50 protein-coding genes, 3 tRNA genes and 1 riboswitch (2 of these 54 running past the window's edge) are annotated in these 56,334 nt (G+C 62.9%); of the genes, 24 read left to right on the top strand and 29 right to left on the bottom strand.

What is annotated here, in order from left to right; translation table 11 throughout:
- Positions 1-766, bottom strand: the 5' portion of a protein-coding gene (locus BN1188_RS18580) for an undecaprenyl-diphosphate phosphatase (RefSeq protein WP_040262990.1). 65 nt of this gene lie to the left of the window's left edge; 766 of the gene's 831 nt are visible here — the first part of the coding sequence; the start codon lies at positions 764-766; its stop codon lies beyond the left edge, outside the window.
- Between the two features lie 255 nt (positions 767-1,021).
- Between BN1188_RS18580 and BN1188_RS18575 the strand changes: the two genes are divergently transcribed.
- Positions 1,022-1,558, top strand: a complete 537-nt coding sequence (locus BN1188_RS18575; RefSeq protein WP_040262988.1) for an AAA family ATPase — start codon at positions 1,022-1,024, stop codon at positions 1,556-1,558.
- A gap of 190 nt (positions 1,559-1,748) precedes the next feature.
- Entirely contained in the window at positions 1,749-2,027 is a 279-nt protein-coding gene (locus tag BN1188_RS18570) for a hypothetical protein (protein WP_040262986.1), read from the top strand.
- Positions 2,028-2,078: 51 nt separating this feature from the next.
- Here BN1188_RS18570 and BN1188_RS18565 read toward each other — a convergent pair whose 3' ends face one another.
- The 4 genes from BN1188_RS18565 to cobW all read right to left on the bottom strand — a co-directional run bounded on the left by BN1188_RS18565 (position 2,079) and on the right by cobW (position 8,581).
- The gene (locus BN1188_RS18565; RefSeq protein WP_325062748.1) at positions 2,079-2,546 is read right to left on the bottom strand and encodes a vWA domain-containing protein; all 468 of its coding nucleotides are present in this window, start codon (positions 2,544-2,546) and stop codon (positions 2,079-2,081) included.
- A gap of 191 nt (positions 2,547-2,737) precedes the next feature.
- The gene (locus BN1188_RS18560) at positions 2,738-3,733 is read right to left on the bottom strand and encodes a magnesium chelatase ATPase subunit I (protein WP_040262984.1); all 996 of its coding nucleotides are present in this window, start codon (positions 3,731-3,733) and stop codon (positions 2,738-2,740) included.
- Between the two features lies 1 nt (position 3,734).
- Entirely contained in the window at positions 3,735-7,511 is a 3,777-nt protein-coding gene (gene cobN / locus BN1188_RS18555) for a cobaltochelatase subunit CobN (protein ID WP_040262982.1), read from the bottom strand.
- A 5-nt stretch (positions 7,512-7,516) separates the two neighbouring features.
- Positions 7,517-8,581, bottom strand: a complete 1,065-nt coding sequence (gene cobW, locus BN1188_RS18550; RefSeq protein ID WP_040262980.1) for a cobalamin biosynthesis protein CobW — start codon at positions 8,579-8,581, stop codon at positions 7,517-7,519.
- A gap of 89 nt (positions 8,582-8,670) precedes the next feature.
- Positions 8,671-8,875, bottom strand: a riboswitch (cobalamin riboswitch).
- Between the two features lie 199 nt (positions 8,876-9,074).
- Between cobW and mexE the strand changes: the two genes are divergently transcribed.
- From mexE to BN1188_RS18535, 3 genes are read left to right on the top strand one after another with little or no spacing between them, the layout of a single operon-like run.
- The gene (gene mexE, locus BN1188_RS18545) at positions 9,075-10,325 is read left to right on the top strand and encodes a multidrug efflux RND transporter periplasmic adaptor subunit MexE (RefSeq protein ID WP_040262978.1); all 1,251 of its coding nucleotides are present in this window, start codon (positions 9,075-9,077) and stop codon (positions 10,323-10,325) included.
- A gap of 12 nt (positions 10,326-10,337) precedes the next feature.
- Entirely contained in the window at positions 10,338-13,523 is a 3,186-nt protein-coding gene (locus tag BN1188_RS18540) for an efflux RND transporter permease subunit (protein WP_040262977.1), read from the top strand.
- Positions 13,520-14,950, top strand: coding sequence for an efflux transporter outer membrane subunit (locus BN1188_RS18535; RefSeq protein ID WP_040262975.1), 1,431 nt, complete (start codon positions 13,520-13,522; stop codon positions 14,948-14,950). Before BN1188_RS18540 ends, BN1188_RS18535 begins: the two co-directional genes overlap by 4 nt.
- A gap of 45 nt (positions 14,951-14,995) precedes the next feature.
- Here BN1188_RS18535 and BN1188_RS18530 read toward each other — a convergent pair whose 3' ends face one another.
- The 4 genes from BN1188_RS18530 to BN1188_RS18515 all read right to left on the bottom strand — a co-directional run bounded on the left by BN1188_RS18530 (position 14,996) and on the right by BN1188_RS18515 (position 20,535).
- Positions 14,996-15,301, bottom strand: coding sequence for a hypothetical protein (locus BN1188_RS18530; protein WP_040262974.1), 306 nt, complete (start codon positions 15,299-15,301; stop codon positions 14,996-14,998).
- Between the two features lie 65 nt (positions 15,302-15,366).
- Positions 15,367-17,772, bottom strand: a complete 2,406-nt coding sequence (locus BN1188_RS18525; RefSeq protein WP_040262972.1) for a hybrid sensor histidine kinase/response regulator — start codon at positions 17,770-17,772, stop codon at positions 15,367-15,369.
- Between the two features lie 30 nt (positions 17,773-17,802).
- Positions 17,803-18,264: a response regulator gene (locus BN1188_RS18520; protein WP_040262970.1), complete on the bottom strand. Its 462-nt coding sequence runs from the start codon at positions 18,262-18,264 to the stop codon at positions 17,803-17,805.
- A 30-nt stretch (positions 18,265-18,294) separates the two neighbouring features.
- A complete protein-coding gene (locus BN1188_RS18515; RefSeq protein ID WP_040264245.1) occupies positions 18,295-20,535 on the bottom strand; it encodes an ATP-binding protein in 2,241 nt (746 codons plus the stop codon).
- Between the two features lie 247 nt (positions 20,536-20,782).
- On the opposite strand from BN1188_RS18515, the gene BN1188_RS18510 reads away from it, so the two are divergent.
- Entirely contained in the window at positions 20,783-21,013 is a 231-nt protein-coding gene (locus tag BN1188_RS18510) for a DUF6555 family protein (protein WP_040262968.1), read from the top strand.
- A 3-nt stretch (positions 21,014-21,016) separates the two neighbouring features.
- Here BN1188_RS18510 and BN1188_RS18505 read toward each other — a convergent pair whose 3' ends face one another.
- Together BN1188_RS18505 and BN1188_RS18500 are read right to left on the bottom strand one after the other, a co-directional pair.
- Entirely contained in the window at positions 21,017-21,697 is a 681-nt protein-coding gene (locus tag BN1188_RS18505) for a metallophosphoesterase (protein ID WP_040262966.1), read from the bottom strand.
- Positions 21,698-21,706: 9 nt separating this feature from the next.
- Positions 21,707-22,564: a glucose 1-dehydrogenase gene (locus BN1188_RS18500; RefSeq protein ID WP_040262964.1), complete on the bottom strand. Its 858-nt coding sequence runs from the start codon at positions 22,562-22,564 to the stop codon at positions 21,707-21,709.
- A 226-nt stretch (positions 22,565-22,790) separates the two neighbouring features.
- Here BN1188_RS18500 and BN1188_RS18495 point away from each other — a divergent pair.
- Positions 22,791-22,876 (top strand) — tRNA-Leu (locus BN1188_RS18495).
- A 201-nt stretch (positions 22,877-23,077) separates the two neighbouring features.
- A complete protein-coding gene (locus BN1188_RS18490) occupies positions 23,078-23,350 on the top strand; it encodes a hypothetical protein (protein ID WP_040262962.1) in 273 nt (90 codons plus the stop codon).
- A 48-nt stretch (positions 23,351-23,398) separates the two neighbouring features.
- Here the strand turns inward: BN1188_RS18490 and BN1188_RS18485 are convergent, their stop codons facing one another.
- From BN1188_RS18485 to BN1188_RS18450, 8 genes are all read right to left on the bottom strand, one after another.
- Positions 23,399-23,818, bottom strand: coding sequence for a response regulator (locus BN1188_RS18485; RefSeq protein ID WP_157395823.1), 420 nt, complete (start codon positions 23,816-23,818; stop codon positions 23,399-23,401).
- A 143-nt stretch (positions 23,819-23,961) separates the two neighbouring features.
- Positions 23,962-24,516 (bottom strand): YfbU family protein, encoded by a 555-nt coding sequence (locus BN1188_RS18480; RefSeq protein WP_040262960.1) that lies wholly within the window; start codon positions 24,514-24,516, stop codon positions 23,962-23,964.
- A 274-nt stretch (positions 24,517-24,790) separates the two neighbouring features.
- A tRNA-Cys gene (locus BN1188_RS18475) sits at positions 24,791-24,864 on the bottom strand.
- Between the two features lie 37 nt (positions 24,865-24,901).
- A tRNA-Gly gene (locus BN1188_RS18470) sits at positions 24,902-24,977 on the bottom strand.
- A gap of 67 nt (positions 24,978-25,044) precedes the next feature.
- Positions 25,045-25,602, bottom strand: a complete 558-nt coding sequence (gene pgsA, locus BN1188_RS18465; protein WP_040262959.1) for a CDP-diacylglycerol--glycerol-3-phosphate 3-phosphatidyltransferase — start codon at positions 25,600-25,602, stop codon at positions 25,045-25,047.
- 32 nt (positions 25,603-25,634) lie between these two features.
- Positions 25,635-27,458, bottom strand: a complete 1,824-nt coding sequence (gene uvrC, locus BN1188_RS18460; protein ID WP_040262957.1) for an excinuclease ABC subunit UvrC — start codon at positions 27,456-27,458, stop codon at positions 25,635-25,637.
- Positions 27,459-28,103 carry a response regulator transcription factor GacA gene (gene gacA / locus BN1188_RS18455; protein ID WP_040262955.1) on the bottom strand — a complete coding sequence of 215 codons (645 nt, stop codon included), beginning with the start codon at positions 28,101-28,103 and terminating at the stop codon, positions 27,459-27,461.
- Between the two features lie 83 nt (positions 28,104-28,186).
- Positions 28,187-28,555: a helix-turn-helix domain-containing protein gene (locus BN1188_RS18450; protein ID WP_040262953.1), complete on the bottom strand. Its 369-nt coding sequence runs from the start codon at positions 28,553-28,555 to the stop codon at positions 28,187-28,189.
- Positions 28,556-28,635: 80 nt separating this feature from the next.
- Here BN1188_RS18450 and BN1188_RS18445 point away from each other — a divergent pair, with 80 nt between their 5' ends.
- Positions 28,636-28,878 carry a DNA-binding protein gene (locus BN1188_RS18445; protein WP_040262951.1) on the top strand — a complete coding sequence of 81 codons (243 nt, stop codon included), beginning with the start codon at positions 28,636-28,638 and terminating at the stop codon, positions 28,876-28,878.
- Here the strand turns inward: BN1188_RS18445 and BN1188_RS18440 are convergent.
- Both BN1188_RS18440 and BN1188_RS18435 read right to left on the bottom strand, forming a co-directional pair.
- Positions 28,860-29,705, bottom strand: coding sequence for an NAD-dependent protein deacetylase (locus BN1188_RS18440; RefSeq protein ID WP_040262949.1), 846 nt, complete (start codon positions 29,703-29,705; stop codon positions 28,860-28,862). The two genes, BN1188_RS18445 and BN1188_RS18440, sit on opposite strands and share 19 nt — an antisense overlap.
- Before the next feature lie 41 nt (positions 29,706-29,746).
- A complete protein-coding gene (locus tag BN1188_RS18435) occupies positions 29,747-31,162 on the bottom strand; it encodes an aminotransferase-like domain-containing protein (RefSeq protein WP_052469364.1) in 1,416 nt (471 codons plus the stop codon).
- Positions 31,163-31,377: 215 nt separating this feature from the next.
- On the opposite strand from BN1188_RS18435, the gene BN1188_RS18430 reads away from it, so the two are divergent.
- The 8 genes from BN1188_RS18430 to BN1188_RS18395 all read left to right on the top strand — a co-directional run bounded on the left by BN1188_RS18430 (position 31,378) and on the right by BN1188_RS18395 (position 41,217).
- Complete coding sequence (locus BN1188_RS18430; protein WP_052469363.1) at positions 31,378-32,514, top strand: KamA family radical SAM protein; 1,137 nt, start codon at positions 31,378-31,380, stop codon at positions 32,512-32,514.
- Positions 32,496-33,488 carry a C-terminal binding protein gene (locus BN1188_RS18425; protein ID WP_052469362.1) on the top strand — a complete coding sequence of 331 codons (993 nt, stop codon included), beginning with the start codon at positions 32,496-32,498 and terminating at the stop codon, positions 33,486-33,488. The genes BN1188_RS18430 and BN1188_RS18425 overlap by 19 nt, the downstream gene beginning before the upstream one ends.
- A complete protein-coding gene (locus BN1188_RS18420) occupies positions 33,485-34,597 on the top strand; it encodes a pyridoxal phosphate-dependent aminotransferase (protein WP_052469361.1) in 1,113 nt (370 codons plus the stop codon). Before BN1188_RS18425 ends, BN1188_RS18420 begins: the two co-directional genes overlap by 4 nt.
- Entirely contained in the window at positions 34,587-35,816 is a 1,230-nt protein-coding gene (locus BN1188_RS18415) for an ATP-grasp domain-containing protein (RefSeq protein WP_040262947.1), read from the top strand. Before BN1188_RS18420 ends, BN1188_RS18415 begins: the two co-directional genes overlap by 11 nt.
- 2 nt (positions 35,817-35,818) lie before the next feature.
- Positions 35,819-36,988, top strand: coding sequence for an MFS transporter (locus tag BN1188_RS18410; RefSeq protein WP_040262945.1), 1,170 nt, complete (start codon positions 35,819-35,821; stop codon positions 36,986-36,988).
- A 66-nt stretch (positions 36,989-37,054) separates the two neighbouring features.
- Positions 37,055-38,680, top strand: coding sequence for an NADP-dependent glyceraldehyde-3-phosphate dehydrogenase (locus BN1188_RS18405; protein ID WP_040262943.1), 1,626 nt, complete (start codon positions 37,055-37,057; stop codon positions 38,678-38,680).
- Between the two features lie 79 nt (positions 38,681-38,759).
- Positions 38,760-39,851, top strand: coding sequence for a tetratricopeptide repeat protein (locus BN1188_RS18400; protein WP_040262941.1), 1,092 nt, complete (start codon positions 38,760-38,762; stop codon positions 39,849-39,851).
- Positions 39,852-39,960: 109 nt separating this feature from the next.
- On the top strand, positions 39,961-41,217 hold the full coding sequence (locus tag BN1188_RS18395) for an ATP-binding protein (protein ID WP_052469360.1): 1,257 nt from the start codon (positions 39,961-39,963) through the stop codon (positions 41,215-41,217).
- Between the two features lie 21 nt (positions 41,218-41,238).
- Here BN1188_RS18395 and BN1188_RS18390 read toward each other — a convergent pair whose 3' ends face one another.
- From BN1188_RS18390 to BN1188_RS18370, 5 genes are read right to left on the bottom strand one after another with little or no spacing between them, the layout of a single operon-like run.
- On the bottom strand, positions 41,239-41,616 hold the full coding sequence (locus BN1188_RS18390; RefSeq protein WP_040262939.1) for a response regulator: 378 nt from the start codon (positions 41,614-41,616) through the stop codon (positions 41,239-41,241).
- 8 nt (positions 41,617-41,624) lie between these two features.
- Positions 41,625-42,878: a hybrid sensor histidine kinase/response regulator gene (locus BN1188_RS18385; RefSeq protein WP_084596277.1), complete on the bottom strand. Its 1,254-nt coding sequence runs from the start codon at positions 42,876-42,878 to the stop codon at positions 41,625-41,627.
- A complete protein-coding gene (locus tag BN1188_RS18380; RefSeq protein ID WP_040262937.1) occupies positions 42,872-43,450 on the bottom strand; it encodes a chemotaxis protein CheB in 579 nt (192 codons plus the stop codon). Before BN1188_RS18380 ends, BN1188_RS18385 begins: the two co-directional genes overlap by 7 nt.
- Before the next feature lie 13 nt (positions 43,451-43,463).
- On the bottom strand, positions 43,464-44,285 hold the full coding sequence (locus BN1188_RS18375) for a CheR family methyltransferase (RefSeq protein ID WP_040262935.1): 822 nt from the start codon (positions 44,283-44,285) through the stop codon (positions 43,464-43,466).
- A gap of 41 nt (positions 44,286-44,326) precedes the next feature.
- The gene (locus tag BN1188_RS18370) at positions 44,327-47,809 is read right to left on the bottom strand and encodes a response regulator (RefSeq protein ID WP_040262933.1); all 3,483 of its coding nucleotides are present in this window, start codon (positions 47,807-47,809) and stop codon (positions 44,327-44,329) included.
- Between the two features lie 227 nt (positions 47,810-48,036).
- Between BN1188_RS18370 and BN1188_RS18365 the strand changes: the two genes are divergently transcribed.
- The 3 genes from BN1188_RS18365 (at position 48,037) to BN1188_RS18355 (ending at position 50,366) form a co-directional block, all read left to right on the top strand.
- Positions 48,037-48,423 carry a response regulator gene (locus tag BN1188_RS18365; protein ID WP_040262931.1) on the top strand — a complete coding sequence of 129 codons (387 nt, stop codon included), beginning with the start codon at positions 48,037-48,039 and terminating at the stop codon, positions 48,421-48,423.
- A gap of 122 nt (positions 48,424-48,545) precedes the next feature.
- Positions 48,546-49,454: an AraC family transcriptional regulator gene (locus BN1188_RS18360; protein ID WP_040262929.1), complete on the top strand. Its 909-nt coding sequence runs from the start codon at positions 48,546-48,548 to the stop codon at positions 49,452-49,454.
- Positions 49,455-49,574: 120 nt separating this feature from the next.
- On the top strand, positions 49,575-50,366 hold the full coding sequence (locus BN1188_RS18355; protein ID WP_052469359.1) for a class I SAM-dependent methyltransferase: 792 nt from the start codon (positions 49,575-49,577) through the stop codon (positions 50,364-50,366).
- A gap of 28 nt (positions 50,367-50,394) precedes the next feature.
- Here the strand turns inward: BN1188_RS18355 and BN1188_RS18350 are convergent, their stop codons facing one another.
- Positions 50,395-50,898: an MgtC/SapB family protein gene (locus BN1188_RS18350; protein WP_040262927.1), complete on the bottom strand. Its 504-nt coding sequence runs from the start codon at positions 50,896-50,898 to the stop codon at positions 50,395-50,397.
- A gap of 93 nt (positions 50,899-50,991) precedes the next feature.
- Between BN1188_RS18350 and BN1188_RS18345 the strand changes: the two genes are divergently transcribed.
- Both BN1188_RS18345 and BN1188_RS18340 read left to right on the top strand, forming a co-directional pair.
- On the top strand, positions 50,992-51,168 hold the full coding sequence (locus BN1188_RS18345; RefSeq protein WP_148485269.1) for a DUF3203 family protein: 177 nt from the start codon (positions 50,992-50,994) through the stop codon (positions 51,166-51,168).
- 222 nt (positions 51,169-51,390) lie between these two features.
- Positions 51,391-52,782 carry an MFS transporter gene (locus tag BN1188_RS18340; protein WP_040262923.1) on the top strand — a complete coding sequence of 464 codons (1,392 nt, stop codon included), beginning with the start codon at positions 51,391-51,393 and terminating at the stop codon, positions 52,780-52,782.
- 90 nt (positions 52,783-52,872) lie between these two features.
- Here the strand turns inward: BN1188_RS18340 and BN1188_RS18335 are convergent, their stop codons facing one another.
- Positions 52,873-54,966 (bottom strand): putative bifunctional diguanylate cyclase/phosphodiesterase, encoded by a 2,094-nt coding sequence (locus BN1188_RS18335; protein ID WP_040264229.1) that lies wholly within the window; start codon positions 54,964-54,966, stop codon positions 52,873-52,875.
- Positions 54,967-55,238: 272 nt separating this feature from the next.
- Entirely contained in the window at positions 55,239-55,700 is a 462-nt protein-coding gene (locus BN1188_RS18330; RefSeq protein ID WP_040262921.1) for a GNAT family N-acetyltransferase, read from the bottom strand.
- Between the two features lie 346 nt (positions 55,701-56,046).
- Here BN1188_RS18330 and BN1188_RS21645 point away from each other — a divergent pair, with 346 nt between their 5' ends.
- Together BN1188_RS21645 and BN1188_RS18325 are read left to right on the top strand one after the other, a co-directional pair.
- A complete protein-coding gene (locus BN1188_RS21645; protein ID WP_157395822.1) occupies positions 56,047-56,211 on the top strand; it encodes a hypothetical protein in 165 nt (54 codons plus the stop codon).
- A gap of 25 nt (positions 56,212-56,236) precedes the next feature.
- Positions 56,237-56,334, top strand: partial view of a 3-deoxy-7-phosphoheptulonate synthase gene (locus tag BN1188_RS18325; protein WP_040262919.1) — the start only. 982 nt of this gene lie beyond the right edge of the window; only the first 98 of its 1,080 coding nucleotides appear in the window; the start codon lies at positions 56,237-56,239; the stop codon falls past the right edge of the window.

Below are 56,334 nucleotides of genomic sequence, written 5' to 3'. Positions count from 1 at the left end.
AGGCGATGCGATACCAGGCGAACACCGCGTAGCTGTGACGGGCAATGAAATCGAGCAATGCGCGGACCGCGATGGTGGCGAACAGGAAGGATACGACGAAGCCCAGGGCGAAGATCGGCAGGTCGCCTGGCTGGAACAGGTGTCGGTACTTGTAGCCGCTGTACACCGCCGCCCCTACCATGGTCGGCATGGCCAGGAAAAACGAGAACTCGGTGGCTGCGGTGCGCGACAGGCCAAAGAGCAAGCCGCCGATGATGGTGGAGCCAGAGCGGGACGTGCCAGGGATCATGGCCAGACATTGGGCACAGCCGATCTTCAGGGCGTCGGACCAGTGCAAGTCGTCCACCCGCTCGACCCGCACTACATGCTGTCGCTTCTCCGCCCAAAGCATGACCAAGCCCCCGACGACCAGCGCTATCGCCACCGTGACTGGGTTGAACAGGTACCTATGGATCAGATCGGAGAACAGCACGCCCAGTGCCACGGCCGGCAGGAAGGCGATGAGCAGGTTGAGCGTGAAGCGCCTGGCGCCGGGCTGGCTGGCCAGCCCAGCGGTGACGTTGACGATCTTGACGCGAAACTCCCACATCACCGCAAGGATCGCACCAAGCTGAATGATGATATTGAAGGCCATGGCCCGTTCGCCGCCGAAATCCAGCAAGTCCGCCACTATGATCTGGTGCCCGGTACTGGAAATGGGCAGGAATTCCGTCAGCCCCTCCACAATACCCAGCACCATGGCCGACGCGGCCGTCCACATATCCATCCATTCCCCCCAGCGGTTCCGTTCTGCGACGGTTGTACCAAACATGTTTTGATAACGTTTTGCGAAGGTTTCTGAGTTTTTCTTGACTATTCAACGCCAGAAGCCGTCGCGCCGGGATGATGCCCCAAGCGTTGAGGCAATGCCAGCGAGCGCCTTACGATCCGCCAATGCGCAAGGTATCATCAGCGCTTTCCAGCAGCGGTCGCGGATGCGGCATCGGTAGAACCCGAGCCAGCGTAGTCAGTAGGCGTATTCATGAATGTGGTTGTGATCACCGGCCCGGAATCGGCCGGCAAAAGCGTCCTGGCCAGGACCCTGCAACAACGCTTTGGCGGAGTGCTCTGCACGGAGTACGTGCGCCGGTTCATCGACGAGCGACAACGCGACCCGGTGTATGCGGACATCGCTCTCATCGCCGAAGGCCAACTGAGTGACGAGGATGCGGCACGGGCTCGCCAACCGTCGTGGCTGTGGCTTGATACCCATCTGTTGAGCAATATGCTGTGGAGCCAGGTACTGTTCGGGCCTCCGCCAGCCTGGGTCGAGGCAGCCCTCCTGGGTCGACGCTATGACTTGCACCTCTTGCTGAGTCCTGAGGGCGTGCCGTGGGTAGCTGACGGCCAACGCTGCCAGCCGGATGCGACCGATCGTCGCGCCTTTTTCGAAGCCTGCCGAGCCTGGCTGGACACGCATCAGCAGACCTACGTCGTTCTCAACGGCAGCTGGGAGCAGCGCCTGACTCAGGCGCGAACCGCTCTGGCCCGGCATTTCACCGCCCCAGCTGGCCTATAGCTGCAGCCCGGCGGTCGGGTTCAGGGAATTCGCCTTCGTCCGGCGAGTCATACGCGCAACGAGCGCGACGCGCTAACGGTCGAGATTTTCTAGCGCGTGTTGTGACTCGGCGGTCGCGTCCGGGCATCAGTACTGTACTGCCGCCTTCGGCGCGGCTACCCCCTGATGTGCATTTGAGAGAGCAACCCTCATGGACGCAATGCTGCGTGTCAACGAAGCCCTTCTGATCGCCGGCCACGCTTTCGAACCTTTCCATTGTGTCGCCTGGACCCAGCCTGACGGCGACGGCGCCTTGAGCCTCACGGTGATCGACGATCACACCAGCCAGAACCTGTGCCGTACCCATCTGTCGGCCAGTGCCTACTCTGATCCCCGCCAGCTGGCCACCGCGCTGGAAGAAGTCCGCGCGGGCCTTTCCCGTCACGGCTATAGCCTGGAGCCTTGGACCATGCCGGCGCTGGGGCTTTGATCCGGGGTCGATGACTCTACGGGTGCCTGGCTCGGATCGCCCCTGGCCTGGTCACTGAACCGCAGTCGGCAGTCGTTCCAGATGCAGGTAGTCCGCACCAAGCCGTTGCGCAAGTCGGCGGGTGCGGCCCAGACGAATTTCGCCCAGTTCGATATCCAGGACCTGGGTGTCGCAACCCAGCGGTGCGACATTCTCCAGCCCGTTGATCCGTCCGTCGGTGACAATCAGGCAGCGCAGCGGTTGCCAAGGGCTCTTGCGTCGCTGCTTGCGCACCCAGTCCCGTGCCAGATCGATGCACTCGCGCAAAGGTGTACCACCCCCTGCGCCGAGATGTTCGAGCCAGTGCCCCAGCGCAGCCGAGGCCTTGAGACCCTGCCGCTGCCAGCTTGGACCAGTGCCGCTGGCGGTGAGCAAGGCGACACGGGCGCGCTGCCGGTAGGCCTGCTCGAACAGGGTCGCCAGGTAACCCTTGGCCCGCCCCAGCGCGCCACGGCGACGCGTTGACGCAGAGGCATCCACCACCACCAGCCAGACCGGCGGCTGATGGAGTGGGCCGTTGTGCCAGCGCAGGGCGGCCTGGCTCCGTGGCCGCCCCTGCGCCAGGGTCGGTACCCAGGCAATGCGTGTGTGGCATTTGGCGCTGGCTCTTCCTGTCCGGCCTTGTCCTAAGACTGCGCTGCGCTTGGCCCCCGACTCGCCTAGAGGGGGGCCTAGGACTTTTTTGGCCAACCCGCCAGGCCCAGGCGCGGACCTGTGGCCACCGGCTGAGGCGGCAGTGCGCCCCAGTCCCCGCCGCTCTCGGAGTCGCCCAGGGTTTCGCTACCCTTCTGGGCGGGCGGTGGTACCTGGGTGCTGCCAGTATCCGGATGGCGTCGATGGCGCAGGGCGAATTCGGCCACCGCCTCGATGTCATGCGCTTCGATGGCCAGCATTCCTCGCCAGGCGGCATGGGCGCGCGCGGCCCGTAGCCAGACCAGATCGGCTCGCAAGCCGTCCACGCCGGCCCGATAACAAGCCTGCGTGATCGCTTCGAGCGCCATGTCGTCCAGGGGGATGCCGGCCAGGGCACTCCGGGCTTGCCGGCAACGCTGGGCAAGCATGGCCTGTGCCTCGGCCCAGTGGGCAATGAAGCCCATAGGGTCAGCATCGAAAGCCAGGCGTCGAGTGATGATTTCTCTTCTCTGGGCTGGGTCCGGTCGCGAATCGAGCGCTACATTCAGGCCAAAGCGGTCGAGCAATTGAGGGCGAAGCTCCCCCTCCTCCGGGTTCATGGTGCCGATCAGCACGATACGGGCGGGATGTTCGTGCGAGACGCCGTCGCGCTCTACCCGGTTCACGCCGCTGGCAGCCACGTCCAGCAACAGGTCCACCAAGGGGTCTGGCAATAGATTGACTTCGTCTACGTAGAGCACGCCACCATCGGCCTTGGCCAGCAAGCCCGGCGCAAAGCGGACTTCCCCATGGGCCAGTACCGCGTCCAGGTTCAAGGAGCCAACCACGCGATCCTCCGACGCCCCCAGGGGCAGCGTGACGAAAGGCGCTTGCTCCAGCAGGTCGGCCAACCCGCGGGCCAAGGTGCTCTTGGCCATGCCTCGCGGGCCTTCTATGAGCACGCCGCCGATGCCGGGATCGATGGCTGCGATGCACAGCGCCAACTTCAGTCGCTCGGCGCCGACCACGGCGGCCAAAGGATAGTGGAACGCCATCTCAGCCCTCTTCTTCACTGTCGATCAATAGGTTTTCCAGGACTTGGCGATACGCGCCGGGGGCTTGCCACAGGCCTCGCTGCTGAGCCTCCAGCAGGCGCTCGGCCATGTCGCGCAAGGCATGGGGGTTGTGGGCCTTGAGGAAGGCTCGATTCTCTTCGTCCAACAGGTAGGCGTCAGCCAGCATCGCATACTGATGGTCTTGCACCAGCCCGGTGGTGGCGTCGAAGCCAAAGAGATTGTCCAGGGTAGCGGCCATTTCGAAGGCGCCTTTGTAGCCATGGCGGCGGGCGCCGGCGAGCCACTTGGGATTGACGGCGCGGGCGCGTACCACGCGGTTCAAGGCTTCCTTTAGCGTGCTGACTCGGGGCGCGTCCACCTGACTGTGATCCCCATGGTAACTGGCTGCCTCGCGGCCGGCCTGCTGGTGGACGGCTGCCAGCATGCCTCCGTGAAACTGGTAATAGTCATTGGAGTCGAGCAGGTCATGCTCGTGGTTGTCCTGGTTCTGCAATACCGCTTCCAGGCGGCCGAGACGGTCGGCCAGCTCGGCCCTGGCCGGGGCGCCATCATCGGCCCCGCCGTAGGCGTAGCCGGAATGATTGAGATAGGCCTCGGCCAGATCCTGGCGTTGTGTCCACTGCCGGCTCTCGACCACGCCTTGCACCCCGGCGCCATAAGCACCCGGCTTGGCACCGAAGATGCGCCAGCCTGCCTGGCGGCGCGCCTGTTCAGGTTCGAGCCCGTTGGCGACCAGCCTGGCCTGCTCGCTGCGCACCCGCGCTGCCAGGGGGTTGAGGTCTTCAGGTTCATCCAGGGCGGCAACCGCTTGTACCGCCGCGTCGAACAGCTTGATCAGGTTGCCGAAGGCGTCACGGAAAAAGCCCGAGACACGCAGGGTCACATCGACCCGCGGCCGATCCAGCAGGCTCAGCGGAAGGATTTCGAAATCGTCCACCCGCTGGCTGCCAGTTGCCCAGACGGGGCGTACCCCGAGCAACGCCATGGCCTGGGCGATATCGTCGCCACCGGTGCGCATGGTGGCCGTGCCCCAGACTGAAAGCCCCAGGTGGCGCAGATGGTCGCCGTGGTCCTGCAGGTGCCGCTCCAGCACCAGGTTGGCGGACGCGAAGCCCAGCCGCCACGCCGTGGGCGTGGGCAGGTTGCGTACATCCACACTATAGAAGTTACGGCCTGTAGGCAGCACGTCCAGGCGGCCACGGCTCGGAGCGCCGCTGGGGCCTGGCGGCACGAAACGGCCGCCCAGGGCAGCCAGCAGATGGTCCATTTCAGCAGGCCCACAGGCGTCCAGTGCTGGCGCCACCTGATGGAGCAAGGCATGCACAAGGTCCGCAACCGGTCGCCAGCAGGGCTCCGGTGGGCAAACCCAATGGCCGTCCAGCGCCTGCCCGATGATGGAGGCGCCGAGCCGTTCCAGCCGCTCGCGGGTGTCGCCCTGGGTCCGCCAGGGGCTATCGTCCACTGCCTTAAGGACTGCGGGACGCGGCCCGGTCCAGGGCGCGCCGAAGTTGCAATCGAGAGGGTCGAAACCCAGCTGCAGCGCGGCGGCCAAGGCCCGCGGCAGGCTGGCATCGGCGCCTTCCCCACTGCCACGGGGCGCGCGCAGCAATGCCGCCAAGGTATCCAGGCGCAGCTGGCCGGCCGGCGACTCACCGAACACATGCAGGCCGTCGCGGATCTGGGACTCCTTCAGGTCGCAGAGGTAGGTATCCAGCCGCGGCAGCCAGGTGTCGGCATCCTTGAGCGCCGTTTCCTCCAGATCGAGTTCTCGGTCCAGGGCAGTGGCGCGCACCAGGGCCAGTATCTCGTCCTGCAACGCCAGGGCCCGGCGCCGATCCAGCAGTTGTGCTTCGTAGTATTCGTCGGCGAGCCGCTCGAGGTCACGCAGTGGGCCGTAGGTTTCCGCGCGAGTCAGCGGCGGCATCAGATGGTCGATGATCACAGCCTGGGTACGCCGCTTGGCCTGGGCCCCTTCGCCGGGATCGTTCACGATGAAAGGGTAGATATGAGGCATGGGCCCGAGCAGCGCGTCGGGCCAGCAACTGGCAGACAACCCGACACCCTTGCCGGGCAGCCACTCCAGGTTCCCGTGCTTGCCGACATGAATGACCGCATGGGCGCGGTAGGCCTGTCGCAGCCAGAAGTAGAAGGCCAGGTAACCGTGAGGGGGCACCAGGTCCGGGTCGTGGTAGACCGCACTGGGGTCCAGGTGATAACCCCGGGCCGGTTGAATGCCGACGAAGGTAGCGCCGAAGCGCAGCCCGGCGACCATCATGCGTCCGCTTCGGTACATGGGGTCTTGTTCGGGCGCTCCCCAGCGCTGGGTCACGGCGTCCCGGCACGCCTCGGGCAGGGCATCGAAGGCCAGCCGATAGGCATCGAGGGCGAGGCTCTGGGCGCAAGGCCGGGCGTCGAGCTGATCCAGGTCATTGCTGACATTGCCGAGCAAGGCCTGGATCAGTGCGGTACCGGTGGCCGGAAGCCCGGACACCGGGTAACCGGCCACCGCCATGCCTTGGAGAATGTTCAACGCGGCGGCTGGCGTATCCAGGCCCACACCATTGCCGATACGTCCGTCCCGGGTCGGATAATTGGCCAGCACCAGCGCGACGCGCTTGTCGGCGGCCGGGGTGCGCGCCAGGGCGATCCAGTTGGCAGCCAGGCGCGCCACGAAGGCCATGCGCTCAGGATGGGCGCGATAGCACACCACATCGCTCTGGCTACGCTCGCTACGCCAGGCCAGGTCCTTGAAGCTGATCGGGCGGCTGATGATTCGGCCGTCCAACTCTGGTAGCGCCACGTGCATGGCCAGGTCCCTAGGACCTAGCCCCTGGGCGCTTCCCTCCCACGTGGGCTGGTTATCCTGGGCACAGATGGCCTGGATAACCGGAATATCACGGCGCAGTGGACGCTGCCGGGGGTTCTGCGGGGACGCCAGGGCGAAGCCGGTGGTGTTGAGCACCAGCGCGGCCGCGACCTCGTCCATCCAGGCCTGCAGTTGCTCCAGGCAGTCTGCCTCCTTGAGGCTGGCGACCGCCACCGGCAAGGGGTTCAAGCCGGCACTGGCCAGCTGCTCACAAAAGACATCGACGAAGCCGGTATTGGCCGCCTGCAGGTGCGAGCGATAGAACACCAGAGGCACCACCGGGGCGCCCGCCGTCCATACCGCTTGCCAGGCGCCAAGGCTGACTACGCCGTGTCCCGGGCGATAGAGGCTTACCCGCGGCAAGGCGGCCGGTGGTTCCCAAGGCAAGGGTTCGGCCAGGCGGCCAGTGAAGTAGGTCGCGGCGATATAACCGAACAGCGCCGATGCGTTGGCCATGCCGCCTTGGCGCAAATACTGCCAGACGGCCTCGCTGGCCTCTGCGGGCTCGCTGCCAAGCGCACTGAGCTCTGGATCCGGCCGGTCATCCCCGGGGACCATTATTACCCGCGTACCCTGCTCCACCAGGCGGCTCAGTTGCTCGACACCATAGCGCCAGTAGCCTACGCCCCCATGGAGCGATAGCACGATCAACCGGGCATGGCGAAGCACCTGGTCGACATAGAGATCTACCGAGGCATGATTCTGCACCTGCATGGGATTGGCCAGGCGCAGGCTTGGAAAATCCCCGGGCAAGCCCTGGGCGGCTTCGGCCAACAGGGCCAGATGCGAATCGCCACTGCAGAGGATCACCAGCTCAGCCGGGGTTTGCCCGAGGTCGGCTATGCTGTCGTCCGGAACGAAGCCTCCCGGTTGGGTACGCAGCAGATGCATTCGGCCTAGCCTTGCAGGGCGCGGGTCAGTTCGGCGGTCACCGTGGCGCCGTCGAGATCCTGTCCGATAAGCACCAGCCGGGTGAGCCGGGCTTCGTTGCCCTGCCATGGGCGGTCGAAGTGGCGATCGAAGCGGCTACCGACGCCTTGCAGCAACAGACGCATCGGCTTGCCCGGGATGGCCGCGAAGCCCTTGACCCGCAGGATGGCATGCCGTTGCACCACGGCCTGCAGCGCCGCCATCAGCGAAGCCTCGGACGCTTCGGGAAGCTCGACCCAGACGGAATCGAACGCATCGTGGTCGTGGTCTGCCTCCTCGCCCTCATGGTGCTGGTCATGGTGGGTCTGACGGCCGTCGATATGAGCCTCGGCCTCAGCGCCAAGCCCGAGCAGCACCTCCAGGGGAAGCTGGCCGGCGCGGCCTTCGACGATCTTCACCGCCGGCGGCAACTCGGCACTGACTTGGGCGCGCACCCCCTCCAGGCCCGCGTGATCGATCAGGTCGGTCTTGTTCAGCACCACCAGGTCCGCGCTGGCCAGTTGATCTTCGAACAGTTCGTGCAGCGGCGACTCGTGGTCCAGGTTCGGGTCCTGGCGTCGCTGAGCGTCCACTGCCTCCGGGTAGGCGGCGAAGGTGCCCGCGGCCACTGCCGGGGCATCCACCACCGTGACTACTGCGTCCACGGTGCAGGCATTACGTATCTCGGGCCACTGGAAGGCCTGCACCAGCGGCTTGGGCAAGGCCAGCCCGCTGGTTTCGATCAGAATGTGGTCCAGGGTGCCCCGACGCTCCACCAGCTCGCGCATCACCGGGAAGAATTCTTCCTGCACGGTGCAGCACAGGCAACCATTGGCCAGCTCGAACACCCGGCCCACGGCTTCTTCCGCGCTGCAACCGATGCTGCACTGACGCAGCAACTCGCCATCGATGCCCAGCTCGCCGAATTCATTAACGATCACGGCGATGCGACGGCCCGCAGCATTGTCGAGGATATGCCGGAGCAAGGTGGTTTTGCCGGAACCGAGAAAGCCGGTGACGATGGTAACGGGGAGCTTGCTGAGCGTTTTCATGGGTGCCCCTGGCACTATGGCGGGCAGGCGCGGTACAGCACGGGCGATACCCGTTGCGGCTTCGCACCGGATCACCCCGCCCGGTTGAATGGAACTGACTGAACGAGGCAGGTTTCCTGGCTTACGGCATCAGCATTCGCGGCTGATGGCCTGCCGCCTTCCCGCACTTGCGCGCAGTGGCCATGGCAAGCATTACCGTTCACAGTTGCGGGGGCAGCCGCGGCCTGTCACCGCGTTCCCATTTTAACTCCCGCAGGCAGTCAGCCTGGGAGCACCTCGAAGTGGCAAGCCTACGCAGTGCCGGGGCCAAGGTCAATCAAGGCGCCGCCAGATGCATTCGATGAGAGAAAGACAGGCGCCTACGGCGATCCAAAGAATCGATTCCCGGAATCACTGTGAGTGATAGTCATCTTCGAACCATTCGATTCGTCGATGGTCGCGCGTCTGGCCAGAATCCGTTCATTCCTCATAATCAAGATGGGCGGGGCGTTCTATGGAGCAGTCATTCAAACCTTTGCGTTTTCCATTGGCGCTGATGGCGCTTTCGGTGCTGGCGGCCTGTGGCCGCGCCCCGGACACAGCCCTGGCGCCCCAGGCGCCGAAGGTCAGCGTGGCCCAGGTATTGGAGCAGCCGGTGAATGAGTGGGACGAGTTCACTGGCCGCCTGGAGGCGCCGGAAACGGTGCTGGTACGGCCCCGTGTATCCGGACAGATCGATCAGGTGGCGTTCACCGAAGGCGCCCTGGTGAAGAAGGGTGACCTGCTGTTCCAGATCGACCCGCGCCCCTTCCAGGCGGAAGTCAATCGGCTGGAGGCACAGCTGCAGCAAGCGCGCGCCAATGCCGCCAACAGTGAGAACGAAGCCAGCCGTGGCGAACGGTTGCGCAGCGCCAACGCCATCTCCGCCGAGCTGGCCGACTCGCGCAACAGCGCCGCGCTGGCGGCACGGGCCGGCGTTGCCGCCATCCAGGCACAGCTGGACCTGGCGCGCCTTAACCTGAGCTTCACCCGGGTCACCTCGCCGATCAGTGGCCGCGTGGGTCGCGCTGAGATCACCGCGGGCAACCTGGTCAGCGCCGACAGCAGCCTGCTGACCCGGGTGGTCTCTACGGACAAGGTATATGCCTATTTTGACGCGGACGAGCGTGCCTTTCTCAAATACAGCCAGCTGACCCGCAGCGGTAGCGTCGGCACGGCCGCCCCTGTGTATATGGGCCTGTCCAACGAAGACGGCAACACCCACCTGGGCCAGCTCAACTTCCTCGACAACCAGGTCAACCCGCAGACCGGCACCATTCGCGGGCGGGCGGTGTTCGACAACCGCAACGGCGAATACACCCCTGGGCTGTACGCACGATTGAAACTGGTGGGCAGTGGCGTCTACGACGCTGTGCTGATCAAGGACGAGGCCGTGGGCACCGACCTGGGCAAGAAGTTCGTGCTGGTGATGGACAAGGACAACAAGGCCACGTACCGCACGGTGGAACTGGGACCCAAGCTCGAAGGACTGCGCATCGTGCGCAGCGGGCTGGCCAAGGGCGACCGGATCGTGGTCAACGGCCTGCAACGGGTACGCCCCGGCAGCACCGTCGACCCGCAGGCCGTGCCCATGGCCAGCGAACAGACCCTCGCGGCATTGGCCAGCCAGCGCCACGCCCTCGAAGCGACCAGCCAGCAGGCGGGCCGTGCTCAAAGCGCGCCAGGCCAGCCCAAGCTGGCCGGCAATTCATCGCCACGCGGCTGAAGGACCTGAGCCATGACATTTTCCGGTTTTTTCATCAAACGGCCGATTTTCGCGGCTGTATTGTCCCTGATGATCCTCATCGGCGGCGCCATTTCCCTCTTCCAGCTGCCCATCAGCGAATACCCCGAGGTGGTGCCGCCCACGGTGGTAGTGCGCGCCAACTTCCCTGGCGCCAACCCCAAGGTGATCGGCGAAACGGTGGCCGCGCCCCTGGAACAGGCCATCACCGGCGTGGAAAACATGTTGTACATGTCCTCCCAGGCCACGGCCGATGGCAAGCTGACCTTGACCATCACGTTCGCGCTGGGCACCAACCTGGATACTGCCCAAGTGCAGGTGCAGAACCGGGTGACCCGCACCGAGCCGAAGCTGCCCGAGGAGGTGACCCGCATCGGCATCACGGTGGACAAGGCCTCCCCCGACCTGACCATGGTGGTGCACCTGACCTCCCCGGACCAGCGCTATGACATGCTGTACCTGTCCAATTACGCCGTGCTCAACATCAAGGATGAGCTGGCGCGGTTGAACGGCGTGGGCGACGTGCAGTTGTTCGGGATGGGGGACTATTCCCTGCGCGTCTGGCTAGACCCCAACAAGACCGCCTCGCGCAACCTGACCGCCACCGATGTGGTCAACGCCATTCGCGAGCAGAACCGCCAGGTCGCCGCCGGCCAGCTGGGCGCCCCGCCCGCCCCCGGCGACAGCAGCTTCCAGCTGTCGATCAACACCCAGGGCCGCCTGGTGAGCGAAGAAGAGTTCCAGAACATCATCATCCGCGCCGGCGCCGATGGCCAGATCACCCGCCTGCGCGACATCGCTCGGGTAGAGCTGGGTTCCAGCCAGTATGCCCTGCGTTCGCTGTTGAACAACCAGCCTGCGGTCGCCATTCCGATCTTCCAGCGGCCGGGTTCCAATGCCATCGACATTTCCAACGAAGTGCGCGGCCGCATGGAAGAACTCAAGCAGGCGTTCCCCGAGGGCATGGACTACAGCATCGTCTACGACCCGACCATTTTCGTGCGCGGTTCCATCGAGGCCGTGGTGCATACCCTGTTCGAGGCCCTTGTGCTCGTCGTGCTGGTGGTGGTGCTGTTCCTGCAAACCTGGCGCGCCTCCATCATTCCGCTGGCCGCGGTACCGGTATCCTTGATCGGCACCTTCGCCGTGATGCATATGTTCGGTTTCTCGCTCAACGCGCTGTCGCTGTTTGGCCTGGTGCTGGCCATTGGCATCGTGGTAGACGATGCCATCGTGGTGGTGGAGAACGTAGAGCGCAATATCGAGCTGGGCCTGGAGCCCATGGCCGCCACTGAGCGAGCCATGACCGAGGTGACCGGGCCGATCATCGCCACTGCCCTGGTGCTGTGCGCCGTGTTCGTGCCCGCGGCCTTCATCTCCGGCCTCACCGGGCAGTTCTACAAACAGTTTGCCTTGACCATCGCTATCTCCACCGTGATCTCGGCCTTCAATTCCCTGACCCTGTCGCCAGCGCTCGCGGCGGTATTGCTCAAGGGCCATCACGCGCCCAAGGACGCGTTCTCGCGCCTGCTCGACCGGCTGTTCGGGGGCTGGCTGTTCCGCCCCTTCAATCGCTTGTTCGAGCGCGCCAGCCATGGTTATGTCAGCACCGTGCGTCGAGTCATCCGCGGCAGCGGGATTGCCCTCTTCCTCTATGCAGGCTTCATGGTGCTCACCTGGTTCGGCTTCGCCAACACGCCTACCGGCTTCGTGCCCCAGCAGGACAAGCAGTATCTGGTGGCCTTCGCCCAACTACCCGACGCGGCCAGCCTGGACCGTACCGAAGAGGTGATCAAGCGCATGTCCGCGATGGCCATGGAACAGCCAGGCGTGGCCAATGCCATCGCCTTCCCGGGCCTGTCGATCAACGGATTCACCAACAGCCCCAACAGCGGCATTGTCTTTGTGGCACTCAAAGACTTCGATGAACGCAAGGACCCAAGCGAATCGGCCAGCGCCATCGCGGCGGCCTTGAACGGCAAGTATGCGGGCATCCAGGAAGCCTACATGGCGATCTTCCCGCCACCGCCCGTGCAGGGCCTAGGGACCATCGGCGGTTTCCGAGTGCAGATCGAGGACCGAGGCAACCTGGGTTACGACGAACTCTACAAAGAAACGCAGAACGTCATTGCCAAGAGTCATCAGGTGCCCGAACTGGCGTCCCTGTTCACCAGCTATACCGTGAACGTGCCTCAGGTCGACGCCAATATCGACCGAGACAAGGCCAAGACCCACGGCGTGGCCATCAGTGACATCTTCGACACCCTCCAGGTGTACCTGGGCTCGCTGTACGCCAACGACTTCAACCGCTTCGGCCGGACGTACCAGGTGAACGTGCAGGCTGACCAGCGCTTCCGCCTCAACGCCGAACAGATCGGCCAACTGAAGGTGCGCAACGACCGGGGCGACATGATTCCCCTGGCCACCTTGCTCAAGGTACAGGACAGCGCTGGCCCGGACCGAGTGATGCACTACAACGGTTTCGTGACCGCCGAGATCAATGGCGCGGCCGCGCCCGGGTACAGCTCTGGCCAGGCCCAGGCAGCCATGGAAAAGCTGCTTCGCGACGAACTTCCCAATGGCATGAGCTACGAGTGGACCGAGCTGACCTATCAGCAGATCCTGGCTGGCAACACGGCGCTGTTCGTGTTCCCCTTGTGCGTGCTGCTGGCGTTCCTGGTACTGGCCGCTCAATACGAAAGCTGGAGCCTGCCTCTGGCGGTGATCCTGATCGTGCCCATGACCCTGCTCTCGGCCATCGCCGGTGTGATCATCGCGGGTAGCGACAACAACATCTTCACTCAGATCGGCCTGATCGTACTGGTCGGCCTGGCGTGCAAGAACGCCATCCTGATCGTGGAGTTCGCCAAGGACAAGCAACTCGAAGGCCTTGACCCCTTGGCGGCGGTACTCGAGGCTTGCCGTCTGCGTCTGCGCCCGATCCTGATGACGTCCTTCGCCTTCATCATGGGAGTGGTGCCGCTGGTGACCTCTACCGGCGCCGGCGCTGAAATGCGCCATGCCATGGGGGTAGCGGTGTTCTCCGGCATGCTGGGCGTGACCTTCTTCGGGCTGCTGCTCACGCCCGTGTTCTTCTATTTGATCCGCAGCTTCGTGGAGCGCCGTCAGGCTGCTCGCGCGGCGGCCCATTCTTCCGCTCAGCTGGAGGCACATCCATGACCGCCCTGCTTCGCTTCGCTCCCGCCCTGCTGACTCTGGCCCTGGCAGGCTGCGTGGTCGGCCCGGAGTACCGGCCGCCCTCGTCGGCGCCCGCCGCGCTGACCGAAGCCCAGGACGCTGGAGCCGCGCGCTATGACCGTTCCCGGTTCGAGGCGCTCTGGTGGCAGCAATTCGACGATCCGGCGCTGAACCAACTGGTGAAGCAGGCGCTGGACGGCAACCGCGACTTGCGAGTCGCCTTCGCCCGGGTCAAGGCGGCCCGCGCCATTCGCGATGACGTGGCCAACGATGACCTTCCCGTCGTCACCAGCCGGGCCAGCAGCGAAGTCGGTCGCGCCCAGGTCCCTGGACAGACCGAGCATCGGGTGAACATCGAGCGCTATGACCTGGGCCTGGACATGGCCTGGGAAGTGGACCTGTTTGGCCGTATCCAGCGCCAGCTGGAGGCAAGCGATGCGCAGCAGGAAGCGGCCCAGGCGCAGCTACAGGCTCTTCAAGTGACCATGATCGCTGAGTTGGTCGACGCCTACGGGCAGTTGCGGGGCGCTCAGCTGCGTGAACGAATCGCCGGGGACAATCTGGAAAACCAGCGCGCCAGCCGGGGAATTACCGTACAGCTGCGTGACCTGGGGGTTGGTGATGCCTTCGATGTGGTGCGTGCCGATGCCCGCCTCGCTGGGGTGGAAGCCAGCATCCCCTTGCTGCAGGCCGACCAGGTCAGGGCGCGGCACAGGATCGCCACCCTCCTCGGCCAACGTCCGGAGGCGCTGAGCGTGGACCTGTCGCCAGAACCACTGCCAGCAATCGCCAAGGCCCTGCCCATCGGCGACCCCGCCGAGCTGCTGCGCCGCAGGCCGGATATCCGCGCCGCGGAGCGCCAGCTGGCAGCCTCCACCGCCAACGTGGGCGTGGCCACGGCGGACCTGTTCCCACGAGTCAGCCTCAGTGGCTTCCTTGGCTTTACGGCCGCGCGTGGTTCGCAACTGGGGTCGGGCGCGGCACAGGCCTGGAGCCTGGGGCCGACTATCAGCTGGGCCGCTTTCGACCTGGGTAGCGTGCGGGCGCGGATCCGTGGCGCCAACGCCGATGCCGAGGGTGCCTTGGCCACCTATGAGCAGCAGGTGCTGCTCGCCCTGGAAGAGTCAGAAAATGCCTTCAGCGACTATGGCAAGCGCCAGCAGCGGCTGCTGGCACTGATCCGCCAGAGCGAAGCCAGCCGCACCGCGGCTGACCTGGCGCGGATCCGTTACCGGGAAGGCAGCGTGGATTACCTGGTACTGCTCGACGCCGAGCGAGAACGGCTGGCCGCTGAGGACGCCCAGGCCCAGGGCGAGGTCGACCTCTACCATGGCGTAGTGGCGATCTACAAGGCGCTGGGCGGTGGTTTGGGAGAGAAGGACCAGGCAGGCGCCATAGCCCTGCGCTGAAGTCCCGCCGGCTGTCCCTGTTCAGGCAGCCGGCGTGGCTCTTGGTCAGATGGGCGTTGCCTGGTTATGGTCGTCCAGCGGAGCGCCGGCCAGGCCGCCGGCGATGCGCTTGGCTTCGTCCACGGCGAACTTGAGCACATCAGCCGCTGGCCCCGGATCCTGTTCCCGAAGCTTGGGAGGCGGGCTCTTGAGCACGGTTCCATTGCCATCAGTGACGACGATGCGGCTTTCATAGCGGTCCGGCCCTAGCTGCCGGACAGTGACCTGGATATGAGTCCCATTTTTCAGGGTCTCGAGATGCTCCAGAGGCGAATGATCAGCGGGCACCCAATCTTCGTGTTCGTGTCCCATGCAAGCCCCCTATGACTTTGGGTCTGGTTGTGTTTCCTTACAGACCTTGAAATCGCCAGGATGGTTCAGGTGGGCGAGTCCGACGGAACGGGCGCAGCCAAGGCATGGCGAAGCTTGAGCGCCAGCTCTTCCTCACGGAAGGGTTTCTGCACGATAGGGAACTGGCCCTCATCCAGGCCACCGACCTGGGCATAACCGGTAATGAACACCACCGGCAACCGAGCGAAACGGCGACGGGCCTCTCGAGCCAATTCAGCGCCGTTGGCGCCTGGCATTGCGAAATCGGTTAGCAGCAGGTCGATGCTATCGTCCAGTCGTTGCAGGGCCTGGTTCGCGCCGTCAGCCTCCGTTACCTCATAACCCAAGGCATCGAGTAGCAGCGCGGTCACCTGACGCACGTTCGGATCGTCGTCTACCAGCAGTACACGGTGACGCAGGCCATCGGGAGGTGGCAGGCCGTCGTCGGACACGCGCTCGGCTATTGGCAGGCTGGGCGCACGTACCCCTGGCAAGTAAACCTTCACCGCAGTGCCTTCCCCCACCGCCGTTTCAATGGCTACGCCCCCGCCTGACTGTTTGGCAAAGCCGAATACCTGGGCCAGGCCCAACCCGGACCCCTTACCCACTTCCTTGGTGGTGAAGAAAGGTTCGAATGCCTTGGCCAGGACCTCTGCGGGCATGCCGGAACCGGAATCGCGGATAGTGAGCACTACGTAGTCACCCGGCTCCGGGTCTTCCGGCCGACTTGGCCGGGCGGTAACGGTTTCGTTGGCGGTGGTCAGGCGCAAGGTGCCGCCGTCCGGCATGGCATCCCGGGCGTTGATCGCCAGGTTGAGAATGATCATCTCGGTCTGGGTAGCGTCGACCAAGGCATTCCACAGCGCCGGGTCCTTCTCGGTTTCGATCCAGATGCTTCCGCCCAGGGTACGCTGGAGCAAGTCAAGCATGCCCGACACCGTATCGTTCAGACTGACCGGTGCCGGTTCAAGGCGCTGACGACGGGAGAAGGCCAGCAGCTGACCGGTCAGGCGGGCGCCCCGCTCCGCGGCTTCCTGGATACTGTGCAGGCGGCTGCCGAAACGGGCGAAATTGCCCTTGGCCAGGTCGCGGATCAGGAAGTTCGCGCTGGCCAGGATCACCGTCAGCAGGTTGTTGAAGTCATGGGCGACACCAGCGGTGAGCTGGCCCACGGCCTCCAGGCGCTGCATCTGCTGCAGGGCGGCCTCGATCCGTTCCCGCTCGCGGATCTGCTCGCGCAAGCGCTCATTGGTCGCCGCCAGCTCGTCGAGCACAGCGCGCTCGCTGGTGATATCCCGGGCCACCGCGTACATCATTCCTTCATCCGGGACTATGGTCCACGACAGCCAGCGGTACTCGCCGTCAGCATGACGCATGCGGTTGACGAAGCGACTGGAGACGATGCCCACCGCCACGTTCTCTACCTCCCGCTGGGTCGAGATCAGGTCATCGGGATGCACCAGGCTCCACAGTTGCATCCCGGTCAGCTTCGAGCGTGGCCAACCGAGGGTGCTCTCCCAGGCCGGGTTGAGGGCGGCGGGCGACATGTCGAAATGCAGCACCCCCAACAACTCCCGGGACAACTCCCAGGTACGATCGCGCTCGCGGGTTCGCTTTTGCACGCGGTCCCCAAGCAGGTCGTTCAGCCGCTCCAGGGCCTCGGTGGTTTCCTTCTGCTCGGTGATATCCTGCAGCACCCCACTGAAACGCACACAGCGCCCCCCGGCGAAACTGGAGCGGCCACTACTGGCGAACCAACGCTCCGAGCCGCTGGGCAAGCGCACCCGGTATTGCACCTGGTAGGAATGGTCTGTACCCGCAGCCAGGGCAGCTTCGACGCGATCCCGGACGGATGAAAGGTCTTCAGGGTGGATGGTGGAGTAGAACAGGTTCAGGTCCACTACTGCATCAGCCGGCAATTCATACATCACCCGCATGCGTTCATCCCAGCTCAGCACGCCGGTTACCGGGTTGAGCTCCCAGGTGCCCATGCGCGCGGCCTCGATGGCAATGCGCGCGCGCGACTCGGCTTCATGCAGGTTTTGCTCGGCCAGCTCACGCTGGCGTCGTTCATGTACCTCGGCCAAGGCTCGCTTGACTGCGGCGGGCAGCAGCGGCAGGCTCTGCTTGAGTACATAGTCCGTGGCGCCCTGGCGCATCATCTTGACGGCATGTTCCTCACCGAACACGCCGGAAATGAAGATAAAGGGCGTTTTTGGCGCTAACTGTCTCGCAATGGCCAGGACTTGCTCCCCTGATGAGCCGGGCAATACCACATCGCTGAGAATCAAGTCGAAGGTCTCGCCCCGCAGCATGTTTGCTACCATGCTGTGGTGATGCGCCACTTGGGCTTCGAACCGCAATCCGCTGCGTTCCAGCGCGAAAAGCGTCAGTTCGGCGTCGCGGCTGCTGTCTTCGATCAGCAACAACTTGAGTGGCGCGGTATGGGGCACGGCAGGGCTCTCGAGGGGGCGGACGGCGGGTCAGTGGGCAGTACGACGCTTCAGGCGCAGCGACCCGGGCGGTGGCTCATTGAGCACGGCCCAGAAAAGGCCCAGGTCGGAGATCGCGGACACGAACTCCTTGAATTCAACTGGCTTGACCACATACGCGTTTACGCCCAATTCGTAGGCCTGTTGCAAATCCGGTTGCTCCCGGGACGATGTCAGCATGACCGTCGGGATGCTGCGCAGGTTTTCATCCCCACGCACCGCCTTGAGCACCTCGAGGCCATCGACCTTCGGCAGTTTCAGGTCCAGCAAGAGCACGGCCGGGTTACCTTCGCTGCGGTTGGCATAGGCGCCTTTACGCAGGAGATAGTCCAGGGCCTCGGCACCGTCGCGCATGACAATGACTTCGTTGGCCAACTGGCTTCTTTCCAGCGCGACCAGGGTCAGTTCCAGGTCCCGGGGATTATCTTCCACCAGAAGGATAGGCTTAAGCATGGAAACCTCAATAAGGGTCAGGAACGCAAGTCATTGTTGATCGGGAAGCGAAAAATAGAAGGTGGCGCCCTCTCCGATCACACTTTCCGCCCAGACACGTCCCTTGTGACGCTCGATGATGCGCCGCACACTGGCCAGGCCAATACCGGTACCCTCGAATTCTTCCATGCGGTGCAGTCGTTGGAACACACCGAACAGCTTGGAGGCATAGGACATGTCGAACCCTACGCCGTTATCCTTGACGAACACCACGGTCTGGGCGAGCGGGTCGTCATGGTAGGCCCCGACCTCGATCACCGCAGGCGCGCGCTCGCGGCTGTACTTGAGCGCATTGGAAAGCAGGTTGCGCAGCGCCAGATGCAGGAACGCGGCATCGCCGATGACCACTGGCAGGCGCGCGACCTTCCACTGGACCTCCCGACCCTCGTAATCGGGAGTCATTTCTTCCTGGATCGCCTCGACCAGAGCGTTGAGGTTCACGTCCGAGTGTCGGAGCGCGGAACGGCCCATCTGCGAGAAGCTCAGCAGGTTGTCTACCAACGTGCCGGCGAAACGGGCCGAATCGGCGATGTGTTCCAAAAAGCGCATGCCACGGTCCGATAGCTTGTCGCCGTCGAAGTCGGTCAGCAGCTCGGCATAGCCGGCGATATGACGCAACGGGGCGCGCAGGTCATGCGAGACGCTATAAGAGAAGGCTTCCAACTCCTTGTTGGACTTTGTCAGCTCACCCGCCAGCGCGGCCATTTCTTCGGCCTTGCGCAGCACGATGCCCAGTACCGCGTTGCGCAACTCCTCCACCGCATCCACCACCAGGCCGTCCCAGGGTTTTGAAAATCCGCGGATTTCCTCGCGCCATTTATCGAAGCTATTGCGCGGATGCAGTGTACCTTCGGCCGCAACGTTTTTTTCTGGGCGCCCCGCCCAGTCGATGGTATGCGCGTGCTCCGGGCGGAACCAGAGCAGGTAGTGGTTATGCAGCTTCGAGATGGCGACCGCCAGCACTCCGGCGGCGTGGGCGGCGAGCCCACAGTGGGCAGGTACGTCCCGACCGACATTGTCAGTGTGGAAGACGTCACCGCCCTCCGCGCGCCCTAGCCATTGCACCAGGGCCTCGACAACCTGCGCGGGGGGCGTGTGCCCGACTGACTCGCAGCGGCCTTCGCTGACGATGCTGGCGCCCCCGGCGTCGGCGAAGCCGAGGAAGATCTCGGGTACGGAAAGCAGGCCGTCCGCCACGCTGTCCCAATCCGCCATGGCGGACAGCAGGCGCACCACGTGCTGGCGCAGGCCAAGCAGCCGCTGGGTATCGCCGTGGGCTTCGCGAGCCTCGATCTGTAGCGACAGTACGCTGCCCAATAGCTCGCAGGCGGTACGCACCTGGAAGCCCAACGGACGGGGCTCGGCATTATGGCAGGACACCAGCCCCCAGAGCCGACCGCGCACTACGATGGAAACGGACATGGAAGCCAGGGTGCCCATGTTGCGCATGTATTGCAGATGTACCGGCGACACGCTGCGCAGCGCGCAATGGCTGAGGTCCAGCGCACGCTGGGTTTTCGGGTTATCCAAAGGCACCAGACGGGCCGGCCGGTAGTTGGCATCCTGGATCAGCCGGATGCGATTGGCGCAATAGAGCGCCCGCGCCTGGGGTGGAATATCGCTGGCGGGGAAGCACATGCCAAGGTAGCTGGGATAACCCGGATCGGCTTCTTCTGCCAGAACCAGGCCATTGCCCGCGGCGTCGAAACGGTACGCCTTGACGCGACCGAAGCCGGTCAGGCGCTTTACCTCAGCCACGGCGCGCCGGCAAAGCGCCTCTACCCCCTGAATATCCTGAAGCTCGGTAACGAAGGCGCGCACCAAGGGATACAGCCGCCCGTAGACCGCGACCACATCGGTGGCCGGCTCGAACTCGGCAATCAGCACCGAATCCCAGCGGTGCAGCAGTATCGCGTAGGCGCCCTTGGCTCCAGGGCTGACGAACCGTACATCTCCAAGATGGAACGGATGCGGGTCGTCGGTGGGAGTGTCGCGGAGCCGCTGCACCAGGTGGTCAGGATCCGCCACCAAGGCACTCAGGGCCTGGCCTATCAGACTGGGCGCGTCGAGCCCCAGCCAGTGATCGACGTTCTCGCTGGCTTGAAGAATGGCGAGGTTGTCAGGGTCCAGCGCAAGCAGGAAGCCATGGGGCTGGATACTCCCTGGAATCTGAATAGGCTCGCGCGCGCATTGCTCGATCGCAGCGGCAAGGGCCTCGTCCGATTCACGTATGGTCACTGCAGGCTCCGGGGTAACGCTAATAATTGGACAATACCTTAACAGACTTGTACAGAAACCAGCAGAGCCTTGGGATGCATTTCCATTAATAGAAAGAAATGAACGCGGCTTCGACGCCTGCGCCAGAGCGTGTTCCTTGGGCATACCTGGCGCCATGCTGACGGCAAGGCTAGACTTGTCCGCGATGGGAATCGTTGGATCCGACCAGGGACCCTATGCCGGACAAGGAAGAGGCACAGCAATGGAACGCCGTAAGCAGTATATGATTCGTTACCGATACAAGGGCCAGACCCGAGCCTTCACCCAGGCGGACTCCCGCATGACCAAAGCCGACGCCTGGTATTACGCTTCGCTTCATTGCGGCGCGGTTCAGCTGTACGGTGTCACCGCGCTCGGTGGCGATACCCAGGCTCTACGCCGCCGGGCCGAAGGTTGCGGCCTGAGCGATGTGGACTTTCGAGAGCTGTCTTGACGCTCAGTGCCTACCACGCACGCTATATACCGCCCCATCGGCGAGGCAGGCTGCGCTGAGCTGGCCGCCCTTCACCGCAGCAGTATCCAGATACCAAACATTGCCTGCCTGCCGGACCCGTTTGCCAGGAGTATGCCCCACCATCAACGCCTCGAGCCCGAGAATGGGTTCGGTGGGCCGCTGGACTCGCTGGTAGACCGCTGTCTTGACCGCCGCAGGCTCACCTCGACGCAAGGCTTCCCTGAAGTCCCACCACTGGAGTCCCGCGCATCCCGAGTGCACCACGGCGGCTATTCCCCGGGCCGTGGACACCTCGATGGCCAGGGGAAGGCTAGACAGTTGCAGGACGAACTCGAACTGCTCGTACACCGGTCGGCCCAACAGCCAGGCAAAGTGCTCGCTCAAGCGCCACCATTGAGCTTCGTCCTGCGCGAAGGCTTCCACCAGGCGCTGCTCATGGTTACCGCGCACCGAGAACATCCAGGGCTCGGCCAGCCAATCGAGCACCTCGTGGGACAAGGGCCCATGGTCGATAAGGTCGCCTACACAGAACAGACGGTCATTTCGGGTATCGAAGTCGACCTTGCTCAGCAGCGCCTGCAGGCGATCGAAACATCCATGTACGTCACCGACGACAAAATCACGGCCATCGGTGTTGATGCCAAAGCTGAGTACTGCCGACATGATGCCTCCCTACAGGATCGGCTTGCCTCCGGTAACCCCGAAACGGGTGCCAGAGATATAGCTGGACTCATCCGAACCCAGCATGACGTAGATAGGCGCCACCTCCACCGGCTGGCCGGGACGTCCCAGTGGTGTCTGGGAGCCGAACTGGCTGGCTTGGTCTTCCGGCATGGTGGCCACGATCAATGGCGTCCAGATGGGCCCCGGCGCGACACTGTTGACGCGGATATTCTTCGGCCCGAGCATCTGGGCCAGCCCTGCGCTGAAGTTGGCGATGGCGCCCTTGGTGGAGGCGTAGGCAAGGAGCTGCGGCGTGGGGTTGTCAGAGTTAACCGACGAAGTATTGATGATAGAGCCGCCCGCCGGCATATACGGCACCGCGGCCTGGCAGATGCGGAACATGGCGGTGATATTGACGTTGAACGTATGCACCCACTCCTCGTCCGGGATCTCCTCGAGGCTCTGATGAGTCATCTGGAAAGCGGCGTTGTTGACCAGTACATCGATGCGACCGAAGCGGTCGACCGTCTGCCTGACCAGATCCAGACAGGTCTCGCGCTGAGCCAGGTCACCAGGAACGAGCAGGCATTCACGACCTGCTTCCTTGACCAGGCGAGCGGTATCCTGGGCGTCTTCATGCTCGTTCAAATAGCCGAGTACCAGGTCAGCCCCTTCGCGCGCATAGGCGATAGCTACCGCGCGCCCGATGCCACTATCGGCCCCCGTAATCAAGGCTACCTTGCCCGCCAGGCGGCCTGAGCCTTTATAGGAAGTTTCCCCACAGTCCGGGACGGGATCCATCTTCGCCTGGCTACCAGGCACTGGCTGCGGTTGCTTGGGGAAAGGCGGCATTGGGTACTGTTTCATGAAACGCTCCCGTATGTGAGTCAATGTAGATGCGACTCCCACGCCCAGGGCAGGTTCAGTGCGATTCGATGGCCTCTGCCGACATCTGCCGGCGTCGGTGGCCAGGCGCCTGGCCTGCCAGGGTTTTCCCTTGCCTCCGGCGGCCGAGCTGTATATATTCTCAGCCGTCGTCGATAGTGCTTTGTGTTCAAGGGCTTATGGCGCAGACACGCGACACCGCGCTACCGCCCGAATGGCGAAATTGGTAGACGCAAGGGACTTAAAATCCCTCGCCCCCTGGGCGTCCCGGTTCGACCCCGGGTTCGGGCACCATCTACCCCGCGTTGGCCCTCTGGCTGACCGCTTACGCTGCCTCCCTTCTACTGTCAGCCTTTTGTTTTCAACCCAGATCCGGGACGGCTAAGCACAGAAATGCTCGCCAAGGCGCTTCGCACCGTCCAATAGATTCATACTCGGTTGAACCGCGACTCTGAGGCATGGGTCGATGGTTTTGTAACGACTTGGAAACTTGCCATGGATTCGTTGAAAACCCTGCTTGCTCAACTAGATCCACCGCTGAAGCATCATGTCGAAATGCGCGGCGAAGACATGTTGCTCACCCTTGTCGACCCATTGATTCCAGCCAAGGCCGAACGCTCATTACAGCCCAGGCAGTACCAGAACCCAGGGCTGCTTTATGTGGTACTACTGCACGCCATCAATGAACTACGCGGCAAGGGTTCCCAAGCCCCTTTGCGGGTATTTCCGATCACAGGTCATGACGCCTCTGATCGAGCGTCTGGCTAAGGCGCCTGAACGGCAAGACCGGCACGCTCCGGCCGAGCCACCATTCGCTCAGGTCAGGCCGATATGACTGCCCCCGCTCTGGAAGCCTGCCCTTTGTTCGATCATGCTGCAGAGGACACTGAGTGACCAGGGCTTTTTCAGGAAGCAGGCGCTGGGTGGCAAAGCCTGGTCGAACTGCCGGCAATAACCACTGGTGATGATCACGGGGAGTTCAGGCCGTGCGGCGTAGACCGCAGTCGCCAGGTCCCATCCGTTCAAGGATCCGGGGGTGATCACGTCGGTAATGACCAGGTCCAGTTCATGATGATCATTGAAGGCCAACAGGCCGGCATCGGCGGTTCCAGCGGTGTAGACCACCCAGCCCATGTCATGGATCACTTCCGTCAGCAGCTCGCGCAGCACATCGTCGTCCTCTACGATCAAGGCCACGGGCTCAGAGCGGGATGGAGCAGAAGAAAGTGTCGTCATGATGACTGTGACCGCACGCTCGGCACTTTGCTCAACGCCAATTACAAATTGCCACATGACGGTCGGCCCAGCTTCGTTGCCATGCCTCACCACGACCGACCATGAAGCGATGGGTTGCCTCTCCAGCACATGCCAGCCAGGCATCATTCCACGCCAGCCTGCCGCCAGGCTTTGAGCAGTGTGCTCAGGTCGGGCCACGACAGTTGCCCGCTGTCGAACTCACCACAAGGCAGCCCTTGCAGCGCAGCCAACATGTGATCGTAGCCTTGCGCTGTTGACTGGCGCGTGCTGCGCAAGCGCCCCGAGAACATCGGCCAACGCTGCAGGTCATTGACCAGCAGGCGGGCAATGACCTGCAGCCTGCCCTCCCGCTCCTTGCCGAAGCCTGGGAAAACCGGCTTGGCGGCAGTAAGACCAACCTCTCTTGCCAGTGCCACTTGCTCTTCCAGGTCCAAGGCCTCATAGGACAGTTCGATCCGCTCCCACATGGACAGCACCCGCATGACATAGGCAAGGTCTTCGGAGCCCGCTCCGCTTGGCGGGAACAGCTCCGGGTATTTCCACTCCAGTGCCCAGCCTTGATCGCTGCTCACGGCCCTTTGTACCAGGAATGGGTCCAGCGCACCGACCACCTTCAGGTGTGCGTAGATATCGGTCAGCAAGGTAACCAGCAGTTTTTCCTTGTTGTTGAATTCCATGGAATCATTCCCTCCAGGTGCAGGCGATTGTGCCGATAGCGGCAACCTAGCAAGGAGAGGAAAAGGTCGGAATGACTGGTGTCATTAAATTCGGGCTCGTTGCCTGATTGGCTGGTCGATGACAGCGCTGGCGGCTTTCCATGAAGCCCCTTGCCCAGCCCGCGTCATGAAGATGTGGTATGGGGGCTTGATGCCCTGGCAAAACACGCTGCCAATGAAATTCGAACACAAAAGAAAAACCCCGCAGACCATTGATCTACGGGGCTTTCAAGGATGGAGGCCGAGGTCGGAATCGAACCGGCGTAGGCGGATTTGCAATCCGCAGCATAACCACTTTGCTACTCGGCCTCAAAACACATGGCAGCGAACTGCCCTGCGTTAAAACTGGAGCGGGAAACGAGACTCGAACTCGCGACCCCGACCTTGGCAAGGTCGTGCTCTACCAACTGAGCTATTCCCGCGTCGTGTTGACGGGCGCCATTCTATCTCATCAACCGAGCCCGTCAAGCCTTTGATTCAAAAATAGTTTTATTTTTTTACATCGGTGCTCAGATGGGGCAGTGCCGCCCGCAGATAATTGACCATGGACCAAAGCGTCAACGCCGCGGCGATCAGCAGCAAGGCATAGCCCACCAAGACGATGAAGGTCAGTTGTGGGGGATTGCCCAGCAAGATGATCAAGGCGACCATCTGCGCCGCTGTTTTCCATTTGCCCAGGCTCGACACCGCCACCTGCGCCCGAGCGCCGAGCTCGGCCATCCATTCGCGCAAGGCCGATACCACGATCTCACGACCGATGATGACCGCAGCGGGCAAGGTAAGCCAAAGATTGGCATGGGCCTCCACCAGCAGTACCAAGGCTACCGCTACCATGAGCTTGTCTGCCACAGGATCGAGGAAGGCACCGAAAGGGGTGCTTTGCTCCAGGCGGCGGGCCAGGTAGCCATCCAGCCAGTCGGTCGCGGCGGCGACGGCGAATACACTGCTGGCCGCCAGGTAGCTCCAGTGATACGGCAGATAGAACAGCAGGATGAAGATGGGAATCAGCGCGACGCGCAGGACTGTTAGGATATTGGGGATATTCATCGGCACGTCTGGCAGCGGGTTAGGCGGCCATTCTACTCGCTGTGCAGGTTGGCATAAATCGACTCCGCCAGCTTTTTGCTGATGCCTGGCGCCTTGGCGATTTCATCGATACTGGCGCGGGAAAGCTCCTGCAGTCCACCGAAATGCTTGAGCAGATCGCGCCGTCGTTTGGGCCCGATACCTTCGATACCCTCGAGGGTAGAGGTGCGGCGAGCCTTTCCCCGTCGCGCCCTGTGGCCGGTGATAGCGAAACGGTGGGCCTCGTCTCGAATCTGCTGGATCAGGTGCAACGCCGGGGAGTCTGCCTTTAGGGTGAACTCATTGGCGATTTCGTTCAGGTAGAGGGTTTCGAAACCCGCCTTGCGGGTTACGCCCTTGGCTACCCCGATAAGGATCAGGTCGGTGATGCCAAGCTCCTGTAGCACATCGCGGGCCATGTTCAACTGGCCCTTGCCGCCATCCACCAGCAGCACATCCGGCAGCTTGCCTTCGCCGGCCTTGATCTTGCTGAAGCGCCGGGTCAGGGCCTGATGCATCGCGGCATAGTCATCGCCAGGCGTAACGCCTTCGATGTTATAGCGTCGGTAGTCGGATTTGATCGGCCCTTCGGGACCAAATACCACGCAGGACGCCACGGTCGCTTCCCCGCTGGAGTGGCTGATGTCGTAGCATTCCAGACGCTGCGGAGGCTCATCCATCCCCAGTACATCCGCCAAGGCGTCAAAGCGCGCCGTCACATGCTGACGGTTCGCCAAGCGCGCGGCCAAGGCCTGCTCAGCGTTGGTGACCGCCAGTTGCTGCCAGCGCGCGCGGGTGCCGCGGACCCGGTGACTGACGCCCAGGTCTCGCCCGCGCAAGGTAGAGACGGCGTCCACCAGGGCCTCGATATCCTCGGGCAGGGTATTGACGATAAGCTCGCTGGGTAACTCGCGCTCAGAGCTGCCCAGATAATATTGGGACAGGAACGCGGACATCACTTCGTCGAGACTCTCCTCGATACCGACCTGGGGGAAGAAATTCTTGCTACCGAGAACCCGCCCGCCGCGTACGCTGATCAAGTGGACGCAGGCGCCGCCAGGGTTCACGAAGGCCGCGACCACATCCACGTCTCCGGTGCCCCCTTCCATGCTTTGCTGATCCTGCACGCGGCGCAGTACCGCGATCTGGTCACGCAATTCGGCCGCCTTCTCGAAATCGAGGTTCATGGCCGCCTGCTCCATGGTTTCGGACAGCTCATTGGTCAGCTGATGACTGCGGCCTTCGAGGAACATGATCGAATGGCGCACATCCTCGGCATACTCCTGCGCTTCGACCGCCCGCACGCAGGGTGCCTTGCAACGCTTGATCTGATATTGCAGACAGGGTCGCGCCCGGTTCTTGTAGTAGCTGTCTTCGCACTGGCGGACCTGGAAGGTCTTCTGCAGCAGACTCAGGCTTTCCCGAATGGCACCGGCGCTCGGGTAAGGGCCGAAATAGCGCCCCTTCCCTTTCTTTGCCCCGCGGTGAATGCTCAGCCGTGGAAACTCCCCTTCGGACAAGTACACGTAGGGGTACGACTTATCATCGCGCAGCAGGATGTTGTAGGGCGGCCGCCATTCCTTGATGAGGGTCTGCTCGAGCAGCAAGGCCTCGGTCTCGTTGGCGGTGATGGTGGTTTCCACCTGGGCGATATGGCCTACCAGCGCGGAGGTTTTCGGGGCCAGGCCGGTCTTGCGGAAATAGCTCGCCAACCGCTTCTTGAGATTGCGCGCCTTGCCCACGTAGAGCAGGCGGCCACCGCTGTCGAACATCCGGTAGACGCCAGGGCGGCCGCTGCAGGTAGCCAGGAAGGCGGCGGGGTCGAAAATCTGGGTCATTTAGGCGTTGGCATCCACCATGCCGTGCCGAACGGCGAGCAGCGTCAGCTCGACGTCACTGGTGATGGAAAGCTTCTCGAAAATGCGATACCGATAAGTATTGACCGTCTTTGGGGAAAGGCACAGACGATCGGAGATGTTCTGTACCTTCTGGCAGCCCACGATCATCAGCGCGATCTGGATCTCCCGCTCGGACAGCAGGTCGAACGGCGACGCGGTCGTCTGCGGCTGGAATGACTTCAAAGCCAACTGCTGGGCGATTTGCGGGCTGATGTAACGCTGGCCGGCGAATACCAACCGTATCGCCTGGACCATCTCGGTCAACCCGGCGCCCTTGGTCAGGTAGCCCGCAGCGCCCGCCTGGAGCAAACGGGTCGGAAACGGGTCTTCCTCGCAAACCGTGACCACCACCACTTTCACATCGGGATGGCTGCGCAGCATCTTGCGAGTGGCTTCGAGCCCCCCGATGCCGGGCATCTTGACATCCATGAGCACCACGTCCGGGCGCAGGTCCCGGGCAGCCTTCAGCGCTTCTTCCCCGGATTCGGCCTGGCCAACCACCTGCAGCCCATCGATATCGGACAGCATTCGAGTAATGCCTGTGCGTACCAGATCGTGATCATCGACCACTAGCACCCTAATCAAGCAGACACCTCTCGTTACGCTTTACATTCATGGATGTACATTAACAAAGATACACACGCCTGACCTAGGCTTTGTATGAAAACTCACTCCCCTCGTATGCGCCCCCGCTTCGCTGCGCTGCCCGTGGCGGGCAGCAAGCCCACCACCGCGTCCGTCATGCCAAGCAAGGCCTGCCGGGCAGCGGGCGGGAGCGCGCGATAGTGGCCAAGCAGGCGAACTTCCTCTTCCTGCAACTGGTCCAGGGGCGGTGCCAGACGCTGGCCGGTCAGTACATAGAGAACATCGACGCCTTCCTTGGCGACAGCTTCCAGGTAATCGGCCTTTGGCCAGCGTTCGCCGCTTTCATATTTGCCCTGGGCGTTGGGCTCTACCCCGCCGATTTCCCCGAAGGCACGCTGAGTGAGGCGCAGGCGCTCACGCTCCTCCCGGATGCGCGATCCAATTCCAGTCATTTGAATGTATAATCCTTGCTGAAACACCCGAAGCGGTGTGGATACGACCACTATTAAATCAAACGAAACGGACTTGAACTATGCACGGTATACGGACTGCCGCACAAGCAAGAGCTTGGCTGGATCGTCAGGGGAAATCTGTTCAGCAATTCGCCCGGGAGCACAATGTAGACCCCGCGACCACCTACCAGGTGCTATCCGGGCGCAAGAAAGGAAGACGGGGCGAGGCGCACAAGGTAGCGGTACTGCTGGGGATGAAGGACGGTGTCATCCCTGGCGAGTGCGCGCCAGTCGAAGCCGGCGTTCAGCCGGCTCCCAGTTGAGCCAAAAGCCGGGGCAAAGCGGCTTCACAAGGTTGCCTGACCTTGAGCGCCAGTAGCGGGTCGGCCCGGGTACGCCCCAGGTTGATCGCAAACAGCGGTTTGCCCTGGCGGGACATTTCCAGGCACAGCCGATAGCTGGAATAGGCCATCAGCGATGATCCTACCACCAGCATGGCGCCAGCCTGTTCGGCGGCTTCCCAGGCGGCGCAGGCCGTGTCCGCGGCCACGCCGTCGCCGAAGAACACAACGTCCGGCTTGAGCCTGTCTGACCCGCAGCCTGGACAGTGTGGCAAGTAGAACCGCTCGAGAAAGGCCGCGGCCAATTGAGCGTCCCCATCGGGCGCCAGCACGGCACGCACGTCCAACAGTGTCGGATTGGCTGCCTCCAGGGCAGATTGCATCTCGGCGCGGGGCAGCATTCGATGGCAGTCCAGGCAGACGACCCAGTGCAGATTGCCATGGAGCTCGATCACCCCCTGGCTGCCGGCGCGCTCGTGCAATCCATCCACGTTCTGGGTAATGACGGCCGTCACCCGTCCGGCTGCCTGCAGGCCGGCCAGCGCCAGGTGCGCGGCATTGGGCCGGGCCGCATCCACGCCTCGCCAACCCACCATGGCCCTGGCCCAGTAGCGTTTCCTCGCAGGCAGCGAATGAATGAATTCCTGGTGCATCATGGGGGCATTGCCCCGCCGCACCCCTTCGCTGTCCCGGTAGTCCGGGATGCCCGATGCGGTACTGATACCCGCGCCGGTGAGCGCAAGCACTGGCGTGTCAGCAAGCCGCTGGCACAGGCTGGCGACCGCATCGTCGACATCGGTGTCCTGCATGGCAACCTCCCATCGCTCGTTGGAGGGAGGTTAAACCAGGATCAGTCCGCCGGGCCAAAATTACGACGAACACCGTTGTCGTCCCTGACGCGGAACAGAGCGCATACGCGGCTGGCATCGAAGTGGGCGACATTCAGGCGCAGCCAGGGAAGGTCCTGCTCCGCGGCGCTGAACAATCTCCCGGGCGCGAGCAGCACTCCCTGCTGGGCCGCTGCCTGGATGAAACCATCCGTGCTTCCGAGGGACGGGTGTCGTATCCATAGGAACATGCCTTCCCTCGGCTGGTGATAGAACTCCCACCCCCAGTTTTTCAGCACCTGCTGGGCATGCGCCTGAGCTGCCTGCAAACGGCGGCGTACCCGTCGCAGATGCCGCTCGTAACTGCCATCGGCCAGCAGGGCGCCGAGAAAGCGCTCGCAGAAGCTCGGGACCGCGACGCTGGTCAGCAATTTGAGTTCGGCAAGCCTGACCATTTCCTCGGTGGGGCCCACTACATAACCTATACGTAGATTGGCGGACAGGGTCTTGGAGAAACTGCCCACGTGGATAACGCTGCTCAGGCCGTCCAGGGTAGCCAGGCACTGGCTCCTCTCGGAGCAGAACCCGCCGTAGACGTCATCCTCGATTACCCGGATGCCGTGCTCATGGCTGAGCCTGAGCAGGTCGCAGGCCGCTCGCGGGCTCAGGGTCGTGCCCGTGGGGTTGTGCAGGCGGGCATTGATGAAAAACGCCTTCACCGGGCCTTGCGATAGGTGGTCGCGCATCTGGGCAAGGTCCGGCCCCTGAGCCAGCCGCTCGATGCCAAGCACCCGCGCCCCACGTAGCCGCAGCAGCCGTACCAGGCTGCTGTTGCAGGGGTCGTCCACCATTACGCGGTCTCCTGGCTCTACCAGTATGCGAACCAGCAAGTCGAGGGCCTGGGTCGCGCCGAGGGTGGTCAGGATTTCCTGCGGTGACAACGCGACGCCCAGGCGACTGCCCAGGTGCTGACATAGCGCCTCCCTTAGTGGCAGGTAGCCAACAGGATCGCCGTACTCCACAAGCGAGCTTCGCGCGAAGCTGGCGGTGCGGCGAATTACCCGAGCCAGTGCCTGAGTATCCATCCAATCAGGCGGTAGCCAGCCGCATCCGAGCTTAAGCGCATGCCCTGGCGCATGGAACATGGACCAGAACGCGTCCATCTCCGTATTCAGGCTCAGCGCTTGCGGGTTCGTCGGCAGTGACTCCGCGGCGCTCAGGGCAAAGTAGCCACGGCCAGGGCTGGCTTCGACCAACCCCAAGGCTTCCAGTCGCTCATAGGCGCGAACCACGCCATGGAAGCTCAGCCCAGGCCTGGCGGCCCACTGCCGGATGGATGGCATCTGCTCACCCGGGCGCACGGTGCCACTGGCCAACACCTCCCGGATGGTTTCGAAGGCCCGCTGCGCGGGGCCGCTGCGACTACTTGTAGGGTCCATTCCACGTGCCGTATCGCTTGTGTGCTCTGAGACTTTACCGCCCCTGGCCCCAGGGAACACCCGTGCCAGGGCACAAAGGTCCGGTTGACCCGGTGTTAGGGCTCGCGAGCTAACAGTTAGGGTCGTTATCGGCGCTTCCGTAAGGCCCGCAGCCCGTCGTATTTCCTATGATCGCCGCTTGTAGCAGGACCTGACGCAGCGCACGAGGAGGCTGGATGCACCACATCGACGAAGCACCCTGTTGGACCGATTGGCGATGGCAGCAGCAGCATTGCGTAGCGACCCTTGAGGAGCTGGTTCAGGCCTTCCCGGGGCTTGCGGCGCGCGGGAGGCTCGACGGTCTGCGGGAAATTTTCGACCGGCGCCGCGTGTCCCTTACCCCGTACGCCGTGAGTCTGATCCAGGTCGATGGCGATCAGACCCCGCTCGAACATGACCCCATGTGGCTGCAACTGATCCCGGAGGGATCCGCCGCGGGCCCGCTCGAATATGACGGCCATACGGAAAACTGGGAGCAGCCAGGCGAGATGGTCACGAGCATCTGCCAGCATAAATACGACAATCGGGTCATCGTACGCTTGTCGAATGTCTGCCATGCCTATTGCCAGTTCTGCTACGAGGCGTTGCGCACGCTCGAGCGCCGCTCCCGCAAGGCCGTGTTGCGCAAGGACGCCTGGCAGGCAACGCTCGATTACCTGGCCGGGCATCCCGAGGTCGAGGAAGTGATCCTCAGCGGTGGAGAGCCACTGATGCTCGCCGATGCCCGCCTCGATGCGCTGCTGTCCAGTCTGCGTCGGACGCGGCCGGACATCATCATTCGCCTGCATACTCGCGCCCTCTCCTTCAACCCGTTTCGTATCACCCCTGCGTTGGTGTCGTGCCTGGCCCGGCATCAGGTCATGGCCGTTGGGCTTCACGTCGTCCATCCACGAGAGCTGACACCTGCATTTCTGGAGAGCGTCCGTGCGCTGCAACAGGCAGTGCCGCTGATCTTTGCGAACATTCCTCTGCTGGCAGGCATAAACGGCGATCTGGCTACTCTGCGTGAGCTTTGCATGGGGCTCTATCGCCACGGGGTCACGCCTCACTACCTGTACCAGTTCATGCCGTTTTCACCAGGCCATAGCCGCTATGCGACCCGAGTGAGCCAGGGCGTCACGCTATTGCGCCAGCTCAAGCGCCATGTATCCAACCTGGCGGTGCCCGAGTTCGTCATTCCCCATGTGACTGGCAAGCACACCCTCTCGCTGGAGCTGGGGAGCCAGGCCACGCGCCTGACCGTGGATGACCAAGGACACGAAACCGTCGATTTCATCAATTGGAGGGGTGAGTCATGCACCTTCCCCTACTGAAGACCCAGGCGCCCGGGCGCCTTCGCATTCTCATCCTCGACGGCCGTCGCCATCGCTATGTGGACAAGCCTGACCTGGAGCGCGCCGTCCTGGGCCCCAACGCGGAGGTGGAGCTCGCCCACGTGGATTCGGTAGCGGACCTGCCTCGTTCGGCCTTGGACTGTGACGGCCTCATCTGCTGGCACCTGGTTCCGCTGGACGCCGACGCGCTGGCTCGCTTCACCCAGTGCCGTGCCCTGGTCCGCGCCGCCATGGGCGTCGACAACATTGACCTGGCCGCCGCGAGACGGGCAGGTATTTCGGTAGCCAATGTGCCCGATTACGGTACGGAGGAAGTAGCGGACCACACCCTGGCGCTGGCATTGGCGCTGTTGCGCAGAATACCGCAAGCCAACGCCGTGGTACGTGGCGGCAGCTGGGACTGGCGGGAGCTGGGCCCGCTGCCCCGGATCGCGAACCTGACAGTAGGCCTGGTCGGGCTCGGGCGAATCGGCACGGCCGTGGCCAGGCGCTTTCAGGCGTTGGGCTGCAGGACGGTTTTTCATGATCCCTGGCTGGGAAGCGGCTGGGAAAAAAGCCTCGGCGTCACCCGCTGCGAAACACTCCGGGCCCTGCTGGAGCAGGCGGATCTGGTTAGCCTGCATGCACCCCTTACACCTGAAACGCGTTATCTGATCGGTGCTCCTGAACTTGCCTGCCTGGCGGGCAAGTATTTGCTGAACACCGCGAGGGGAGAGCTGGTCGATCCTTGTGCGCTGCGCGCGGCCATGGCGCATGCGCCCTTGGCAGGACTCGGCCTGGATGTCTACAGCGATGAGCGCAACCCTCCCCCGCCCGAGCTGAGGGGCCCGCCTGTACTCTGGTCACCACACATGGCGTTCTACTCGCGCCAGTCGCTGGAAGAGCTTCGTCACAAAGCCGCAGTCGGTTTGCAAACCTTGCTGGCTGGCCAACACCACCGGGACCGTTTATGAGCATTCATCGCCCCAAGCCAGCCAAGCCCCTGCGCAAGCGCCGGCCGAGCAATCCATTCCCAGGGATCGCCGCGCTTGAACGCCAAGGCGGCCTGACCATTGACGCACGCCTGAGCGCCAACGAAGCCCTGCCGCTATACAGCGAAAGCCTTGCCCAGCGCTATGGCCAAGGCCTGCTCGAGCAAGCCCGGTTGTACCCGGATCCGACGGCCTACGAGCTACGCCGGGCCATTGCAAGCGAACACGGGCTCACCGGCGATCAGGTACTGCTAGACGCCGGCGCCGATGCCCTGATCCATCTGTTTCTGCGTGCGTTCGCCGACCCCGGCAGCGTCGTGGTTCTTACGGCGGGCACCTACCCGACGGTGGATTACTTCGCACGCTCGCTCGGGCTTCGCGCCTGTCTCGTGGGCTACACGCTATACCCTGCGCCGACCGCTGACCTGGCCGCCCTCGCCGAGACCGCACGGCGACGCCAGGCCCGGGTCGTGTACCTGGCCAACCCGGACAACCCGACCGGAAGCGTCCACAGTGGCGCGGCTCTGCAAGCCTTCGCCCGGGAGTTGCCGGAATCCACGCTGTTGATCCTGGATGAGGCTTACGAGGCGTTCGCGCCTGCCGCTGGTAACTGGCTCATGCCCAATGTGGTGCGCCTTCGCAGCTTTTCTAAAGCCCTCGGGCTTGCCGGTTTGCGGGTAGGCTACGCCATGGCCGCGCCCGATGTGCTGGAGATAGCCCAGGCAGCGCGCCTTCACTATGCAGTGGGTACCCTTGCCCAAGCCATCGCGACCCAAGCCTGGGAAGACCACGCCCACCGGCAACTGCTCGTCGCCGCTACAGGCGCCCTGCGCAGCCGTTTCTTCGAGATGGCCACGGCCGTTGGGCTAAGGCATTACCCGAGCGCGACGAACTTCGTCACTCTCCCCTTGGCAAACGAACAGGCCGGCGAACGCTTGCGCCAGCGTTTGCTCGACCGCGGCGCCAGCATTTATCTGGGCCAGCTCAACGGCCACTTGCCGATTGCCAGGGTGACCCTGCAGCCTGAACTGTTCACCGCGCCACTGAGCGAAATCCTGTTCGACCCTGAGGAGGCTCGCAATGGCGAATGACCTGTTACTTATCCTCGGCATTGGGCCAGTGGCCCTGAAATACCTTGAGACGGCGCTGGCCGGCCATGGCCTGGAGCCCTTGGTGCTGGGCCCGAGGCAGCATTTGCCAGCGCAGACCTGGCAGACCTTTTCCCCCTCCCGCTTTCATGACGTGCCGCTCACACGCGAAGGCATCGAAGGTTTTCTTCAGCGTCACGCCCGTCTGCGCGATCGCATACGCGCCGTCACCACCTTGTTCGATGAACAATTGCCTCTGGTGGAAGCCATTGCCCGGGCCCATGGCTGGGCTTACCCAGGTCCGGCGGCCGTGCGCCTGAGCGACAAGTCGACAGCCTCGGCCTACGCTGGAGACTTTTCCGTGCCCAGCGAGACATTCAGCGCCTTTGAACCTGAACGGTTGGAGCCCTTCCTGGCAGAGCCAGGCCGTCGCTGGGTCATCAAGCCAGGCTGCTGCTCCGGCGGGCATGCCGTGGGCCACGTGGAGGGAGGCCCAGGTGCTCTGGCCCAGGTGCGAGTGCATCTGGCGCAGCATCATCTTGTGACCCCGGACAGCTGGATACTCCAGCCTTGCCTGGAAGGCCGTCTCATCAGCTTCGAGGGTTATATGCGCCAGGGGCAGCTATGTCGAGCAGGCGTGTCGCTACGCGTTCGCATCGGGCTCACCGAAGTCGCCAACCGCTTTCCTTCCACCGATGGCCTGGATCGCACGCAGCTCGAGCATGGCTGGAGCGCCCTGGAGCGACTGTTCCAGACAGCCGGTTTCAAGGATGGCTGGTTCCATAGCGAATGCATCGCCGGGCCTGCCGGTCTTCGATTGATCGACGCAAACCCGGGGCGCATCGGCGGCGCGACCGTGCTCGAGCAGGTCGCCCTGGCATGGGGTCATCTACCCACCGAGCTGCTCGCCCATGTGCTTCTGCTGCCCATTGGGGAAGCAATGTCCACGCTGGAAGCGAGGCTTGAGAGGCCCAAGCCAACTCTGGGCGTCTGGTATGGCCTTTGGACATCCGCACGGCTCAACAGCGTGACCGTACCCGCGTCCAGGGCGTGGCATACCCAGTTCGCGGCGGAAGAAAGTCACGTACCGGCCATGGGCACTTCGGACTACGCCTGGGTGGGCCTGGTCAGTGGCGAGGAACAGGCAGTACGCCAATGCCTGGCCGGGCTCGGTATAAACACGGACCTGGGGCCGGCGTCGCCCGCCTACCGGCTGGACTGACCATGGCTATCTATCTGATCCGCTTTACCACCTGGGGCAGCTGGAGCCTGCTGTTTTCCTTTTTCGCCGTATGGCTGAGCCGGGAGGCCCCCTTCAGCCCGGCCGATATCAGCCTGCTGGCCGCTACCATCGCCCTGGCCAATCGGGCCGGCGGGCTGGTATTCGTACCCTGGATCGGCCGCTGGCGTCTGCGCCGTCTGCTGGTACTGACACAGCTGACCATCATCCTCGCCGCCGCCGGGCTGCAATGGCTCTACAGCCACGGCCATTATCGCCTGGAGGCTTGGCTACCCCTGGCCGCGATGTTCGGTGTCGCGCACTCGCTGGCCTCTCTGGCGCAGCTCACCTACCTAGCGGCGGGCGGCGCGGGTCAAGACCAGGTGCGGGCGTTCTCCATGGAAAACGTAGCGCTCAACCTGAGCGCCGGAGTCACGCCTTTCCTGTCGGCGCTTGTCCTGGACGAAATTGCGCCCTGGTACCTGATGGTTCCGGTGGTTTACTGCCTGGCTACCCTGGCCTTGACCGGTTTCATCAGCGACCTGGCCCCTGCCCAGGCCAGGGCCGAACCAAGGGGAGCGACCAGCGCTACCTCAGCAAAGGCGTTGGGGATGTTCCTGCTGCTCAATGCGCTATCATTCTTCGCTTTCAGCCAGTTCTACAACGTCTTTCCCTTCTTCGCCCGCGAACAGCTCTCGGCACAGAGCATCGGCTTATGGTTCGCTCTCAGCAGCGGCATGATCGTACTGCTGCAGTTACCACTGACCCGCTTGTTGGCGGCCAGGCCCCGACGCTGGCTGGTCATTGCAGCCAATGGGGTCATGGGGGTCGGAGTGCTCGGCCTGCTCCAGGCGGCGCAGAGCGTGCCCGTGGCCTTCCTTGCCGTGCTGTGCCTGACCCTGGCCGAGATGGTGTTCGGCCCGCTGTACCAGGTCATGGTCCTGGGGCTGATGCCCGGCCGACCTGCCTTTGCCATGGGCCTTTTGACCCTTACCTGGGCCAGTGCCGAAGCCATGGCCACCGGTGTGGGCCTGTACCTGGTGGCCGAAGGGCAGGCAACCCTGGCGTTTGGCCTCGCTGCCTGCGCATGCCTTGGCGCGGTAGGCATCGGCCTGGTCTTCGGGCGCCTCCATGGCAAGGGCCCGCTGAGCCAGGCGTTGCGCGCGCCTCACTGAACAACCGCCCGCCGAGGTCGGACAGGCCTGCTACGCTGCAGCTTTTCCAGTGTAATGGAGGTTGGCATGAGCGAAGCCCATCTGCTGTCGAACCTGTTCCCGGCGATGCAGGATATACCCCAACAGTGGCTTCCCGGTGAGCCGCAGGTGCAGAAGGAATACCTGGTCGAGGGCCGCTTCGAACAATGGGAGGGCCCCCTGGCGAAAGTCATGAGTCCGCTCTGCCTGGCTACCAGCGAGGGAGACCGCCCAGTGGAACTCGGCAGCACCCCCAGGCTGGACGCCAAGGCCGCGATGACTGCGCTCGACGCCGCAGTGCGCGCCTATGACAAGGGCCGCGGCGCCTGGCCCATGATGAGGGTCGCGCAGCGGATACGGCATGTGGAGGCTTTTCTGGAGCGCATGCGTGAACAGCGGGCGCCAGTGGTCAAGTTGCTGATGTGGGAGATCGGCAAGAACCTCAAGGACGCCGAGAAGGAGTTCGACCGCACCTGTGACTACATCGTCGATACCATCGAGGCATTGAAGGAGATCGACCGCCGTTCGAGCCGGTTTGAACTCGAACAGGGCACGCTCGGGCAGATCCGGCGCGTTCCGCTTGGTGTTGCCTTGTGCATGGGCCCCTACAACTACCCGCTCAATGAAACCTTCACCACGCTGATCCCTGCGCTGATCATGGGCAATACGGTGGTGTTCAAGCCGGCAAAGTTCGGCGTGCTGCTCATTCGTCCCCTGCTGGCCGCCTTCCGTGACAGCTTCCCGGCTGGCGTCATCAATGTGATCTACGGCAGCGGGCGGGAAACCGTCAGTGCCCTGATGGCCAGTGGCAAGGTCGATCTGTTTGCCTTCATTGGCACCCACAAGGCCGCCGCCGAGCTGAAGAAGCTGCACCCTCACCCTCACCGCTTGCGTTCCGCCCTGGGGCTGGACGCCAAGAACCCGGGGATCGTGCTGGCGGATGCCGACCTGGACAACGCCGTCAAGGAATGCATCACCGGTGCGCTCTCGTTCAATGGTCAGCGCTGCACGGCCCTGAAGATCCTCTTCGTTCATAGCTCGATCGCTTCGCGGTTCCTTGCCAGGCTTGCTGAAGGCGTGGCCGCGCTCAGGCCCGGGATGCCTTGGGAGACGGGCGTAACGCTGACGCCGCTGCCTGAGCCGGGCAAGTTGGCCTACCTCTCTGCCCTGGTGGATGACGCAGTAGCCAAGGGGGCCAAGGTGGTCAATCCGGGCGGGGGAAGCGTGCGCGGCTCGTTTTTCTATCCCGCGGTACTTTACCCGGTGGGGCCCGGCATGCGCATTCACGCGGAGGAACAGTTCGGCCCGGTGGTGCCTGTGGTGCCTTATACCGATATCGAGACCGTCATCGACTATGTGCTCGAGGCCAACTACGGGCAACAACTGAGCCTTTTCGGCACCGACCCGGTCCTGCTGGGCAGGCTCGTGGATACTTTCGCCAACCAGGTGGGCAGGATAAACCTCAACACCCAGTGTCAGCGAGGGCCGGATCAGTATCCTTTCAACGGTCGCAAGGATTCGGCCGAGGGCACCCTGTCCGTACACGATGCGCTGCGTAGCTTCTCCATCCGCACCCTGGTGGCGACGCGGTTCAATGAAGCCAACAAGGCGCTGGTCAGTGACATCATTCAGGCACGCAGTTCGGGCTTCTTGAGCACCGACTATATCTTCTAGCGAACCCGCGCGCCCGGCGGCAGTTTGACTCTACCGGCATTCTGCCGGAAGCTGTCGACCCGCCTGCACGGATGTCTGCATGTTCCGCTTTTCCCGCCCATTGCTATTGACTCTTGCGGCTCTGATGGTCGCACTTGGCGTATGGCAGGCGACCCGTCCGATGGTCGCACTTGGCGTATGGCAGGCGACCCGTCCCCGGCTCCCACCCCCAACCGTACTGCCCCCGGAAAGCTACGAGCTTGCCCTGCGCGCGGCCCGCTCTGGCGAACCTGGGGCAGCAAGACTGCTTTATCAACAGCTTGGCCGCGAGGACCTGGCGGCGACGGCGCAGGCAGCCCTCTACCCTTCCCTGGTCAATTATCCCAGCACACGGGCCCTGGCCTTCGTCCAGGCGGGGCTGGGCGCGCCTGACGCTTCGGTGCGCCTCGCTGCGGTAGAGGCCGGCGCACAGCTCATTGAAGGTGAAGCTCAGGCGAAGCTGCTCGGCCCGGCACTCGCGGACGCGGACCCGGCTGTGCGTCGTTGCGCCGCGCTGGCGCTCATGAGCGCACCCCCTACGGATCTTGGCGCCTACGCCGAGGCCGCCAGCCAGGTGATAACGAGCTATCTCACGGCACTCGAGGCGCAACAGAGCGTTTATAGCGCTCAGTTGGAACTGGCTCGCCTACAGTTGGCGCGTGCGAACCCGGCGCAAGCGGCAGCGGCGGCAACCCAGGCGCTCAAGCTGGAGCCAGAGGCACTGCCTGCCAGGGTGCTGTTGGCCAAGGCGACGGAGCGGCTAGGATCGGCGGCGCAAGCACGGGCTTTACTGGCTGAGCCGCTGCGCGAACAGCCAGATAATCCCTACCTACAACATGAACTCGGTCAATGGCTGTTGGCTCACCAACAGCCTGAGTACGCGTTGCTGGCCTTGGCCAAGGCTGTGGAATTGGCCCCACAGGAAGGCGCCTTTCGCTACGATCTGGCGGTGGCCCTGTATGCCATGGACCAGCCCGAAGCCGCCCAGGCGCAACTGGACCAGCTGATCCGTCGGCAGCCTTGGAACCGTAAGGCTCGCCTGCAGCTGATCGACTACTACACGCGAAGTGGGCAGCTGCAGAACGTACAGGTGCTGCTGGCGGAGCTCGAGCAACAGAACCCTGACGATCCGACTCTCCAGCAAGGCTTGTAGACGAGCGTACCAGGTGGCTGGAACCGCGGACGGCAGGTGTGGTCCAGTCAAGTACGAGTGGAGTACCGAGCCGCAAGGCAGCAACGCACGGATGGGGACGGCAGCTTTGATGACAGCGAAGCCACAGGGCGGAGATGCCTGGCGTGAAACCCAGGGATGCTGGCCGTCCGAGGACATGTTCGACGGGGGATGCAGGGCTGGCGAAGGCGTGCTCGTATGCGCAGCGCCAGGGCCAGACCGGGACCAGCTCTGCGCCCAGTTGGCTGAGGGCCTGGCGCCTGCCTATCGGTTGATCGAACCTGCTGAACTTTACCTGGCGCTCGAGCGTGGAGCCCAGGTGTTACTCACTACCAGCGAGACACTGGCCTGCGGCGACCTGGCGCCGCTGCAGGCTTGGCTGGACAATCAACCCGAATGGTCCGATCTTCCTGTGCTGGTGCTGACAGCCGCCACCGGCGGTCGTCGCTTGCCACCCCCGCCCTCCCTGGCAGGCTTGGGTAACGTCCGCCTGTTGCAGCGCCCCTATCACCCGGCTTCCCTGGAGATCCTGCTCGACGCCAGCCTCCAGGGACGTGACCGGCAATACCGCATGCGCGCCAAGCTCATGCGCATGCAAGCCGATGACGGCGGTACCGAACCTTACATAGAGTCGCCCTCGCGCCTGGAAGCCGTGGGGCGCTTGACGGGCGGTATCGCCCAGGACTTCAACAACCTGCTGACCGGTGTCCTGGGGGGGCTGGACATGATCCGGCGCTGCCTGAACACCGGCCAATACGGTCGTCTGGACAGCCTTCTGGACTTGAGTACCCATTCAGCCCAGCGGGCCGCCCAGCTCACTCACCGTCTTCTCGCATTCGCTCGTCGTCAACGCCTCGACGCTCAGGAGCTGGACATCAATCGCCTTATTGAAAATGGGCTGGGCCTGTTCAGCCGCAGCCTCAATAGCAGCATCGCCTTGCAGTTCAGGCCGATGGACAACTTATGGCCCGTCTACCTGGACCCTAGCCAACTGGAAAGCGCGCTACTGAACCTGATCATCAACGCCGGCGACGCAATGCCGGGCGGTGGTCGGCTGCTTATCGATACCACCAACCGGACCCTGGCCACCTGCGAAACCGCAGGCAGCCTGGCGCTGCCAGCGGGTGACTATGTGGTGATCGGCGTGCAGGACGACGGCTGCGGTATGAACCGGGAAACCCTGGAACGTGCCTTCGACCCCTTTTTCACTACCAAACCGGCTGGCCTGGGTACGGGGCTGGGCCTATCGATGGTCTACGGGTTCGCACGCCAGTCCGCGGGCTATGTCACCCTACACAGCGAGCCTTCCCGCGGCAGCCGCGTCGAACTCTATTTCCCGAAAGCCTGAACCCACCTACCCCTCCCGGGTTCAGGCCAGTTCCTGACGGATCACCGCGTGCAGCGCATCCAGCGCGAAAGGCTTGGCCAGGATGGGCGCGCGGCGGGCGATAGGATGGGGACTGTCGCTGATTTCCCTAGGATAGCCGCTGATGAAGATTACCTTCAGCTCCGGGCGCAGTTTCACGGCGGGCTCGGCCACGTCGACCCCTGAAATGCCGCCGGGCAAACGAAAGTCTGTGATCATCAAATCCAGGTGCGGCTTGGTCGCGAGGATTTCGAACGCCTGGGAGCCATTCTCCGCCTCCAGCACGTGATAACCCTCACCTCGCAAGTAATCGTTCAGGATCTGCCGTATCACGGCCTCATCCTCAACGATCAATACCACGTCTTGCGCGTCTCCACTCATTGCAATGCCTATATCTTGTTGGTCGGGCTGCCCATGTGACCTTGGGCATTCGAAGAGGTTGCGTCAGCCTCGACGGACGCCTCCAGTGGCAGGCTCACGCTGAAGGTCGCGCCTTGCCCAAGGGTGCTGCGCACGCCGATATGGCCGCCATGAGCCGTCACGATCTGCTCGGAAATGAACAGCCCTAGACCGAGCCCGGCGATCCCCTGGCGGCTCGAAGCACGCTCGAACTGCTGGAAGATGCGCCGCTGATCTTGCTCGCTGATGCCTACCCCATGATCCCGGACGTGGACCCGAGCCCATCCCGCGTCGCCCTCTACCCAGACATTGACCACACCCTGAGCGCCGTAGCGCAGGGCGTTGGTCAGCAGGTTCGCCACTACCTGCTCGATACGAAACTCGTCCCAGACCCCATTCACCGGACCAGGGCATTGGTAGTCGATGGTCATGCCGGCGGCGTTGGCCTGGGGCATGAAACGATCCACTACATTGCCCACCAACAGGGACAGATCGAAAGGCGCCGGGCGAATGGACAGCTTGCCGGTGCGTATGCGCGACACGTCGAGCATGTCCTCGATCAGGCGGATCAGGCTCTGGATCTGACGCTCGTCCCGTTCGACCATGCCGCGCATCTTGTCCAGGGTGAAGGCGCTGGCGTTCCCCTTGGCCACATGCATCTTGCGCAACTGGGTTTCCAGATGCAGGCCATTGAGCGGGGTGCGTACCTCATGGCTGACCACGGACATGAAATCATCGCGCATGCGCACGGCGTGCTCCAGCTCCAGTTGCGTTGCCTGCAACTGACACAAGAGAACTTCCTGCTGCTGGCGGCTGCGCTCCAGTGCTTCGAGCTGTTCGTTGAGTGTCTTGCGCTGCCGATACAGGTCGACGAACACACTGACCTTGCTCTTTACCGCGAGGGTGTCGAGCGGCTTTTGCAGGAAGTCCACGGCGCCGGTCTCATAGCCCTTGAAGGCGTAGTTGAGCTCACGCCCGGCGGCCGATACGAACACGATGGGGATGTGCTTGGTCTTTTCCGTGCTGCGCATGAGCTCGGCGAGCTCGAAACCATTCATCCCCGGCATCTGCACATCCAGGATGGCCAGCGCGAATTCGTGTTGCAGCAACAGAGACAAGGCTTCGTCAGCGCTGAGCGCCTGATAGACCTGGCGATCCTCACGGCTGATCAAGGCCTCCAACGCCAGCAGGTTCTCCGGGAGGTCGTCGACGATCAGCAGCTTGGCGGGAGTTGAACTTAGCATGAGCCTGTTTCCAGATCGGCGATGTATTCACCGATACCGTGCAAGGTAAGAATGTGATCCGGCTGCATCAAGGCCAGCGCGGACTCGGGCATGGTGGCAACCCTCGCTTCGCGCGGGTCTTGCACCAGGGTACAGCCACCCGCCCGCTGGATCGCGAGCAGTCCGGCCGCGCCGTCCTGGCTGGCGCCGGTCATCAGAACGCCAGTCAGCCGTGGTCCATAGGCGTCCGCAGCCGACTCGAACAACAGATCGATGGAAGGTCGGGAAAAGTTCACCGGGGGTTCCTGGCTCAGGGAAAACGAAAGATCCTGTTCGATGGACAGGTGATAGCTAGGGCTGGCAACATAAATGATTCCACGTTCTATGCCGGCTTTGTCCTGTGCTTCGCGCACCGGGCGTCCGAGCCTGCGCTCGAGCACGAGCGACAGCTCGCTGGGGCGACGCTCCGGAAGATGCAGCACGGCGATCAGCGGCAGCCCGAAGCCCTGCGGCAAGTAACCGAACACGGTCAGCAGCGCTTCCACCCCACCGGCGGATGCGCCCAGCACCACCGCTTCGCACGCTTGGCTCATCGAAAACGCCTCTTCATGTTTTCCGGTAGATGCGTTCTTGCCGCGAATGAACTTCGAAGCGCCCGGCATAGCTGGAAAAATCCAGGCTTTCCTTTGCCCCGAGCATCAGGAAGCCGCGATGGCAGAGTGACTCGTGAAATAGCCCGAACGCTCGGTCCTGCAACGGCTTGTTGAAATAGATCAGGACGTTACGGCAGGTGATCATATGGGTTTCGGAAAACACGCTGTCCGTCGCCAGGCTATGATCAGCGAAAGTCACATTGTCACGCAGGCTGCTGTCGAGAATGGCGTGGTCGTAAGCCGCCGTGTAGTAATCGGAAAAGCTGCGCTGGCCTCCGGCGCGATGATAGCTCTGCGTATAGGTACGGATCGCCTCCAGGGGATAGATACCCTGCTTGGCACGCTCCAGGGAAGTGGGATTGATGTCCGTGGCGTAGATGAGCGTCCGTTCCAGCAGGCCCTCCTCCCGCAGCAGGATGGCCAGGGAGTACACCTCCTCCCCCGTGCTGCAGCCGGCCACCCACAGCTTGAGCGACGGATAGGTCTTGAGCAGCGGCACCACGTCGCGTCGCACGGCGAGGAAATGCTCCGGGTCACGGAACATTTCGCTGACCGGTATCGTCAGGTACTGCAACAGCTCAGTGAAGGCTGCCGGGTCATAAAGCACGCGCTCCTGCAGTGCTGAAATGCTCCGGCAGTCGAACTGGCGCAACGCATGCAACACCCGGCGCTTGACGGACGCGCCGGAATAGTCGCGGAAGTCGTAGCTGTACTTCAGGTAGATCGCCTCGATCAACAGCTGGATTTCAATATCCAGGGTCCGCTCGGGGCTCATGGGTAACGCGCTCGCGAGGCGAGCCGGTAAGTCTTGCGCACTCAAATCCGCTCCAATTGTGGCAACCACACCCGTATCAAAGAGAACAGCCGGTCCAGTTCGATGGGCTTGGCCAGGTAATCATTCGCCCCCGCATTCAGACAGCGCTCCTGATCGTCCTTCATCGCCTTGGCCGTGACCGCGATGATTGGAAGCTTGCGCCAGCGCGGATCCTTGCGGATTTCACGGGTAGCCTCGAAGCCATCCATCTCCGGCATCATCACATCCATCAGCACCAGGTCGATCTCCTGGACGTCGTTCAACCGCTCGATGGCTTCACGGCCATTTCGGGCGATCTCCACCACCGCGCCCTTGTGCTCCAGCGCGCTGGTCAGGGCGAAGATGTTCCGCACATCGTCATCGACCACGAGGATCTTGCGCCCCTCGAAGACCTTGTCGCGGCTGCGTGCCGTCTTCAGCATCTTCTGCCGCTCGTGGGACAACTGCGATTCCACCTTGTGAAGGAACAGCGTCACCTCATCGAGCAGGCGCTCCGGAGAGCGAGCCCCCTTGATGATGATCGAGCGTGAGTACTTGAGCAGTTCGGTTTCTTCTTCCCGGGTCAGGTTGCGCCCGGTATACACGATCACAGGCGGGAACGACCGGATCTCCTCCGTAGACATCCGCTTGAGCAAATCGTTACCGAGCATGTCAGGAAGCTTGAGGTCGATGATCATGCAGTCGTAGATGTTCTCGCGCAGCAGATCCAGCGCTTCCTGGGCGTATCCCACCGCGGTGATCTCGATATCGTCATCGCCGATAAGGCGGGCGATGCTGTCGCGCTGGAGGTCGTCGTCTTCCACCAGAAGGATATGCTTGAGTTTCTGGGTGAGTTTGGCCTCGAGCCTGGCGAAAACCGACTTGAGTTCATCCCGCGAGGTGGGCTTGACCGCATATCCGACGGCCCCCATGTGCATGGCCGCTTCGACGCGGTCTTCCACGGAAATGACGTGCACCGGGATATGCCGGGTGGCCGCTTGCTCCTTGAGCCGCTGTAGCACGGTGAGGCCGGAGTGATCTGGAAGGCGCATGTCCAGCAGGATGGCATCGGGCAGGAACTGCTCGGCCAGGTCGAAGCCTTCGTCAGCGCCATGGGCGACCAGGCAGCGATAGTTCAGCTCGTGGGCCAGGTCATAAAGGATACGAGCGAAGCTGGGCTCGTCTTCGATGACCAGGATGCAGCGCCTGTCAGAGGACCCTTGCTCCCGGTCATCGGGGAAGCTTGGCGAACGGGTCGCGATCGGCGTCGCCACTGGCGCGGGCGCCGCCACCGGGGCCGCGGCAACGACCGAAGGTGTATGGGCCACGATTCTCGGCTCGCCCTGGACGGGAATGGCGCCAGGCTCGTAATGCTCCGGCAGCACCAGGGTGAAGGTGCTGCCTTGGCCGAGAGCCGAACTGACGCTTATGCTGCCCCCCAGCAGGGCGGCCAGGTCCCTGGAGATCGAAAGCCCCAGGCCGGTGCCGCCGTAACGGCGGCTGGTGGTGCCGTCGGCCTGGCGGAAAGCCTCGAAGATGATCTGTTGCTGGTCAGGGGCGATACCGATACCTGAATCCTTCACACTGAATGCGATACCCTGCTCGCCCGCGCGGCTGACCGTGAGGCTGACCTGGCCTCGCTCAGTGAACTTCAGGGCGTTGGAAAGCAGGTTCTTTACGATCTGCTCCACACGCTGCCGGTCGGTGAACAGCGAAACCGGGGCCTGCTCGTCCACGCGGACGTGGAACTCCAGCCCCTTGTTGGCCGCCAGCGGCTGGAACATCACCCGCAGGCTATCGGCCAGACGCTGCACACTGGTGGTTTCCGGCCGTACATCCAGCTTGCCCGCCTCCACCTTGGAAATGTCCAGGATGTCATTGATGAGGTTGAGCAGGTCGTTGCCCGCGGAATAGATGGATTCGGCGAACTTGACCTGGTCAGCGGACAGGTTGCCTTCCGGATTCTCCGCCAGCAGCTTGGCCAGAATCAACGAGCTGTTGAGCGGCGTACGCAGCTCATGGGACATGTTCGCCAGGAATTCGGACTTGTAACGACTCGAACGCTGCAGCTCCTCGGCGCGCTCCTCGAGTTGAATCTGCGCCTGCTCGAGGGCATCGCGCTGGCTGGCCAGGGCTTCGGTGCGCTCGGCCAGTTGTTCGTTGGTCTGCTCCAGCTCCGCCTGCTGGGTCTCGAGATAGGCCTGGGACTCCTTCAGCACCCGTGACTGTTCTTCCAGCTCTTCGTTGGCGGTCTTCAACTCTTCCTGCTGAACCTGCAGCTCTTCGTTCAGCTGCTGGGTTTCCGCCAGCACTTCCTGCAGGCGCTGGCGATAACGGGCAGCCTCCAGGGAGGTGCCGATGTTGTCCGAGATAAGCTCCAGGAAGGCGACGTCGCGCTCGCCCAAGGGGCGCAGGAAGCCCAGCTCCAGCACGGAGTTCACCTGGCCGTCATTGAGGGCGGGCACCACCACGACACTACGGGGCAGACCCTCTCCCAGACCGGAGCTGACCTTGAAATAATCCGCCGGCACCTCATCGAGGCGGTGCAGGCGGGCCTGCTGCGCCACCTGCCCTACAATACCCTCGGCGCCACGGATAACCTGGTCCCGGCCCTCCTGCTCACGGGAGAAGCCATAGCTGGCCACCCGTCGCAGGTTGCTTTGCTCATCGCGTACATAGAGCGCGCCTACCACCGCGCCCAGGTACTGGGAAAAAAACCGCAGCACATTGTTGCCCAGCGCTTGCACGGTCAGTTGCCCCAACACCTGCTCGGCCAGCATGGTCTGACCGTTACGGAGCCAGGCCTGGGCCTCCAGACGCTCCGCGCTCTTGTTCTGCGCCTCGAGGATGTCGCCGTACTGATCGGAGAGGTTGATCAGATCGCGACGTCCACGGTACGCCAGCAGGCCGCTCAGCCCGATGATGAACACAAAGTAAAGGCTGACGGCGATCCAGGTGGTGCGAGTGACCTCTTCACTACGCTGCATGCGCAATTGCTGTTCCATCGCCACGAAAGCTTCGTATTCGGCGCGGATTTCGTCCGTCAGTCGCTTGCCTCGCCCTGACTGCACCACCGCGCGAACGTCCTGACCATTGCGACTGAGCGTGATCATCTCAGCGCCATAGCTATTCCAGGCATGCTGCAGGGAGGCCAGGCGTGTCAGCCTATCCACTTGCTGGGCGTTGTCCGACACCAAGGCCTTGAGCGCGTCCAGTTCGGCATCGATCCGCGGCTTGGCCACCTCGTAGGGGTCCAGGAATCGCTCATCCCTGGTCAACAGGAATCCGCGCACCCCGGTTTCCATGTCGATGGAGAGCTTCACGGCCGAGTTGGCGTTATTGATGACCCGGTCGGTGTGGTCGACCCAGCCGATCACCGACATCAGGTAGCTGAGCAGCCCGGCGAACACCAGAACACTGAGGACGCCCACGCCGAGCGGAAGCGAGACGTTGCGCATGAGGATTTTGCGAAATGCGGATTCATCAAGTGAGAACGGTTTGGTCATATCCCTGGCCTGACTGGAGGACAACGGCGGGTCTGCCGACGATTCGCGCTCGCTTCGCTTCCCGACCGATGCTCGGAAAGTATTTAGTGGAGCGGCGAAATTGACGTAGGATACCCGCTTGGCGTGGACGTTCCACCTGCCCATCGAAAATCTTCGATCACCTCATGACTCGCGCCTGTCGAAAGCCCGTGCCAGTGGTCGAGTTCACCTACTAACGGAATCTGTGCATGCCTGTAGTCGATACCCCCACCATTCTCGTGGTCGAGGACGATGACATCGTTCGAATGTTGCTGGTGGACATTCTCGAAGAGCTCAATTTCAAGGTATGTGAGGCCGAGTGCTGGGACACGGCCGCAAGGTTCATCGAAGAACGCGCCGACATCGCCTTGTTGATCACGGACATGAACCTGGGTGACCGCCAGGGCCGCAGCGGCGTGGACCTGGTCAATCATGCCCGGAGCCTGCGCCCCGAGGTCGCGGTGCTCATGGCCAGCGGCTACGGCGACACCCTGGAGCTACCGGAGGGCGCCGAACTGCTGAGCAAGCCATTCGCCCTCGACGCTTTGCGTGACCGTGTGCATGCGATGCTGGGGCTGCCAGGAGTTGCTCTGTAAGCCCGCAGGCCGACTACGTCCAGGGCCAGGCGCAAGCCAGGCGCGGGACGTGTCGCCAAACCGATTGAAAGGCAGGGTCGTCTCCGCGATCATGTGAGCTCAGCCCAGGACCCGGCGGCCGCATGAATCGTCCAGCGCGCATCAGCGAACCCTCCTATGAACTGATGGATGACCATGAAGGCCTGTCCATCATCTATCGCCAGCATGGCTTTCCATGCCCGCTGGTCCGCTGGCACTTTCATAAGGAATATGAACTCCATCTGATCACTGCGAGTTCAGGCAAGGTGTTCATCGGTGACTACATCGGCAACTTCAACCCCGGCAGTCTTTTCTTGACAGGGCCCAACCTGCCGCACAACTGGATCAGCCAGGTCGAAGGCTGTGAGGGTTTTCCCCAACGCGACATGCTGGTCAACTTCAGCGATGCCCTCTTCGAAAGCACGCCGTCGGTGTTCGCCGAACTGAGGTCCGTGCTGCCCCTGCTGGAGCGCGCCCGCTATGGCATCGAATTCCGTTCGCGCGCTCTGATCAGCGAAGCGACCCGGCTGATGGGCCTCATCGCCCATCACCGCGGGGCGACTCGGCTGGGGTATTTCCTGATTCTGATGGAAGCCTTGGCGGCCAGCGATGACTATTCCCTTCTTTCGGCCAGCAGCGCGGCCGACCTGGCCGACGAAACAAACGTGGATCGCACCAACAGAGCGGTGGACTATATCTTTGCCCACTATGGGCGCGACCTCTCCCTGGAGGAAGTCGCTCAGCACCTGCACATGAAGCCGACCTACTTCTCTCGCGTGTTCAAACAGTCCACCGGAAGAAGCTTCGTGGAATTCGTGAACAGGCTTCGCATCAGCAAATCCTGCGAACTGCTGGCCGATGGCAACAAGCCCGTCACCCAGGTGTGCTTCGAATCGGGCTTCAACAATATCTCCAATTTCAATCGCCGCTTCCAACAGCTCAAGGGCATGACGCCCAGTGATTACCGTCGGCTCGCGGTACAGCGCCTGACCGAGCGGAACCTGCGCCCCTAGTTGCCCGGGCCCGCTCGGCGGCCGAGCAGCTTCTACCAGGTGCGCTACGCTTTCATAGGCATCCAGCCATTTGCGCCGGGCCTCCCCGGCTGTTCGCGCCCTGTTGCAGAGGAAACGTTCATGAGCCTTGCCGAGAAACTCCACTTGCCAAAGTTTCCGGGCTTCGGCCTGGTGTCGGAAAACTATGACCGTGGGCGGCCGGGTTACCCGCCTGAGATCGAAAAATGGCTCACTTCCGAAATGCAGATCAGGAAGGGCACGCCGGTGCTCGACCTAGGCGCCGGTACGGGCAAGTTCACTCGCTTGCTGGTTGACCTGGGTGCCAAGGTGTATGCCGTGGAGCCCGAGCCCACCATGGCTGAGCGCCTGGTGCGAAACGTGCCGGGAATCACTCATTACCAAGGCGTCGCCGAGGCCATTCCCCTGGACCCGCAAAGCGTCAAGGCGGTCGTGTGCGCGCAGTCTTTCCATCTGTTCGCCAGTGATACCACCATGGAGCAGATCCATCGCGTGCTGCAACCTGGCGGCCACCTGGGTCTGTTCTGGAACGTTCGGGACACCACTGTCGATTGGGTCAAGGCTCTGGCTGAGATCGTCAATCGCCATGCGGGGGATCATCCCCGTTATTACGACTTCAAATGGCGCGAGCCGCTGGACAAGCGCTTGGCCAAGGGGTATGCCCCCTTCAAGGAAGAAACCTGGAAGCACGTGCACACCGGCACGCCTGAAGACGTCATCATCAGGCGGGTCCAGTCGATCAGCTTCATTGCAGCGGCGCCAGAGGCGCGCAAGAGCGAAATCATGGGCGAGGTGCGCGAGCTGATCGCCACCCATCCGGACCTGGCAGGGAAGGAAATCGTGAGTGTGCCCTATGAAACCCGGGCGGTACGGACAGTCAAGATACTTCCATGAAGCCCCATGGCTTGACGCAGGGCTCGGTTTACGGCTCCGCCGATTTGCGCTCGGCCCGCTCCACTAGCCGAGGCCCAAGGGCCAACACCGCCCAGGCCAGCAGCGTGCTCAGCACAGCCGTGGCCTCGCGGCCCATGCCCGCGGCGATACCGATGGCCGCGGTCATCCAGAGGCCGGCAGCCGTGGTCAAGCCCTTGACGTGGTGGGCATCCATCATGTTGCCCTTGAGGATGGTACCGGCACCCAGAAAACCGATACCGGCCACTATGCCCTGCACTACCCGGCTCATGGCATCGGCCTGGGATCCGGCCATGTGGGGAACCAGCACGAAAAGCGCGGCGCCAATGGACACCAGCATGTGGGTCCGCACACCGGCGGCCTTGCCGTTCTGCTCCCGTTCGAAACCCAGGATACCACCGAGCAAGGCAGCGATCAGCAGGCGCACCGTGACTCGAGTCAACTGCTCGACATCCGTGATGTCCGCGAACTCATTTCGCAGGGCTTCCCATACGTCCCCCCAACCGCCGTCCATAGGTACTCCCATGACCTTTACCAGGGTTCGACTCAAGCGCAACCGCAAAGTGCCGAGGTGCCAGTGGCTATTGTAATGTTCGAGGAGCAAGGGGTGGTTCGTCTGCAAATGCCAGAGCTGTTAGGCCCGGACGAGGCCAAGGAAGTCTCGGTAAGGGAAGACAGCGCTGGCATTTATGCTGAACTGGCAGGGCTTAGGGCGAGGGTCAGCCTGGAACAGGCGGAGCGCCTTATCGCCGCTGGTGCCAGGGATCACCGCACGCGTCCTTGAGGCTTCCTCCCAGAATTTCTTCCTGAGATTGATTCTCACTCTAGGCTTATGCTCAAGGCTTAGGCAGAATACCCCGTTCGTTAATCGAACGCATTTCAGGCGCCTCCCCCGGGCGTGGTTGACGCCCCTCCAAGCGGCTGATATTCATGTACCACCCGGTTAGTTTTGCCTCCAGGCATGACAACGGCCACGCGCTTGATAATAAAAACAACGGAGACAAACATGGCTAGCCATGACATCCATGCCAAAGGCTCGAACCAGACGAAGAAGGCCACCGCGAGCGGTTGGGTCGGCTCCGCGCTGGAATACTACGATTTCTTCATCTACGCCCAAGCTGCTGCGCTGATTTTCCCTCAACTGTTTTTCCCTTCCACGGATCCCAAGATCGCGATAGTGGCGTCATTGGCCACCTATGGCGTCGGCTATGTGGCCAGGCCGATCGGCGCCTTCGTACTGGGTCACCTTGGCGATACCCGCGGGCGCAAGAACGTACTGCTGATGTGCATGTTCCTTATGGGGTTCGCTACCATGGCGGTAGGCTTGCTGCCTACGTACCATCAAGTGGGCATGCTCGCCCCCGCGCTGCTGGTGGTCTTGCGGCTGATCCAGGGCTTTGCCGTCGCCGGCGAGATCTCCGGCGCCAGCTCGATGATCATGGAACACGCACCCTTCGGGCGCCGCGGCTATTACGCGAGCTATACGCTGCAGGGGGTACAGGCCGGGCAGATCTTCGCCGCCGCGATCTTCCTGCCGTTGTCCTACTTCATGCCCGAAGAAGCGTTCAATACCTGGGGCTGGCGTATTCCCTTCCTGCTCAGCGCGGTGGTGCTGATCGCCGGAGTCATCATTCGCCGCGAAGTGCACGAAACGCCTGCCTTCTCTCAGGCTGAGGCCAAGGGCGCGGTCACCCGCGCGCCGGTCAAGGAAGCCTTCCAGAAGAACTGGCAGAACATGGGGCTGGTGACCTGCATGGCCCTGATGAACGTGATCCCGGTGGTTGCCACCGTGTTCGGCGCAGCCTATGCGGTGCAACCGGCATATGGAATCGGCTTCGAGAAAAGCGTCTACCTCTGGATTCCAGTGGTGGGTAACCTGGTTGCGGTAATGGTGATCCCCTTCGTGGGCAACTGGTCCGACAAAGTCGGCCGTCGGCCCATGATCATTGGTGGTGCCCTGGGCTCAGGCCTGCTGTCCTTCGCTTATCTCTATGCCATCAGCGCTCACAACGTCCCCTTGGCTTTCGTGATGTCGCTGCTGATGTGGGGTGTGGTGTATCAGGGGTACAACGCGGTATTCCCAAGCTTCTATCCGGAGCTGTTCCAGACCCGCTACCGGGTATCGGCCATGGCCATTTCCCAGAACATCGGTACCATGATCACCGCCCTGTTACCCGCGTTGTTCGCCGCCGTCGCCCCGCCGGGCTCCGAGAACGTGCCCCTGACCGTCGGCAGCATTGCCTTGGCAGTGACCGCGATCGCCGCGCTGGCCGCGTTCAGCGCGAAGGAAACCTACCGCATTCCCATGGAGGACCTGGGCAAGCGCGACGCTACTCCGGTAGAAAAGCGTGACTATGACGCCATGCGCTCGGAGGCGGCGCCGCAAGCGCGGATATGAGCGCCTGAACCAGGAAGCCCGGGCTTGATGCCCGGGCTTTTTTTCATCCATGCGAAACTGCCCCGGATAGCCATAGGGTGCGATAGGTTTTCAATGTTCCGGCACTGAAGCCACTGCCTGCTTGCCCACGATTTCCGCCATGAAGCGCTCCGCCGGTTGCGGGCGCCCGAGCAGGTAGCCCTGCAATGAGTCACAGCCCAGCCGGGTAAGAAAGGCTTGCTGGTTATCGGTTTCCACGCCCTCGGCCACGATGCGCAGGCCCAACGCCTGTCCAAGGGCTACGATGGCCGACACGATGGCTGCATCGTCGCTATCCTGCTCCAGGTCACGAACGAAGCCACGATCGATCTTCAGCTCGTTGGCCGGCAGGCGCTTGAGGTACATGAGACTGGAATAGCCGGTGCCGAAATCATCGATGGAGATATCCACCTGCATGTCGGCCAGCCGTTGAAGCACGCTCATGCTGGCGTCGGCGTCATTCATGGCGGTACTTTCAGTGATCTCGAGCGTCAGGTTGTCTGCGCGCAGGTGATTGCGGGCCAGTGCGTCGGCCACGCTCTGCACCAGACCGCCGTGGCAGAATTGCAGGGCGGACAGGTTGACCGCGACTCGCCAATGGCCGTAGCCGGCCGCGACCCACTGGGCCATCTGCCGGCAGGCTTCGTTCAGTACCCAATCGCCGATGACGATGATCAAGCCCGTTTTTTCCGCCAGCTCTATGAATTTATCCGGCCCCAGGAGGCCCATCTGCGGGTGCTGCCAGCGCAGCAATGCTTCCGCACCGATAGGCTGGCCGGTCAATGCATCGAACTTGGGCTGATAGAAGAGGCGGAATTCTCCTCGCTGCTCAGCCAGGCGCAGGTCCTGGATCAACTGCAGTTGCTTGCGGGCATTGCTGTTCATGGACGCGTCGAAGAAGCTGTAGCCGTTCTTGCCACTGCTCTTGGCATGGTACATGGCTGCGTCGGCATTGATCAGCAGCTGGTGCTGGTCGCTGCCACAGCCTGGATAGAGGACTACGCCGACACTGGCCGAGACTTGCAACTCCTGCTCGGCGACCGAGAAAGGCCTGGCCAACAGGGCCACCTGGTGCGCTGCCACCGACACGGCATCATCGGGCCGGCGCAGGGGCACCAGCAGGACGAATTCATCCCCCCCAATGCGCGCCAGGGTGTGCTCGGCGCCCAACCCTTCGCTCAAGCGCTGGGCGACCGCCAGCAGCAACTGGTCCCCAACATGATGACCAAAAGCGTCATTGATGGGCTTGAAGCCGTCCAGGTCAATGAACATCAAGGCGAAGCAGCTTTCACTCTCCGTTGCCCGCTGCATGGCTTGAGTGATTCGGTCACCCAGGAGCATGCGATTGGGCAAGCCGGTCAGGGAGTCATGCAGGGCCAGCCGGGTAAGTTTCTTGTTGGCCGCGGTCAGGGAGCTGGCCAGGTCGGCGGTGCGCTCCTCCAGGCGAGCGTCCAGAACTGAAGTCAGCAAGGCGATGGCAAGCACGCTCAGGGTAGTCACTATGACCAGGTAGACCAGGCCGTCGCCGGTAAGGCCGGCACCGTCGAGGGCGCCACAGTAGCTTCCATCGGGAAAGCGCGCGGCCGCCATGCCGGTATAGTGCATTCCGACGATGGCAAGCCCCATGATCACGGCCGCCCCGGCACGCGCCACGCGTACGTATGGGGTATGCCTGCGCAGGCGGTACGCAATGATGAGCGCGGCCGCGGAAGCCCCTATCGCGATCAGCAGAGAAAGGATGAACAAGGCAGGGTCGTAGTCGATGCCTGGCATCATGCGCATGGCGGCCATGCCGGTGTAATGCATGGCCGCTACACCGGCCCCCAGGATGAGCGCGCCACAGGCCAGGCGCGGCCACGGCAGGCTCGGCTGGCCGACCAGCCAGAGTGCGAAACCTGAACTGCCTACGGCGATGAGCAACGAAAGCACGGTAATGCCCAGGTCATAGCCGAGCTCGATGGGCAGGCTGAACGCAAGCATGCCGATGAAATGCATGGACCAGATACCAACGCCCATCGCCAACGAGCCGCCCAGCATCCACAGGTAGGCCGAGCGCCCTGTGGCACTGGCGATCCGGCCAGCCAGGTCGAGCGCGGTATAGGAGGCCAGCATGGCAACCAGGAAGGAGGCCAGCACCAGCGCCGGTGAATAGGTACCTGTCAACATAAGCTTACCAACGAATCTGATAGGGAAGGCAGAGCTGAACTCGGAGCCAGCACCGCCGGGCATCGTGTCGATACCTGGACAATACAAGGATGGACGTCCTGAATTACGAACCCGAGCCAGTACGAACCTCATGCAAGGCTATCGGCCAGAGAGGACCGGACTGAACGCATCCCCTTGGCCACCGGTCAGTACAAGCCTAGACCATGCTCCCGGCGCTGGAGCGAGATTGTACAGGCCGCAAAAACTTGTACATGAAAAGTTTTGTATGCCCGTTATAGTAATTCGCCGCCCTGGCGTTTCAGCCCCGGCACGGCGCGCTCCATTCGCCAAAAGCACAGATCCTCTCCAACCACTGCCAGGCCCTTGCGCTTATACAAGCGCTGTGCAGGGTTATCCTTGAAGACCATCAATCGCAACCTCGGCAGGCGTCGTTGCGCCGCAATGGCTAGGGCATGGTCCAGTACCGTGGCCCCTATGCCCTGTCCGCGGGCCTGTTCCACCAGATGCAGCTCGCGGATATACAGCGCGCGGGCATCTGCGCTCAGGCTCACAAAGCCTACCGCCTCGTCCAGGACCTGCAGCAAATGGTTCTCCCGCCAGCTCCAGCCGGCATCGAAATCCGCGTCTTGCCAGAGCAGGCCATGACGCGTGTAGTAAGGCACCATGGTCTTTCGGGCCAGGTTCCTCGCAAACGGCAAGTCGGCATCGCTGGCCGACGTGAAGATGACGTCCACTGCATTCCTCGTCGTACGGACCTCAATTACGCGCGCAAAGCGGGGATTGCGACCCGCCAATGCCTCACGTAAGCTCTAGCGCTCATTGGGAGACACTAGCATGGCCCTGGCTCTTCGCACCTTTACCACACCCGCTGCCGTCGCATCGCTGTCGGCCGGCTCGGTAGCGGGCGTGATTCCGGCTTATGCACGCGCTTATTTTGGCTATTGGTTTAGCCACTGGCGCGTCTGAGTTTCCCATTCAGGCGCCCATCCACCGGGTCGCCTGCCACCGTTTTTCGAAACCCCCGGTCGGCCACCCGACCGGGGGTTTTGTTTTTTCGCACCTACGACTGGAGCTTCTGCCATGACCTACACCACCTACCGCACCTTTTATACCTATGCCTGGCGATTTAGCGCGTCCCGCTCGGTGCAACACGCCACCTCCGAACGGCCTGTCCTAGGTGGCGAAGCCCCTGTGCGCGGCTCATCGCGCTCACGAACACCATTACTCTCCCGCTTGCGTGCCTGAACGAAGCGGGCGATAAGGATCGCCCATGAATACCCTGGTTACTCCGCTCCACCCAACCTCCGTCGCTGCCCGCCACGCTTCCGCCGCCGTGTCCCAGGAAGGCGTCGGCCAGCGTCTGCCTAC

Source organism: Pseudomonas massiliensis (assembly GCF_000826105.1).
In the GTDB taxonomy this organism is placed as follows: Bacteria; Pseudomonadota; Gammaproteobacteria; order Pseudomonadales; family Pseudomonadaceae; genus Aquipseudomonas; species Aquipseudomonas massiliensis.
Note: the sequence above shows the minus strand (reverse complement) of the source record. Positions and strands in the feature narration are given on the sequence as shown.

What these genes read in the sequence shown, in the direction of transcription:
- BN1188_RS18575 (WP_040262988.1), top strand. Translation starts at nt 1,022, where the DNA reads ATGAATGTGGTTGTGATCACCGGCCCGGAATCGGCCGGCAAAAGCGTC.
- BN1188_RS18570 (WP_040262986.1), top strand. Translation starts at nt 1,749, where the DNA reads ATGGACGCAATGCTGCGTGTCAACGAAGCCCTTCTGATCGCCGGCCAC.
- BN1188_RS18560 (WP_040262984.1), bottom strand. Translation starts at nt 3,733, where the DNA reads ATGGCGTTCCACTATCCTTTGGCCGCCGTGGTCGGCGCCGAGCGACTG.
- cobN (WP_040262982.1), bottom strand. Translation starts at nt 7,511, where the DNA reads ATGCATCTGCTGCGTACCCAACCGGGAGGCTTCGTTCCGGACGACAGC.
- cobW (WP_040262980.1), bottom strand. Translation starts at nt 8,581, where the DNA reads ATGAAAACGCTCAGCAAGCTCCCCGTTACCATCGTCACCGGCTTTCTC.
- mexE (WP_040262978.1), top strand. Translation starts at nt 9,075, where the DNA reads ATGGAGCAGTCATTCAAACCTTTGCGTTTTCCATTGGCGCTGATGGCG.
- BN1188_RS18540 (WP_040262977.1), top strand. Translation starts at nt 10,338, where the DNA reads ATGACATTTTCCGGTTTTTTCATCAAACGGCCGATTTTCGCGGCTGTA.
- BN1188_RS18535 (WP_040262975.1), top strand. Translation starts at nt 13,520, where the DNA reads ATGACCGCCCTGCTTCGCTTCGCTCCCGCCCTGCTGACTCTGGCCCTG.
- BN1188_RS18530 (WP_040262974.1), bottom strand. Translation starts at nt 15,301, where the DNA reads ATGGGACACGAACACGAAGATTGGGTGCCCGCTGATCATTCGCCTCTG.
- BN1188_RS18520 (WP_040262970.1), bottom strand. Translation starts at nt 18,264, where the DNA reads ATGCTTAAGCCTATCCTTCTGGTGGAAGATAATCCCCGGGACCTGGAA.
- BN1188_RS18510 (WP_040262968.1), top strand. Translation starts at nt 20,783, where the DNA reads ATGGAACGCCGTAAGCAGTATATGATTCGTTACCGATACAAGGGCCAG.
- BN1188_RS18505 (WP_040262966.1), bottom strand. Translation starts at nt 21,697, where the DNA reads ATGTCGGCAGTACTCAGCTTTGGCATCAACACCGATGGCCGTGATTTT.
- BN1188_RS18500 (WP_040262964.1), bottom strand. Translation starts at nt 22,564, where the DNA reads ATGAAACAGTACCCAATGCCGCCTTTCCCCAAGCAACCGCAGCCAGTG.
- BN1188_RS18490 (WP_040262962.1), top strand. Translation starts at nt 23,078, where the DNA reads ATGGATTCGTTGAAAACCCTGCTTGCTCAACTAGATCCACCGCTGAAG.
- BN1188_RS18485 (WP_157395823.1), bottom strand. Translation starts at nt 23,818, where the DNA reads ATGACGACACTTTCTTCTGCTCCATCCCGCTCTGAGCCCGTGGCCTTG.
- BN1188_RS18480 (WP_040262960.1), bottom strand. Translation starts at nt 24,516, where the DNA reads ATGGAATTCAACAACAAGGAAAAACTGCTGGTTACCTTGCTGACCGAT.
- pgsA (WP_040262959.1), bottom strand. Translation starts at nt 25,602, where the DNA reads ATGAATATCCCCAATATCCTAACAGTCCTGCGCGTCGCGCTGATTCCC.
- uvrC (WP_040262957.1), bottom strand. Translation starts at nt 27,458, where the DNA reads ATGACCCAGATTTTCGACCCCGCCGCCTTCCTGGCTACCTGCAGCGGC.
- BN1188_RS18450 (WP_040262953.1), bottom strand. Translation starts at nt 28,555, where the DNA reads ATGACTGGAATTGGATCGCGCATCCGGGAGGAGCGTGAGCGCCTGCGC.
- BN1188_RS18445 (WP_040262951.1), top strand. Translation starts at nt 28,636, where the DNA reads ATGCACGGTATACGGACTGCCGCACAAGCAAGAGCTTGGCTGGATCGT.
- BN1188_RS18440 (WP_040262949.1), bottom strand. Translation starts at nt 29,705, where the DNA reads ATGCAGGACACCGATGTCGACGATGCGGTCGCCAGCCTGTGCCAGCGG.
- BN1188_RS18435 (WP_052469364.1), bottom strand. Translation starts at nt 31,162, where the DNA reads ATGGACCCTACAAGTAGTCGCAGCGGCCCCGCGCAGCGGGCCTTCGAA.
- BN1188_RS18430 (WP_052469363.1), top strand. Translation starts at nt 31,378, where the DNA reads ATGCACCACATCGACGAAGCACCCTGTTGGACCGATTGGCGATGGCAG.
- BN1188_RS18425 (WP_052469362.1), top strand. Translation starts at nt 32,496, where the DNA reads ATGCACCTTCCCCTACTGAAGACCCAGGCGCCCGGGCGCCTTCGCATT.
- BN1188_RS18420 (WP_052469361.1), top strand. Translation starts at nt 33,485, where the DNA reads ATGAGCATTCATCGCCCCAAGCCAGCCAAGCCCCTGCGCAAGCGCCGG.
- BN1188_RS18415 (WP_040262947.1), top strand. Translation starts at nt 34,587, where the DNA reads ATGGCGAATGACCTGTTACTTATCCTCGGCATTGGGCCAGTGGCCCTG.
- BN1188_RS18410 (WP_040262945.1), top strand. Translation starts at nt 35,819, where the DNA reads ATGGCTATCTATCTGATCCGCTTTACCACCTGGGGCAGCTGGAGCCTG.
- BN1188_RS18405 (WP_040262943.1), top strand. Translation starts at nt 37,055, where the DNA reads ATGAGCGAAGCCCATCTGCTGTCGAACCTGTTCCCGGCGATGCAGGAT.
- BN1188_RS18400 (WP_040262941.1), top strand. Translation starts at nt 38,760, where the DNA reads ATGTTCCGCTTTTCCCGCCCATTGCTATTGACTCTTGCGGCTCTGATG.
- BN1188_RS18395 (WP_052469360.1), top strand. Translation starts at nt 39,961, where the DNA reads ATGACAGCGAAGCCACAGGGCGGAGATGCCTGGCGTGAAACCCAGGGA.
- BN1188_RS18390 (WP_040262939.1), bottom strand. Translation starts at nt 41,616, where the DNA reads ATGAGTGGAGACGCGCAAGACGTGGTATTGATCGTTGAGGATGAGGCC.
- BN1188_RS18385 (WP_084596277.1), bottom strand. Translation starts at nt 42,878, where the DNA reads ATGCTAAGTTCAACTCCCGCCAAGCTGCTGATCGTCGACGACCTCCCG.
- BN1188_RS18380 (WP_040262937.1), bottom strand. Translation starts at nt 43,450, where the DNA reads ATGAGCCAAGCGTGCGAAGCGGTGGTGCTGGGCGCATCCGCCGGTGGG.
- BN1188_RS18375 (WP_040262935.1), bottom strand. Translation starts at nt 44,285, where the DNA reads ATGAGCCCCGAGCGGACCCTGGATATTGAAATCCAGCTGTTGATCGAG.
- BN1188_RS18370 (WP_040262933.1), bottom strand. Translation starts at nt 47,809, where the DNA reads ATGACCAAACCGTTCTCACTTGATGAATCCGCATTTCGCAAAATCCTC.
- BN1188_RS18365 (WP_040262931.1), top strand. Translation starts at nt 48,037, where the DNA reads ATGCCTGTAGTCGATACCCCCACCATTCTCGTGGTCGAGGACGATGAC.
- BN1188_RS18360 (WP_040262929.1), top strand. Translation starts at nt 48,546, where the DNA reads ATGAATCGTCCAGCGCGCATCAGCGAACCCTCCTATGAACTGATGGAT.
- BN1188_RS18355 (WP_052469359.1), top strand. Translation starts at nt 49,575, where the DNA reads ATGAGCCTTGCCGAGAAACTCCACTTGCCAAAGTTTCCGGGCTTCGGC.
- BN1188_RS18350 (WP_040262927.1), bottom strand. Translation starts at nt 50,898, where the DNA reads ATGGACGGCGGTTGGGGGGACGTATGGGAAGCCCTGCGAAATGAGTTC.
- BN1188_RS18340 (WP_040262923.1), top strand. Translation starts at nt 51,391, where the DNA reads ATGGCTAGCCATGACATCCATGCCAAAGGCTCGAACCAGACGAAGAAG.
- BN1188_RS18335 (WP_040264229.1), bottom strand. Translation starts at nt 54,966, where the DNA reads ATGTTGACAGGTACCTATTCACCGGCGCTGGTGCTGGCCTCCTTCCTG.
- BN1188_RS21645 (WP_157395822.1), top strand. Translation starts at nt 56,047, where the DNA reads ATGACCTACACCACCTACCGCACCTTTTATACCTATGCCTGGCGATTT.